We start from the raw sequence: 48,802 nt of genomic DNA, 5'->3' as shown, positions 1-48,802 counted from the left end.
CACCAACCGCGTGGGAGCTCCCGCATGGCGCTGACGGGATCCGACCCGACGCCTCGCGGCCTCACGTCACCGAAGCAGGTCGTCGCAGCCTCCCGAGGGGTCGCACATGCAGGGCTTGCCCCGGTGAAGGTCTGCACACGGGGCTGCTCGCGACGTCGTCGGGAGGGAGCCGCGTCCGGATCCGTGAACGACGGACGCCGGCCGACCACGTCGCAGACGGGAGAAGGCGCGGCGGCCCCTCCTCCCGCAGACGTCAAGCGAAGCAGTCAAGGGAGGAGGGGCCGCCGTGCCCGCCGTGACGAGCCCGGAGGCTCAGAGCCGAAGCGTCACTTGCCCTCTGCGGCCAGGCGCTGATCGCGCGCCGAGGCGACCTTAGAGGACATGCCGAACAGCTCGATGAAGCCGCGCGCCTGGGACTGATCGAAGGAGTCGCCCTCGTCGTAGGTCGCCAGGTTGAAGTCGTACAGCGCGGTCTCCGAGCGACGGCCGGTGACGGTGGCCTTGCCGGCGTGCAGGGTCATGCGGATGTCGCCGTTGACGTAGCGCTGGGTGTCGTCGATGAAGGAGTCCAGAGACTTCTTCAGCGGGGAGAACCACTGGCCGTCGTAGACCAGCTCGGTCCAGCGCTGGCCGACGGTCTTCTTGAACCGGGCCTGCTCGCGCTCGACGGTGACGTTCTCGAGCTCCCGGTGCGCGGCGATCAGGGCCATGGCGCCGGGGGCCTCGTAGATCTCGCGGGACTTGATGCCCACCAGGCGGTCCTCGACGATGTCGATGCGACCCACGCCCTGGGCGCCGGCGCGGCGGTTCATCTCCTGGATGGCCTCGAGCGGGGTCACCGGGCGGCCGTCGATCGAGACGGGGATGCCCTGCTCGAAGCCGATGACGACCTCATCGGGCGCCGGCGGGAAGGCGGGATCGTCCGTGTAGTCGTAGACGTCCTTGGTGGGGCCGTTCCAGATGTCCTCGAGGAAGCCGGTCTCGATGGCGCGGCCCCACACGTTCTGGTCGATCGAGAAGGGGTTCTTCTTGGTCGTCACGATCGGCAGGTCGTTGCGCTCGGCGTAGTCGATCGCCTTCTCGCGGGTCAGCGCGAGGTCCCGCACCGGGGCGATGCACTTGAGGTCCGGGCCCAGGGTCTGGATGCCGACCTCGAAGCGGACCTGGTCGTTGCCCTTGCCGGTGCAGCCGTGGGCGACGGTCGTGGCGCCGAACTGCTTGGCAGCATCCACCAGGTGCTTGACGATCACGGGGCGCGAGACGGCCGAGACCAGCGGGTAGGAGTCCATGTAGAGGCCGTTGGCCTTCAGGGCCGGCATGCAGTACTGCTCGGCGAACTCGTCGCGGGCATCGGCGACGACGGCCTCCACCGCGCCGCAGTCCAGGGCGCGCTGGCGGATGGCCTCGAGGTCCTCGCCGCCCTGTCCGACGTCCACGGCCACGGCCACGACCTCGGCCCCGGTGGCCTCCCCGATCCAGCCGATGGCGACGGAGGTGTCCAGGCCGCCCGAGTAGGCGAGTACGACGCGCTCGGTCATGAGTGTCTCCTTGAGAGGTTCGATGCTGCAGGTCTTCTGTGCATGACTATACACAGCATGTTGTATTTATGCATTGCCGGGGCGCGGCGTCAGGCGGGATACTGGGTGGCCGATCCCCCGAGCACGATTGCGCGCGGCCTCTGACCGCCATCATCTCGCAGTCGGCGCCCCGACCCCGCCAAGGAGCACCATGTCCGAGCACCGCACGAGCACCTCCTCCCCTGATCCCGAGGGCGCAGCCGCCGCGCAGGGATCTCCCGCTGCGCAGCCCCAGACCGCCCCGCAGCTCAGCGAGGAGGAGCTCGCCCTGCTGAACCAGATGTTCGATCTGGCACGAGAGGGAGGCACCGCGCAGCTGCGGCAGGCACTCGAGGCAGGTGTTCCGGTGAACCTCACCAACGGCAAAGGCGACACCCTGCTGAACCTGGCGGCCTACCACCAGCACGAGGAGACGGTCGCGATGCTGCTCGAGGCCGGCGCCGACACCGAGCGCGTCTCCGACATGGGGTTCACCGCCCTGATCTGCGCCGTCTTCCGCGGCGACGAGGCCATCACCCGACGCCTGCTCGAGGCCGGGGCCGGCCAGGACACCGGCTTCCAGCCCGCCAGGGCGGTGGCCGAGGAGTTCGGGCGCACCAACGTGATCCCGCTGCTCGACGAGCACGCCTGAGCGCAGCCGCACCAGGGCGTCGGGCCCGGACCGGGCGAGGCGGGCAAGCCCCGACGACGGCCCGCGGCTGATCAGCTGGGGTCGATCTCCCGCTTGAGGATCTTGCCGGTCGAGCCCTTGGGCAGCGCATCGAAGACCTTGTAGGCCTGCGGGCGCTTGTAGCTGGCCAGCGACTCGCGCATCGTGGCGCGCAGCTGCTCGATGACCTCCGCCTCCTGGGCGCCCTCGCGCAGCACCAGGCAGGCCACGACCTGCTGGTCCGTGGTGGCCCCGCCGCGACCGACCACAGCGGCCTCCTCGACCCCGGGGTGCTCGTAGATCAGCTCCTCGATCTCGCGCGGGTACACGTTGTATCCGTTGCGCAGGATCGTGTCCTTCTTGCGATCGACGATCCAGAGTCGGTCGTCCTCGTCCTGACGCGCCATGTCCCCGGTGCGGAAGTACTCGCCGGCGAAGGCCGCCGCGGTGAGCTCGGGCTGCTTCCAGTACCCGGCCATGACATAGCGACCGGCCACCGCCAGCTCCCCGATCTCGCCGCGCGGCAGCTCACGGCCGTCGTCGTCGAGGATCGCCACGCGGGCCTCCTCCACGGGGGTGCCGATCGAACCGGGGACGCGCTCGTGGACGGGCTGGTTGAACGCGACGACGGGCGAGGTCTCGGAGAGCCCGTAGCCCTCGTAGAGAGTGATCCCGAACAGCTGCTCGAACCGGCGCAGGACCTCGACCGGCAGGGCCGCTCCGCCGGAGAGCGCCGAATCCAGGCTCGGCAGCTCGAGCGGCTGGCGGGCCTGGACCTGGCACAGCGCCATGTGCATGGACGGCACGCCGATCACGCGGGTCACCCCGTGCTCGCCCAGCTGCTGCAGCACAGCGCGCGGCTGGAACGACGGGACCAGGCTGATGCAGGCTCCGACCGCTACCGGGGCGTTCAGGCACACCGTCTGGCCGAAGACGTGGAAGAACGGCAGCGCCCCCAGGATCACGTCCTCGGGCACGTAGCTGAACATGCGGGTGGTCATCCACGCGTTCGAGGTGACGTTGTCGTGCGTCAGGGCGGCGCCCTTGGGCTCGCCGGTAGTCCCGGAGGTGAACAGCAGCACCGCGAGGTCGTCGGCGGCGCGCTCGACCGGCTCCCGGACCTCGAGGTCTCTCGACGGCGCGGCGAGGGTCTGCTGATCCAGCAGGAACAGGGGGACCGACGGCTCGAGCTCGGCGCAGGCCTGCTCGGCAGGTGCGCTCACCGCGTCGTGGACGACGACCGCGCTGAGCTCGGCCGTGCGGAACAGAGCGGTCAGCTCGCGAGCGCTGAGCAGCGGGCTGAGCGGGACGACGACGGCGCCCAGGCGCAGGATGGCGTAGTACGCGACCGGCATCTGCGGCGCGTTGGGCGCCACGAGGGCGACACGATCCCCCACGCCCACACCTGCCTCGTGCAGCCGCTGGGCGAACGCCGCGGACAGCGCGTCGAGCTGCCCGTAGCTGAGGCTCAGCTCCCCCAGGCGCAGGGCCGGGGACTCGGGGGCTCGGCGGGCGGAGTCGGTGAGCAGTGTCGCGAGGTTCGTCACTTCTGGGGGCCTTCCGGCTCGGTGCGTCCGTCGCCGGACGCGGGAGCGGGCCCGACGGCCCGGCTCGGTGCGTGAGGAGGTGCAGGTCCGATCCGGATCCGGGCGCGTGCGCGCCTCAGTCGCCTCCCGCCAGCCGCAGGAAGTGCTCCGCCAGCTCGCCGCCCCCGGAGGGGTCGCGGCTGACGACCATGATCGAATCGTCCCCGGCGATGGTACCCAGCACGAGCGGCACCGCCGCCTGATCGATGATCGAGGCGAAGTACTGCGCGGCCCCCGGCGGGGTCTTGAGCATGACGAGGTTGCCGGAGGACTCGGCGGTGACCAGCAGCTCTCGGCACACACCGGCAAGGCGGGCGTCGGGTCCGGCGGAGCCGTCCGGTCCCGCGACCTCGCCGGAGGCCGGCGGCACGGCGTAGACCAGCGAGCCCGACGAGTCCCGCACGCGCACCGCCCCGACCTCGACGAGATCGCGCGAGAGCGTGGCCTGCGTGACCTGCAGGTCGTCGCGGGCCAGCAGCTCGGCGAGCTCGGCCTGCGAGTGCACGGAGCCCGAGCTGACCAGGGCGACGATGCGCGCCTGGCGGGCGATCTTGGTGGCCGGGATGCTCATCAGCCCAGCTCCGGCAGGGTGATCTCGCCCGTCTCGAGGCTGTACTGCCCCGAGGCTGCCAGCAGCCAGACCATCAGCGCCTTCTGGGCGTGCAGCCGATTCTCGGCCTCCTGGAAGACCAGCGAGCGCGGGCCGTCGATGACCTCGGCCGAGACCTCGCTGCCGCGGTAGGCCGGCAGGCAGTGCATGAACACGGCCTCGGGGGCGGCCTGGTCCATGGCCGCGGTGTCGATCGAGTACGGGCGGAAGACCTCGGCGCGCGCGTCCTTCTGGTCCTCCTGGCCCATGGAGACCCAGGTGTCGGTGCAGACCACATCGGCCTCGGCGAGCGCGTGCGCGGGGTCCTCGGTCACGAGCACCGAGCCGCCCGTGAGCTCGGCGAGCTCGCGCGCCTGCGCCACGATCGACTCCTCCGGCAGGTAGTCGGCAGGGCCCGCGACGCGCACGTGCATGCCCGCGGTGGCCATCCCCAGCAGGTACGAGTTGGCCATGTTGTTCGCGGCATCGCCCAGGTACGCGAAGCTGCGCCCGGCCAGCTCGCCGAAGTGCTCGCGGATCGTGAGCAGGTCGGCCAGGATCTGGCACGGGTGGTACTCGTCCGACAGCGCGTTGATCACCGGGACGTGGGAGTGCTGCGCCATCTCCTCGAGACCGGCCTGGTCGTACGTCCGCCACACGATCAGCCCCACCATCCGGGAGATGACCCGGGCGGTGTCCGAGACCGACTCCTTGACCCCCAGCTGCGCCTCCCCCGGATTCACGACCAGGGGCGATCCCCCGAGATCCGCGATGCCCGTGGCGAACGAGTAGCGCGTGCGGGTGGAGGTCTTGTCGAAGATGACGGTCGCGGTCTGCGGCCCCGCCAGCGCGCGATGGCGCCACCGGTCGGCCTTGAGCTCGAGGGCCAGGTCCAGGACCTCCGCCTGCTCGGCGGGGCTCAGATCCGTGTCGCGAAGGAAGTGGCGTGGCATGAGGCGTCCTCTCGGAAGGAAGGTGGGGCCGACGGGCGGAGGCGGAAGGCTCAGGCGCCCGGAGCGCTGAGCACGGCCTCGCGGGCCGCGTCGAGGATGGAGGGCAGCGCCTCGAGCAGCTCGTCGGCCTGCTCTGCGCTGAGGATCAGCGGCGGGGCCAGGCGCAGCGTGAGCGGCCCCGGGGCATTGACGATGAATCCCGCGCGGCGGGCCGCCGCCACGACGGCCGGGGCCAGAGCGGCGGTCTGCGATGCCGAACGATCGATCGGCTCGAGGTCGATGCCGATCAGCAGCCCGTGGGCGCGGACCTCGGCGACGCCGTCGATCGCGCGCAGTCCGTCGGCCAGATGCTGGCCCACCGAACGGACGTTCTGCAGGATCTGCTCGTCCTCGATCGTCGTGAGCGTGGCCAGGCCCGCAGCGGTAGCCAGCGGATTGCCGCCGAACGTGGTGCCGTGCTGACCGGGCTCGAGCAGCCCGGAGGCGTGCTCGCCGAAGGTGAGCATGGCCCCGATCGGAAATCCTCCGCCCAGGCCCTTGGCCAGGGTCATGGCATCGGGAGCCTCGGCGCCGGAGAGCTCCTCGGAAGCGGCGAACCACCGACCGGTGCGCCCGATGCCCGTCTGGACCTCGTCCACGATCAGCAGGGCCCCGTGCTCGCGGGTCAGCTCGCGGGCGCGGCGCAGCCAGCCCTGCGGCAGCGGGCGCACACCGGCCTCACCGCGCACGGGCTCCACGATCAGGGCGCTGACGGTGTCGTCGACGGCGGCCTCGAGCGCCTCGATCGTGGGGGCGATGTGCTCCACGCCGGAGGGCAGCGGCTCGAACGGCTCCCGGTAGGCCTTCTTGGCGGTCATGGCCAGCGAGCCGACCGTGCGTCCATGGAAGGAGTCCTCGAGCGCCAGGATCCGCGAGCGCGGGCCGTGCGGTCCGAGGACCTCGCGGCCCTGACGGCGGGCGAGCTTGAAGGCGGCCTCATTGGCCTCCGAGCCCGAATTCGCGAAGAAGACCCGCGAGCCCTCGGGCGCTTCGGCCAGCTCGAGCAGCTTGCGGGCCAGCTCGATCTGTTGCGGAGAGGTGAAGAAGTTGGAGATGTGCCCCAGGGTCGCGGCCTGCTCACCGACCGCGCGCACCCAGGCCGGGTGGGCGTGGCCCAGCGAGTTGACCGCAATCCCTCCGAGCAGATCCAGCAGCCGGTTGCCGTCGGCATCCCAGACCTCGGCACCCTGTCCGCGCACGAGCACCGCCTGAGGCGCGCCGAAGACGTTGAGCAGGTGCTGCCCGTACTGCTCGAGCAGCTCCTGCCCTGCGGTGTCCTGGTCCGTGTGCTGAGCGCTCATCGCGCCTCCTCCGTGGTGCTTTCCGTGCTGTCGTCGATCGCGCCGCCCTGGGCGTCCTCCTCGCCTGTGGGGTGCCTCCCCGTGCCGGCGCCGAGCACGACCCGGTCGATCTCCGCGGTGGCCACCCCGACCATCTCCGGAGACCGGCGCAGTGGCCGATCGGCCGCCGGGACGGTGCCGTCGGGGCGCACCTCGGTGCCGATGCCCTCGTCGGTGAAGATCTCGAGCAGCACCGAGTGGGCCTCGCGGCCGTCGACGATCGTGGCCCGCGGGACACCGCCCTCGACGGCGGTCAGCGCCGCCTCCATCTTGGGGATCATCCCGGACTGCAGCGAGGGCAGCAGCTCCCGCAGCTCGGAGTCGGTCAGCGAGGAGATCAGCGAGCTGCGATCCGGCCAGTCGGAGTAGAGGCCCTCGATATCGGTCAGCGCCACGAGCTTCTCCGCCCTCAGCGCCACGGCGACCGCGGCGGCGGCGGTATCGGCATTGATGTTGAGCACCTCGCCGGTGAAGCGGCCCTCGGCGTCGACCTCCGGGGAGATCGACGAGACCACTGGAATGCGCCCGGCCTGGATCAGCTCGCGCAGCGGCTCGGGGTTCACGGAGACGATCTCGCCCACATGGCCCAGATCGACCTCCTCGCCGTCGACGACCGTCCCGCGGCGCACCGCGTTGAGCAGGGAGGCATCCTCCCCCGAGATCCCCACCGCGTACGGGCCGGTCGCGTTGAGCAGGGAGACGAGCTCGCGCTGGACCTGTCCGGTGAGCACCATGCGGATGACGTCGATGGCCTCCTTGGAGGTCACGCGCAGCCCGCCGCGGAACTCGGAGTCGATCCCCACGCGCTCGAGCATGCGGTTGATCTGCGGGCCGCCGCCGTGCACGACGACGGGGCAGATCCCGACCTCCCGCAGGAAGACCATGTCCGCGGCGAAGGCCTGGCGCAGCGGCTCCGAGACCATGGCGTTGCCGCCGTACTTGAACACCATGACCGCCCCGGAGAAGCGGCTGATCCACGGCAGCGCCTCCATGAGCACGCCAGCCTTGGCGCGCGCGGCGGTGATGCGGTCGTTCGGTGCGGTCATCGGCTCTCTCCTGGAAGGGTTCAGCGGATCAGCGGGCTCAGGACGAGTACGCCGAGTTCTCCTCGACGTAGTCGTGGGTCAGGTCGTTGGTCCAGATCGTGGCCTCGTGGGGTCCGGCCTTCAGGTCGACGACGACCTCGACCTTCCGCGAGGAGGCCAGGTCCACGCCCTCGCGGGGATCGCCGATCATCCCGGCGCGGCAGACCATGACGCCGTTGATGGAGACGTCGAGCTCATCCGGGTCGAACTCGGCGTCGGTGGTGCCCACGGCCGAGAGAACCCGGCCCCAGTTGGGGTCGTTGCCGAAGATCGCGGTCTTGAACAGGTTGGAGCGGGCCACCGTGCGCGAAACGGCCTCGGCCTGGGCCACGGAGGCTGCGCCCGCCGTGGTGATGGTGATGTCGTGGGCCGCGCCCTCGGCATCGGTGATCAGCTGCTGGGCCAGGCTGTGGCACACCGCGGTGAGCGCGCGGGTCAGCTCGAGCTCCTCGGCGCTGACGCCGGAGGCGCCCGAGGCCATCAGGGTCACGGTGTCGTTGGTCGACATGCAGCCATCCGAATCGGCGCGGTCGAAGGTCGCCGCACAGGCCTCGCGCAGGCTGCGCTGCAGGACCTCAGAGGCGACCTCGGCGTCGGTGGTGAGCACCACGAGCATGGTGGCCAGGCCAGGGGCGAGCATCCCGGCGCCCTTGGCCATCCCGCCCACGGACCAGCCCTCGGGGCTCGTGTGCGCGGCCTGCTTGGGCACGGTGTCGGTGGTCATGATCGCCCGGGCCGCGCGCAGACCGGCGTCGCCGTCTGCCGAGGCATCGGCCAGGACGTCGGGGATGCCGGCGCGCATGACCTCCATGGGCAGCTGCACGCCGATCAGTCCGGTGGAGCACACGAGGACATCGCCGGCGCCGATGCCCAGGGCCTGGGCGACCAGGTCGGCGGTCTCGTGCGCGGCCTGGAAGCCCTGCGGGCCGGTGCAGGCGTTGGCGCCGCCGGAGTTGAGGATCACCGCGCGAGCGCCGCCGTCGGCGACGACCTGGCGCGACCAGTGGACGGGGGCCGCGGCCACGCGGTTCGACGTGAACACGGCGGCGGCGGCCGCGCTGGGGCCGTCGTTGATCACGACGGCCAGGTCGTCGCCGCCGGAGGCCTTGAACCCGGCGGTCACGCCGCCGGCGCGGAATCCAGCGGCTGCGGTGACGCCGCGGGAGGTGTCGACGCTCAGCCCGGCTGCCGGGTCCTGGGAGGGGTGGACGGTGCTCACGGTGCGACTCCCTGCTGGGTCAGCCCGGTCTGCTCGGGCAGGCCCAGGGCGATGTTCATGGACTGCACGGCTCCGCCTGCCGTGCCTTTGACGAGGTTGTCCAGCGCGCAGCTGACGATCACGCGCCCCACGCGGGGGTCGAGCGCCACCTGGATCTGGACGTGGTTGGAGCCCAGGACGGCCTGGGTGGTGGGCCACTGCCCCTCGGGCAGCAGGTGGATGAAGGGCTCGTCCTGGTAGGCCTCCTCGAGTGCCCTCCGCACGGACTGCGCGTCCGCGCCCTGGGCGGCCCGGGCCGTGGCGGTCGTGAGGATGCCGCGCGGCATGGGCGCCAGGGTGGGGGTGAACGAGACGGCGACGTCGTCGCGGCCCGAGGCCCAGCCCAGCCCCTGCTCGATCTCCGGGGTGTGCCGGTGCACGCCGCCCACGCCGTAGGGCGACATGCCGCCCATGACCTCCGCGCCCAGCAGGTGCGGCTTCAGCGACCTGCCGGCGCCCGAGGTCCCGGAGGCCGCCACGATCACGATGTCCTGCAACTCGATCTGCCCCGCTGCCGCCAGCGGCGCCAGGGCCAGCTGCGAGCCGGTGGGATAGCACCCGGGGATCGCGATGCGGCTCGCCTTCGCCAGCCGCGAGCGCTGACGGGTGCCGTCCGGGGCCACCATCATCTCGGGCAGCCCGTACGGCCAGGTCCCGGCGTGGTCGCTGCCGTAGAACTGCTCCCACGCCTCGGCGGATTCGAGCCGGTGATCGGCCGCGGCGTCGATCACGATGGTCGACTCGGGCAGCTGGGCGGCGATCTCCGCCGAGGCGCCGTGAGGCAGGGCGAGCACGACGATGTCGTGCCCGGCCAGCTGCTCGAGGCTCGAGTCCGTGATGATCCGATCGGCCAGCCCGTGCAGGTGCGGCTGCAGCAAGCCCAGCCGCTGACCGGCGCTGGAGTGCGCCGCGACGGCGCCGATCTCCACCTGGGGATGCTGCATCAGCAGACGAAGCACCTCTCCCCCGGCGTAGCCGCTGGCTCCTGAGACTGCTGCGGTGAAGGTCATGCGAACACTCTACGCAAGATTATGCAGGTCTGTCGATATTTATGCATTCGGGGTGGCGTGGAGAGCTAGACTCGGCAGTCAGGATGCACCGATCCGAGATGAAGGAGACCAGCATGCGCGCCATCACCATCACGCAGACCGGCGGCCCGGAGGTCCTCACCGTCAGCGAGGTCGAGGATCCGGTCCCGGGACCCGGAGAGGTCCTGGTGCGCACCCGCCGCACCGGGGTCAACTTCATCGAGACCTATCAGCGCGAGGGCGTCTACGACGTCGAGCTGCCCTTCACCCCGGGCACCGAGGGCTGCGGCGAGATCATCGCCTTGGGCGAGGGCGTGGAGTCCCTGCAGGTCGGGCAGCGGATCACCACCTCACAGGGCCGGGCCACCTATGCCGAGAAGTTCGTGGTCGACGCCGATCGCGTGGTCGTGGTGCCCGATTCCGTCTCCGACGACGCCGCCGGCGCCCTGCCCCTGCAGGGCTTCACGGCGCACTACCTGACGCGCTCGACCTTCCCGGTCGGCCCGGAGACCACCGCGGTGATCACCGCGGCCGCCGGCGGTGTGGGTGGGGTGGCCATCCAGCTCATGAAGCGCCAGGGCGCCACGGTGATCGGACTGACCTCCAGCCAGGAGAAGGCCGACACGGCGCGCTCCCTGGGCGCGGATCACGTGCTGCCCTACGACGGCTTCGCCGATGCCGTCGAGCGGATCACCGACGGCCGCGGCGCCGACGTGGTCTACGACTCGGTGGGCAAGGCGACCTTCGACGAGTCCCTGGCCGCAGTCCACCTGCGCGGCACGGTCGTGCTCTTCGGCGGCTCGTCCGGCCAGGTCCCGCCGTTCGACCTGCAGCGCCTCAACGCCATGGGCTCGCTGTACGTGACCCGTCCGTCGCTCAACGCCTACATGCACACCGAGCAGGAGCGGCAGTGGCGCGCACGCGAGATGTTCGAGGCCATCGACGACGGCCTGCGGATCCGCGTGGGCGGCACCTACTCCCTCGACGACGCCGCCCAGGCGCACCGCGATCTCGCCTCGCGCAAGACCCAGGGGAAGCTGCTGCTGAGCCTCTGAAGACTCCTCCGCACGACGACGGGGCCGGGGCGATCGCGCGCTCGTCCCGGCCCCGTTGCTCTGCTCCCGGCGGTCTCAGCGCAGGCTGCGCCGGCGCAGGATGACTCCCCCGGCGATGCCCAGGCCCAGCACCAGCACGGATGCCGCGGCCAGCAGCCCGCCTCGCAGCTTCTGGGCGGACACGGACTGATCCGTGATGCCGCCGCCGAGCGAGCCGGCGTCGTCCGTGGCCAGGACCTGAAGCTCCCCGTCCTGGACGCCGAGCAGGACATCGACCTCCTGGTCGAAGTCGTCCACGGAGGTGCCACGGCCCTGGCCGCGGACCTCGACGGACTCGCCGGGCTCCGGTGTGTAGAGGTCCTTCAGGCCGCTGTCGAAGCGCTGGGCCGAGATCTCCTCGTCCTCCGGCAGCGTGATCGCGTACTTGGGATTGAAGGACTCCGCGTGCAGGTCGTGCGTCATGTCGGTGTAGGTGCCCGTGACCGCCCACGTCTCATTGGCCCAGCCCTGCAGCTGCTCCGCGCGCTGGAAGGACGAGTACGAGCTGATCGCCAGCACCAGGGCCAGGACGATGCCCAGCACGACCGCGATCACCGGAGGCCAGGTGGCACCTGCTTCCTCCGTCTCCTCGCGATCGCCCGCGCCGAGGTCCTCGAGCGGGTCGCCGTCGGGATCGGCATCCGTTCCCCCGCGCAGGGAGAAGGCATCGCGGAACGCGCTGGAGGCGCCGTCGCCGCGGCGACCGTTCTCCCGCAGCCGACGGCTGCCCTGGGACTCCCCGGCGAAGGGATCGGGGGTGTGCTCAGTGCTCATGAATCTTCTCCTCCCCCGCCGACGGGGGCCGGCTGCGGGGTGGTTCTCATCTGCTGCGGGGCTCTCGAAAATGGGGTGAGCGGGGCCCCGGCGCCGGGCGGCACGCGGAGCCCCCGCGGGGATCTCAACCGCGCAGGGCGGCGCCGTGGCGGGATTCGGCCAGCTCCACGGCAGCCGTGCGGGCCTGGGAGGCCTCCTCGGCGGTCAGCGTGCGATCCGGCGCCCGGAAGCGCATGGCCAGAGCCACGGACTTCTTGCCGGCCTCGATGTGCTCGCCCTGGTAGACGTCGAAGACGCGGACATCCTCCACCAGATCGCCGGCACCCTCGCGGACGGTGGACAGCAGCTCGGAGGCCGGCAGCGAGGCATCGACAACGAGCGCGACGTCCTGCGTGGCCGGGGTCTGCACACTGAGGATCTGCGCGGTGACAACGCCGGTGCGCGCCGCCTGGATCGCCGAGAGGTCCAGCTCCAGAGCGCTGGTGCGCTCGGGCAGGCCCTGCTGGGCGACCAGCTGCGGGTGCAGCTCACCGGCCGTGCCGACCACATCTCCCGAGGGCACGCGCAGCACAGCGGTACGGCCCGGGTGGAAGGCCTGATGGCGGCCCTGCTCGAGCGTGAGCTGCACGCCCAGGACGTCGCCGACCAGCCGAGCGGTATCGAGGGCGTCCTGCCAGCCCAGCGACCGCGCGTCGAGCCCCGGAGCGGGCAGGGCGTCGTCGCCGGCGAAGACCGCGGCCAGATGGCGCGGCTGCTGCGGGATGCCGCCGCGCAGGTCCTCGAGGGTCTGTGCGGAGGGCAGCTGCCCGACCGGCGGGATGCCGGCGGTGCCGAGCTGATCGTTCGGACGGAAGACCAAGCCGGATTCGAAGAGCTGCAGATCGCGGAAGCCGCGGGAGCGGTTGCGGTGCAGGATCTCGAGCATCCCCGGGATCAGCGAGGCCCGCAGGACACCCCGTGCCTCTGAGATCGGATTGGCCAGGCGGACCGAGGCCACCGGGGTCCCCGCCTCGGGGACGGCCCACAGCTCATTGTCCGCGGGTGCGACGAACGGGTAGGACAGCACCTCGGTGAGACCGGCGGCGGCCAGCGCGTCCAGGACGCGGCGTCGGCCGACCTGCTCGGTGCTCAGCCCGCGCCCGGGAGGTGCGACAGGCAGCCGCGACGGGATGCGGTCGTAGCCGTCCAGCCGAGCGATCTCCTCCGCCAGGTCCTCGGCTGCGACCAGATCGGGACGCCAGCTCGGCGGGGTGACGAGCCAGCCGTCCTCCAGATCGGCGCTCGGCTCGGCAGCGACCTCGGCCGCCGGGCTCAGCGTCTCGAGCGTGCAGCCGATCTCCTCGAGCAGGGACTCCACGCGCTCGGAGGAGTAGTCCACGCCCACCCGGCGGGCAGGGTAGTCCGCGCGCAGGCGGATGGGCTCCTGGACGGGCTGGTCTTCGGTGCGGACATCGCCGACCTCGGGACCGGCGGTGCCGCCGGCCAGCTCGACGAGCAGCTCGACGGCGCGCTCGGCGGCCGCGGCCTGCAGCTGCGGATCCACCCCGCGCTCGAAGCGCCGCGAGGCCTCCGAGGACAGCCGGTGGCGCCGAGCGGTGCGCGCGATCGAGACCGGGTCGAAGCGCGCGGCCTCGACCAGGACGTCGACCGTCTGATCGCCGACCTCGGCGAACTCGCCGCCCATGGTCCCCGCCAGGCCGATGGGCCCGGTGGCATCCGCGATCAGCAGGTCCTCGGGATCCAGCCCCCGGTCCTTGCCGTCGAGAGTCGTGAGCCGCTCCCCCTGCCGCGCCCGGCGCACCGTGATCGACTCGGCGACCCGGGAGAGGTCGTAGAAGTGCAGCGGCTGGCCGAGCTCCAGCATCACGTAGTTCGAGATGTCCACGGGCAGGCTGATCGAGCGCACCCCCGCCAGGCGCAGGCGCGCCGCCATCCACACCGGTGTGGGCCGGCTCGGATCGATCCCGCGCACCACCCGGGTGACGAACCGGCTGCAGCCCTCCTCGCCGTGGATCGGCGACTCATCGGCCAGCACGACGGGCACGGCGGACTCGGTCGGCTCGGGAGCGGCCTCGGCCAGGGCGATGACCGGATCCGCGAAGGAGGCCCCCACCGCGTGGCAGTACTCGCGGGCCATTCCGCGCATGGACAGCGCATAACCGCGATCCGGGGTGACGTTGAGATCGGCGGCCGACTCATCCAGGTGCAGCAGCTCGCGCACGTCCGTGCCGGGCTGCGGGTCCAGGCCCAGATCGCCGAGCACCAGGATGCCGTCGTGGTCATCGCCGATGCCCAGCTCGCGCGCGGAGGCGATCATTCCCGCTGAGGTGTGGCCGTAGGTCTTGCGCGGGCTGATGCGGAAGTCACCGGGCAGCACCGCCCCGGGCAGGGTCACCACGACCTTGTCGCCGACCTCGAAGTTGTGCGCGCCGCACACGATGCCCTGCACGCCGGAGGGGTCGATCCCCTTGCCGGTCAGGGTCTGCTCCTGACCCTCGGGCACCACCCGCACCAAGCACCAGTTCACGGTCTTGCCGTTGGAGTGCTTCTCGGGCTCCCGTGACAGGACCTGACCCACCACGATGGGCCCGGAGAGCTCGTCCCCGGGACGGATGACCTCCTCCTCCTCGAAGCCGACGGAGACCATGGTCTCCAGCAGCTGCTCGGCGGTGGCTTCCTCGGGCAGCGGCGCGAACTCGCGCAGCCAGGACAGCGGAACCCGCATCTCAGACCTCCATTCCGAAGTGCTGGCTGAATCGGATATCGCCCTCGACCATGTCGTGCATGTCGGGGACCCCGTTGCGGAACATCAGCGTGCGCTCGATGCCCATGCCGAAGGCGAAGCCCGAGTAGAGCTCGGGATCCACGCCGGCGGCGCGCAGCACGTTGGGGTGGACCATGCCGCAGCCGCCCCACTCGATCCAGCGCGGGCCGCCCTGTGCCTGCGGGTGCCACACGTCCATCTCGGCGGACGGCTCCGTGAACGGGAAGAAGTTGGGGCGCAGGCGGATGCGGGCCTCCGGGCCGAACATCTGCCGCGCGAAGTGCTCGAGCGTGCCTTTCAGATCCGCCATGGTCAGGCCCCTGTCCACGGCCAGGCCCTCGACCTGGTGGAAGACGGGGGTGTGGGTGGCGTCGAGCTCATCGGTGCGGAACACCCGGCCCGGAGCCACCACGTAGACGGGCAGCTCGCGCGAGAGCAGGGCGCGCATCTGCACGGGAGAGGTGTGCGTGCGCAGGACCAGGTGCGCCTCCGGCGGGTCCACGAAGAACGTGTCCTGCAGCTCGCGGGCAGGGTGGTCCGGCTTGAAGTTCAGGGAGTCGAAGTTGAACCACTCGGACTCGACCTCGGGGCCGTCGGCCACCTCCCAGCCCATGCCCACGAAGATGTCCTGCGCGGTCTCCATCATGGCGCTGAGCGGATGACGACCGCCCAGACGCCGACGGCTCCCGGCGGCGGTGACGTCCACGGCCTCCTCGACCAGGATGCGCTCGGCGCGCTCGGCCTCCAGGACCTCGGTGCGCTGGGACAGGGCCTTGTTCACGCGGCCGCGCGCCTGGCCCATGAGCTTGCCCGCGGCGGCCTTCTGGGACTTCTCGAGGGAGCCGATGCTCCGGTTCGCCAGCGCCAGGGGCGAGCGGTCGCCGGCGTGGGCCAGGCGCACCGCCTTGAGCTCGTCGAGATCCGCAGCCGCCTCGACGGCGGTCAGGGCCTCGTCCACGGCGCGGCCGACGGCCTGCTCATCCGTGGGGTCGAATTCCGCGACGGTCGGGGTCTCGGCCTGACCGTTCGGGGTCTCGGCCTGGGCTGCGGCAGAGGGCGCCTGCTGAGGCCCGCCCCCCGGTGTGCTCTCAGACATGTGCGACAGGTGCCTTCGCTCTCGGGTGCGGTTCATGGGCCCAGCGCCAGCGCGCGGGCGGTGCAAGTCTAGTCCCCGACGGGCCATCGCCCGTCCCGGAGCGCGCGGCCTGTGGATGAGGCGCGGTCGGCGCCGATTCAGCCGTCAAGGTGGCGCCGGATGCCGTCAAGGATCGGCAGGTCCGCCGGGATCCACGGCAGCGACTCGGCCTCCGGGAAGCCCTCCACCGGCTGCGCGCCGATGCGGACCCAGCGCAGCTCGAGGTGATCCGCGCCCTCGGGCTGGCGGCCCGTGCCCAGAGCGCCGACGGCCGCCTCGGGCCCCGCCGCGTGCGTCGTGCCCGGCTCGGCCTCCGGGGCATCCGGGGCGTCGTCCTCCGCAGTCCCGACGACGACGGCCGTCCACACCCGCATAGCGGCGGTCTCGCTGAGCGGCCAGCCCTGCCGGTGCGGGCCGGGGATCTCGTGGAGCAGGCGGATCCGCACGCCCAGCTCCTCGCGGCACTCCCGGTGCAGCGCCTCCTGCGCCGTCTCCCCCGGCTCCTGCTTGCCTCCGGGCAGCTCCCACAGCCCGCGCAGGGACTCGGGATAGGCCCGCTGGGCTGCGAGCAGCCGCTGAGGCCGCTGCGGATCATCCAGCAGCGCGGCGGCGACGACCTGGGTGCGGAAAGACCGCTCGTCGTCGTGCGGGAGGCTCATGCCCCGTCCCTGTCGATGCGGCGCTGGGCGCGGGCGGAGGCGTAGAGGCACAGGGTGGCGGCGGTCCCCACGTTGAGGGACTCGGCGGCCCCGTGCAGAGGCACCGCCACGCGGTGGGAAGCCAGGGCCTTCTCCTGCTCGGAGAGCCCCTGCGCCTCATTGCCGAACAGCCATGCCGTGGGCCGCGACAGCTCGGCGGGCGCCTCGCGACCGGTGGCCGAGGCGTCCTGCAGCGCATCCAGGTCCAGGGCGCCGTAGCCGTCGGCGGCCAGGATCTGCAGATCTGCGCCCTCGGCATCGCTGCCCGCGAAGCCGATGAGCTCGTCCGGGTCCAGACCCGTGAGCACCGGCAGGTGGAACAGGGACCCGGCGGTCGAGCGGACCACCTTGGGATTGTGCAGATCGACCGATCCAGCAGTGAGCACCACGGCGTCCGCCCCTGCGGCATCCGCGGCGCGCAGCACGGTACCGGCGTTGCCGGGATCCTGCACGCGGCACATGATCGCGACCAGGCGCGGACGGCGCTCAGCGACCTGGGCCCAGCGCGGCTCTGAGATCCGGCACACGGCCAGCACGCCCTGCGGGTGCTCGGCATCCGACATGGCCGCCAGGACCTCATCGGAGACCAGGCGCACGAAGACCCGCGGGGACCCCTCGGACTGGAGCACGCGCTCCACGAGCTGGTCGATATCCGGATGGCGACCCAGCGCGTGCTCGGTGATGTAGAGGGCATCGATCACCCCGTCGCGGGCAGACGGCACGAGGGCGTCGAACTCCCCCAGGTGCGCGCGCAGGGCCTCGCGGACGCACTGCGGCCCTTCTGCGAGGAATCGCCCCGCCCTGGAACGCGCAGAGCGCCTCGCCAGTCCCGCGACCGATCGCACCCGGTCGGAACCGGGATTGATCAGCGCGGAGTCGGCGAGGCGCTGCGCGATGCTCACGCTCGAGACGCGATCAGGCCGCGTCGGAGCGCGGAGCGGAGGTGTCCGCGGGCAGGTTCTTCTTGGCGATCTCGACGAGCGCGTTGAACGCGGGGGCGTCGTTGACGGCCAGCTCGGCCAGCATGCGGCGATCGACCTCGACCTCAGCGGCCTTCAGGCCCTGGATGAAGCGGTTGTAGGTCAGGCCCTGAGCGCGCGCGGCAGCGTTGATGCGCTGGATCCACAGCCGGCGGAAGTCGCCCTTGCGGGTGCGGCGGTGATCGTAGTTGTAGGTGTACGAGTGGAGGACCTGCTCCTTGGCCTTGCGGTACAGGCGCGAGCGCTGGCCGCGGTAGCCGGAGGCCATCTCCAGGGTCGTACGACGCTTCTTCTGGGCGTTGAGCGCCCTCTTCACACGTGCCACGTGTGTGCTCCTTCGGTGCGGGAGCGACTCTTCCCGGTCGTGGCCAGGGGTCGCTCGGTGTTCAGGGGTGCTGCGGCAGAGCCGTCAGCGCAAGTGCTTGCGAAGTGCTGGAGCCGCTTCAGCGGCCGAGCATCTTCTTGACGACCTTGGCATCGCCCGGGGCCACGATCTTGTCGCCGGCGAGGCGACGGGTCAGGCGCGAGGACTTGTGCTCCAGGTAGTGGCGGCGGTTGGCCTGCTGGCGCTTGACCTTGCCCGAACCCGTGATCTTGAAGCGCTTCTTGGCACCCGAGTGGGTCTTCATCTTCGGCATGGTGGGCCGTCTCCTTGCTGTCGGTCTCACCGCTGTCGCGGTGCGCCGCCTCGAGGGCGGCCTGGTCTGGGTCGTCGACTGGGTGAGCCGACGACTCCGCGGTCACCGACCCGATCCCGTCCTGCGGGATCGGGTCGAAGCTTTCATGTCAGTCCAGCGGGGTCACTGCCCCGGCTTGGGCGCTCCGCCCGGCTTGGGTCCGCCGCCCGGCTTGGGCGCCGTTCCCGGCTTGGGGGCGGGCCTGGGAGCAGAGCCGGGGGTCGGGCCTCCCGACGGGCGCGGCGCCGGTCGGCCCGCACCGCCTGCCGGGCGAGGCGAGCCGCCCTGCCCGGAGCGCTGCGGAGCCGAGGCAGGACGCGGCGTGCCGGAGCTCGAACGCGGAGGCCGCGACGAATCCGAGCCGCTGCGCGGGCCCGACGACGACGGACGCCCGCCGCCGCTGGGGCGCGAGGACGATCCGGACTCCGGGCGAGCCGAGGAGGGCCGCCCCGACCCGCCGGAGGGACGACCGCCGCGATCGTTCGAGCGGGGTCCCCCGCCCTGGCGTCCGCGACCGCCGCCGCGCGGCTCGCGCTTGTCCTCCTTGGGCAGCACGACGGGCGGCTGGTCCTCGGAGACCTTCAGGGGCGGAGCACCCTCCGGCACCTCGAACTTGGCCGAGGCCAGCGCACGCAGCTCCTCGGGGATGGACTCCCCGATCGAGCTGCCGCCCACGGGCAGCGGGTTCTCGGCATCGCCGGTGGCCGGAGCGCCGGACTCGCGTGCATCGCGCTCGCGATCACGGCGGGAGGACTTCACCTTCGAGGGAAGGCGGCTGTCCTCATCGGACTCGGCCTCCTTGGCGCGGCGGGCAGCCGACTTGGCCTCCGACTTGGTCTTCAGCGGCCCGAGGACCATGACCATGTTGCGGCCGTCCTGGCGCGGGCTGGACTCGACCTGGCCGAACTCCTCCAGGTCCTCGGCCAGCTTGCCGAGCAGGCGGACGCCCATCTCCGGGCGCGACTGCTCGCGGCCGCGGAACTGGATCATGGCCTTGACCTTGTCGCCCTCTGACAGGAAGCGCTTGGCGTGCCCGACCTTGGTGTCGTAGTCGTGGTCATCGATCTTCAGGCGGAACCGAACCTCCTTGAGGCTCGTGTTCGACTGATTCTTGCGCGACTCGCGCGCCTTCATCGCCGCCTCGTACTTGTACTTGCCGAAGTCCATCAGCTTGGCGACGGGCGGCTTGGCGGTGGGGGCGACCTCAACCAGATCCAAATCGGATTCACGGGCCAGTCGCATGGCGTCCTCGACGCGGACGATGCCGACCTGCTCGCCCGCCGGCCCGACAAGGCGGACCTCGGGGACGCGAATCTTCTCATTGATGCGTGGATCGCTGATGCTCTGCTCCTGAGATAGTCGTGCCGGTCTGATCCGGCGATCTGCGGCGACGGATCCCGAGCCGTGCTCGAGCTCCGCACCCTGGTGCGGATGGCAACGAAAAAGCCTCCGCTGCCCAGGGCAAGCGGAGGCTGAGGCGTCACGACCGGAAGCACCGGTCCCCCGAGTGAACGGGGCCGCCGAGAACAGGTGACCTGCGCGGCGCGGACGCTGCTGCGTCATCTTGACCCGGAGACCCGGTCGATCCTCAGGATCGCGGTCCGCGCGGGTGGGAGTCGCCTCCACTTGCACACTGCGGAACAGCATACACCAAAACCCGCTGTCGAGACAGGGCAATGGGGCTGCGCGGCGCTCTCGGTCGATCCCGTCTCGACTCCCCGGGGAACCGAGCACGATCCCTTCAGCCATCGACCGGCCGGAACCTCACCGGTTCCGCATCGACCGGCCTCATCCTCCCCGGTTCAGCGCTGAGACGGTGAGGAATGGGCCAGTCGATGGGGCAGACGTGAGGAATCGGCCCGTCGATCGGGAGGATGGGGATGCGGAGCTCAGGCAGCGGGACCGGTCTCGCCGACGTGAGTGACCGCCGGGTGCACTTAGGCTGTGGGCATGACTTCTCAGAGCACCTTCCGCTTCGACGGCGCCCCGGACGACGACGCCCCCGCTTCGGCCGAGCAGAGCGCCCCGGAGCACGCACGGCCGCAGCACGACGGCCACGACCATGCCGAGTCCCAGCACGCGGGCAGCCCGCTGAGCCAGGAGACCCTGGATGCCGTCTCCCAGCAGGTGCGGGACATCGCCGAGGTCCCCGCCATCGAGGTCATCACGACTTCTGCCGTGCACCTCATGTCCGCCGCCGCCGTGAAGTGCGGCCTGGCCGAAGGCCCGGATGCCGAGGCGCTCAAGGACCTCGACGAGGCCCGCAGGCTCATCACGGCGCTGGCCGGCTTCGTCACCGCCGCAGCCCCGGAGATCGGTTCGCAGCACGCCGGACCGCTGCGCGACGGCCTGCGCACCCTGCAGCTGGCCTTCCGCGAGGCCTCTGTCTACCCGGACAAGCCCGGGCAGGGCCCCGGCGAGAAGTTCACCGGACCCGTCTACGCCTGACGGGTCGCTGCGGCCGCCTCAGACCTCGAGGGTCTCCAGCGAGACCTCGAGGCTGTCGACCCGCTCCGCGATTACGGTGTGCTGGGAGAGCCGGTCCTGGAAGGCCTGCACCAGGCCGTCGAGCTGTCGCTGATCCAGACCCGGCAGCAGCTCGAGCACGGCGGTGAGCTCCGGGCCCTCTCCGCCGCCGGGAACCGTCCCTCCGCCCTCGAGCGGGGTGTCCACACCCCGACCTCGGCGCACGTGGGCTCCCGCCACGCCGGGAAGTCCGAGCGCTGCGTCGAGCACCGCGCGCGAGACCTCCCGGGAGTCGTAGCTCGGGGTCCACGCGAGTCCCTGAGCGATGGCCCACAGAGCGGGGCGGCGCACCACGAACGGCGCTGCGGCACCGGGATTCAGCACGAGCATCTGGGCGCTGTCCTGGACCGCGGCCAGCGCTGCGCGACGGGCGTCGGCTGCCACCGGCCGCGCCTGGCGGTGCCACTGGGTGAGATCTGTCTCCGAGCCGAAGACCGGCTGCACGCTGCGGCCGCCGCGCGAGCTCAGCCGCACCAGGGCCATGTCCGCCTCCTTGTCGGCCACCAGTCCGTCGTCGGTGAGCGTGCTGGCGGAGACCTCGGCGACCACGGGGACGAAGATCCGGGCGGCGGCCAGTGCGGCGACGACCTGAGCCTCGTCCGCCTCCCCGCGTGAGCGCGCGGCCAGCGCCGAGCCCAGTGCGGTGTCGACCTCGCCGGTATCGCCCGGGAAGAGATGGCCGTGGCCGTGCTCCAGATCCCGGCCCTTCCAGGGCTGTCCCCCGGTGTCGGTCTCCCCACCGGCCGAGCGCAGCTGCGCCTGGATGTGCGCGGGCAGCTCGCGCGCCGGTCCGGAGGGCTTCTGGCGGTAGTCGTGCGGCTGGGAGTCGCTCACCGGATCAGGACCCCGGGCGTCCCGCGACGTCCAGGGCCTGCTCGAGCGTGAAGCGCCCGGCATAGAGGGCCTTGCCCATGATGGCGCCCTCCACGCCCGAGCCGACCAGGCGGCGCAGCGCAGCGATGTCCTCGAGCGAGGCGATGCCGCCGGAGGCCACGACAGGCTTGCCCGTGCGCTCGGCCACCTGCTGCAGCAGCTCGACGTTCGGGCCCTTCAGCGTGCCGTCCTTGGTGACGTCGGTGACCACGTAGCGGGAGCAGCCGTCGGCCTCCAATCGCTCGAGCACCTCCCAGAGATCCCCGCCCTCCTGGGTCCAGCCGCGAGCGGCCAGCGTGGTGCCGCGCACATCCAAGCCCACGGCGATGACGTCGCCATGCTCGGCGATGACCCGACGAGTCCACTCGGGGTCCTCGAGGGCTGCGGTGCCCAGGTTGATCCGGGCCGGCTCGAGCGACAGCGCGCGCTCGAGGGAGGTGTCGTCGCGGATGCCGCCGGACATCTCGACCTTCAGCGACAGAGACTGGGCCACGCGAGTGAGGACGTCGATGTTGTCCCCCGTGCCGAAGGCGGCGTCGAGATCGACCAGATGCAGCCACTCGGCACCTGCGTCCTGCCAGGCCTGAGCGGCCTCGAGCGGGTCGCCGTAGCCGGTCTCGGAGCCGGACTCGCCCTGCACGAGGCGAACGGCCTGGCCTGCGCGGACATCCACCGCGGGCAGCAGCTCCAGGCGCGGGCCGGTCTGCTCGGCGGGGTGCGTGTTCTCGGTCATTGCTCTCCTCAGGTCGATCTCGGGTGTCTGCGGGGCGCAGGCTCAGCTGCGGCTGCCGGTGTACCAGGCGAAGGCGCCGTAGATGATCAGGGCCGCTGCGCAGACGCCCATGATCACGACGGTGTAGCGCGGGAAGCCCTGCTTGTGGAACGAATAGGTGCCTCCGGCCAGGAAGGCTCCCAGCGCCATGACGATGACCGCCCAGCTCATGCTTCGGCCTGGGTCTCGTGCTCGGCCAGAGCGGCGTCCAGTCGCCCCGTGCGGGGAAGGGTCTCCAGCCAGTTGCGCAGCAGCTGGATCCCGGCCCGGCCCGACTTCTCCGGGTGGAACTGCGTGGCCGACAGCGGACCGTTCTCCACGGCGGCGATGAACGGCCCGCCATGGCGCGACCAGGTGACCTGCGGCGGGAGCATGTGCTCGCTGTTCTGCTCGAAGTCCCAGCGCTGCACGCCGTAGGAGTGCACGAAGTAGAACCGTTCCTCGACCACTCCGCGGAACAGCACCGTGGACTCCGGCGGCTCGACCGTGTTCCAGCCCATGTGGGGCACGACCGGGGCCTGTAGCCGCTCGACGACACCGGGCCACTGCGCGAGCCCCTCGGTCTCCACGCCGTGCTCGACACCGCGGTCGAACAGCACCTGCAGGCCGACACAGATGCCCAGCACGGGGCGTCCGCCCATCAGGCGGCGCTCGATCAGGCGCACCGCGCCGATCTCACGCAGGCCGTCGGCCACAGCCTGGAACGCGCCCACGCCGGGGACCAGGAGGCCGTCGGCGCCCAGGACCAGATCGGGGTCCCGGGTCAGCAGGACACGGGCCCCGGCCTCCTCGAGCGCACGCACGGCCGAGCGGACGTTGCCCGCTCCGTAGTCGAGCACGACGACCGACGGCGCAGCCGAGGCCGGCGCCTCCGGCACCGGCTCCCCCACGGTGTGCGGTGCGGGAATCGTGCGGCCCTTCTCATCGATCCCGTCCTCCGGGCGGCGGATCACAGCGCGCCCTTGGTCGAGGGGATGCCGGTGACGCGCGGGTCCGGCTCGACGGCGGCGCGCAGCGCGCGCGCCAGCGCCTTGAACTGGGCCTCGACGATGTGGTGCGGATCCCGTCCGCGCACCAGCTCCATGTGCAGGCAGATCCCGGCGTGGTGGGTCAGCGACTCGAAGACGTGCTGGGTCATGGAGCCGGTGAAGTGCCCGCCGATCAGGTGGTACTGCTGGCCTTCGGGCTCGCCGGCATGCACGCAGTACGGTCGCCCGGAGACGTCGACGACGGCGTGGGCCAGGGCCTCGTCCAGCGGCACGGAGGCCTCGCCGAAGCGTGCGATCCCGCGCTTGTCGCCGAGGGCGGTGCGCAGGCACTCGCCGATCACGATCGCGGTGTCCTCCACGACGTGGTGGACGTCGATGTGGGTGTCGCCGGTGGCCTGGACCGTCAGGTCGATCAGCGAGTGCTTGGACAGCGCCGTGAGCATGTGGTCGTAGAACGGCACGCTGGTCGAGATCGAGTGCTGGCCGGCGCCGTCCAGGTTCAGCTCGACGCGGATGCTGGACTCCGAGGTGACGCGCTCAAGCGAGGCGGTGCGGGGGCTGTCGGTCGCTGCGGTGGTGGGCTGATCGCTCACGGTGGGGCCTCCTGCGGCGGGATGGGGTTTCAGTGCCGGGCCGACGCTCTCTGACGTCGGCGGCGTGCTGTTCAGCGGGCTGCGGGGTCCTGATCGGCGGGAGCAGTGCCCTCGAGGTGCGCTCGGATGCCATCGAGGAACGCGGTGGTCTCCTCCTCGGTGCCGGCGGTGACGCGCAGGTGCCCGGGGATGCCGACGTCGCGGATCAGGACACCTCGATCCAGCAGGTCCTGCCACAGCGCGGGGGCCTCGATGCCGCCGCCGAAGAACACGAAGTTGGAGTCCGACTCCGCCGGATCCAGCTCCAGCCGCTTGAGCTCATCGACGATCCGGTCGCGCTGCATGCGGATCTCGGCAACGTCGGCGAGCAGCGTGGTGCGATGACGCAGCGCGGCCAGCGCAGTCGCCTGGGTCACGGCGGAGAGGTGATACGGCAGGCGCACCAGGCGCACGGCGTCGGCGATCTCCGGGGCGGCGGCGAAATAGCCGATCCGCGCACCGGCCAGGGCGAAGGCCTTGGACATGGTGCGGCTGACGATCAGGCGCGGGCGATCCGCGAGCAGGCGCAGCGCCGTGCGCTCCGGGAAGCGGGAGAACTCGGCATAGGCCTCATCGACCACCACCACGGTGTTCGACTCCTCACCGGCGCGATAGACGGCATCGACGACGTCGTCCTCCAGGGCGGTACCCGTGGGGTTGTTGGGCGAGCACAGCAGCACGATGCTCGGCCGGTGCTCGCGGACCTGGGCGGCGGCAGAGTCGGCACTGAGCGTGAAGTCCTCTGCGCGCGTTCCGGGGATGAACTCCGAGTTGGTGCCCGCCGCGAGCAGCGGATACATGGAATAGGAAGGCACGAAGGCCAGCACGCGCCGACCAGGGCCACCGAAGGCCTGCATCAGCTGCTGGAGGATCTCATTCGAACCATTGGCGGCCCAGAGGTTGTCCTCTCCCAGGCCGTGGCCCAGGTACTCGGCCAGCTCCCGGCGCAGCTGCGTGAACTCGCGGTCCGGATAGCGATTGAGGGTGCCCACGACCTGCGAGACCTCGGCGACGATGGCGTCCTGGACGTCCTGCGGCACCGGATGCGTGTTCTCGTTGGTGTTCAGGGCGATGGGAACGTCGATCTGCGGGGCTCCGTACGGCGACTTGCCGCGCAGATCGCTGCGCAGGGGCAGCGAGGCGAGCCGTTCGGCCCGCGAGGCGCCCTCGGTGCTGGGTGTCGGGCTCTGAGAAGTCACCGGGACAGTCTACGAGTCCTCGGCGCGGCATGGAGCATCGATCGGATGCCCCAGGCCCGCACCGGCTCCGTCATGCCGCAGGGACCAGCACCCGCTGCCCCGGCGAGACCTGGGCGGAGTCGAGATCGTTGAGCTCGACGATCTGCAGGACGACGTCACGGGTGTCGCGCTGCGGCTCAGCCTGCTGTGCGACCTCCCAGAGGCTCTGGCCGGGCTGAACGGTCACGGATTCGACCCCGGGCCCCTGGGCCGGCTCGGTACCGGCGCTCACCTGGGACGGTGCGATCAGCACGACCAGCAGCGCGGCAGCCGCCAGCACGCCCAGCATGGTCGGCAGGCCGATCAGCAGGAGCCGCCCACGGCGGGTCAGCTTCAGGGGCGCAGAAGGGGTCGGCTCGGAAGCAGCGGCCACAGAGGGCTCCACCGCGGGCAGAGGCCGGGTGCGCGGAAGATCGGCACGACCGCCCGCGATGACACGCAGGGAAGGGCGGCGCCCGTCCGCTTCCGCGATCCGAGTCCGCGGGCGCCGGCGCAGGGCCGGCACGGCCGCGGAGAGCTCCTGGGTGAAGGCCCGGCCCCCGCTGCGCAGGGCGCCGACCAGGGGGATGCTGCCGCTGGAGGGCGAATGCGACAGGACAGCTGAGCTGATCACGGACATGGGATGCACTCCTTGGAGCCGAGGGACGGATGATGACAACCGGGGCGGGTGGTGGCCGCCTCCGTGTTCGAACCCCGCACCCACTGGCGATCGACTTTGGCCGATCCTCGAATACGTGTTCGAACCTCTTTCGAACATTTCTAGCACCTGCGTACGACTCGTGTCGAGACACGATCGAACAGATGTTTGAAGGTGACGTCCGGCTCACGTAACCTCATCCGAAAGGTCCGTGCAGGTCGGACGACCGGTGAACATCCCCTGGCGGAAGTTCGCGGATGAGTCAACGCAACCGGTCAGACAGCACAAGGCGGACGGTGCAGCGCGAGCGCACCGGGCAGCCGTCGAGACCCGGTACGCAGCGCACCCGGCGCTGCGCATGCGCCCATCAAGGGAAGACGAGGACGGACATGGCAGCCAGCGGCACCGGTCGCACGCAGCGCAGCTCAGGCGGGACCGCCCGATCTGCGGGCTTTGAGTCCTCGCGGCGCAAGGGGCTGACCCCTCGCCAGCGCACCATCCTGGAGGTCATCCAGCGCGCCGTCGCCGCCCACGGCTACCCGCCGTCCATGCGCGAGATCGGCGACCTGGTGGGCCTGAAGTCGCTGTCGAGCGTGACCCATCAGCTCAATCAGCTCGAGCGGCAGGGCTACTTGCGCCGCGATCCCAAGCGCCCGCGCGCCCTCGAGGTCCTGGTCCCCCTGCACCTTCTCGGCGATCCGGAGCCAGAGACCGCCTCCGTCGCCGGCGAGGGCTCGGGTTCCGCCGAGGCCCCGACCCGCGAGAGGGACGACGACCTCCCGGCGGTCCCGTCGGTCGGCTCCGCGGACGTCTCCTTCGTGCCGCTCGTGGGTCGGATCGCCGCCGGCGCCCCGATCACCGCCGAGCAGCAGATCGAGGACCGCATGGCGCTGCCGCGCCAGCTCACCGGCCACGGGGAGCTGTTCATGCTGCGGGTCTCCGGAGACTCCATGATCGACGCCGCCATCTGCGACGGCGACTGGGTTGTGGTCCGGGCCCAGGCCACCGCCGAGAACGGCGAGATCGTCGCCGCCCTGCTCGACGACGAGGCCACGGTCAAGACCTTCCGCCAGCGCGACGGCCACACCTGGCTGCTGCCGCAGAACTCCCAGTACGAGCCGATCCTGGGCGATCACGCCACGGTGATGGGCAAGGTCGTCTCGGTGCTGCGCAGCCTCTGAGATCCGACCCCGCTGCGGCGGCGCACCGGAGAAGTCGGTGCTCGGATGACCCTGGGGGCACGGCTCAGCGCCGCCCGGACCGGCTCAGTCCCGGCCGTGCAGCCTCTCCAGGGCGGAGACGACCGTCTTCCGATCGGTCGTCGTCCACAGGGGAGGCAGGCTCGCGCGCAGAAACCCGCCGTAGCGCGCCGTGGCGATCCGCGAATCCAGCACCGCCACCACGCCGCGATCGCGCGTGGAGCGGATCAGCCGCCCGGCTCCCTGTGCCAGGCGCACAGCCGCGTGGGTGGCCGAGATCGCCATGAATCCGTTGCCCCCGCTCTCGGCCACGGCCCGCGTGCGAGCGGTGGACAGGGGATCATCCGGGCGCGGGAACGGGATGCGGTCGATCAGCACCAGGCGGCACGAGTCGCCGGGGACGTCGACGCCCTGCCACAGCCCCATGGTCCCGAACAGCGAGGTGTCCGGCTCCTCGGCGAACTGCGAGACGAGTGCGGAGAGCGTGGACTCGCCCTGGCACAGGATCGTCAGCCCGGTGCGCTCGCGCACCACCTCGGCGGCCTCCTCGGCGGCTCGCCGCGAGGAGAACAGGCCCAGGGCTCCGCCGCCGGAGGCCTCGAGCAGGTCCTGGATCTCCTGCAGCATCCCCTCGGAGAGCTGGCGCCCCGGCTTGTCCAGGTGCTTCGCCATGTAGAGGATCCCCTGGCGCGGGTAGTCGAAGGGGCTGCCGACGTCGATGCCGTCCCATTTCGGTGCACCCGAGCCCTTGAGGCCCAGGTCCCCGGCCACGGCGTCGAAGGACTCCCCCACCGTCAGAGTGGCGGAGGTCAGCACGACCGTGCGGCCCTCGAACAGGCCCTCGCGAAGGCGCCCGCCCACGTTCAGCGGGGCGATGCTCAGCGTCGCCGGATCGGAGTCATCGGCCGGAACGTAGCCGCGACCGGGCTCCCAGCCGCCCTGGCGCGAGAGCCACAGCACCTCGCGCGCCTCCTGCGCGCCGAGCAGCCGCTCCGCGAGCTCGAGGGTCTCGCTGAGCCGCGAGCGCGTCATCTGGCGCCCGCCGTCGGTGTCGCGGCCGCCGTCCTTCGACTCGGGCTTGGTCTCCGACAGGGCGGTGCGCGCCGCCTCTCGGATCCTGGAGACCGCCTGGGCCATGGGCGCGGACAGCCCGCGGGCCAGCAGCTCGGCCGGCACGCCCTCGAGCGCCTTCTCGAGGGCCTCGGCCCCCGACTGCAGCTCCTCGTGCTTGGCCGTGGTGTGCTTGCGCACCGAGGCGGCGACCGAGCGCACCGTGGCCGCGGACATGGCCCCGGAGACTGCTCCGGTCACCCGGTCGCGCAGCTCGTGGGCCTCGTCCACGACGACGACGTCGTGCTCGGGAAGGACCTGGATGGACTCGAACGCGTTGATCGCCAGCAGCGCGTGATTGGTGATGATGATGTCCGCCTCGGCCGCCCGGGCCTTGGCCAGCTCGGCGAAGCAGCTCTCCACGAGCGGGCAGCTGCGGCCCAGGCACTCCCGTGCCGAGACGGAGACCTGCCGCCAGGCGGCGTCGGTGACTCCCGGGGAGACGTCGTCCCGGTCGCCGGTGTCCGTGACCTCGGCCCATTCGCGCAGGCGCTTGACCTCCTGGCCGAGCCTTCCGGCCCGGGAGCTCACACCGGGCGAGGGATGCGGGCCGTCGTCGGGCATGGTGAACAGAGCCCCGCCCTCGTCCTCGGGGTAGCCGCCCTCGATCTTGTGCAGGCAGGCGTAGTTGCTGCGGCCCTTGAGCAGCGCGACCTCGAGATCCTCCGGCAGCTCCTCCGAGAGGACATCGAGCAGTCGGGGGACGTCGCGCGCGACCACCTGGGACTGCAGCGCGAGCGTGGCCGTGGCGACCACCACGGGGCGCTCGGCCGTGCGCGCGTGCTGGACCAGTGGAGTCAGGTAGGCCAGCGACTTGCCGGTGCCCGTTCCGGCCTGGACGAGCAGGTGGCGGTTCAGCTCGAGGGCCTCGGCCACCTTGCCCGCCATGAGCCGCTGGCCGTCGCGGCGCTGACCGCCCAGGGCCTCGACCGCGGTGTCCAGCAGATGCAGGGCATCGGCTCCGCCGGGCAGCGACTCCGGGCGGACATCGACGACGGGCCGGCCTGCGGCGTCTCGGAAGGACGTGCTGGATCCCGCCACGCTCAGCGCGCCTCCGCCCCGGAGACCGTCTGCTCGGCGGGATCCTCCGCGGTCTTGGTGTCCGTGCCGTCTCCGGCGATGCCCTGCCCGAACTGGGCGGCGTCCTGCCAGATATAGCGCTGCAGCTCGCCTGCCAGGTCCTCGCGCACCTTCACGAGCAGGTGGGTGCCCTCTTCCAGGTACTCGGTGCGCAGGATCTCGGCGTCCCAGCCGTGCAGACGGGAGACGATGTCGCCGTCCGTGTACGGCACCAGCAGATCCAGCACATGATCCGGACGCGGGATGGCCTCGGCGACGCGCTGCTTGAGCTCGTCGATCCCCTCGCCCGTGCGCGCCGAGACCACCACGACGTCTCGGTGGGTGTTGCGCATCCGCTGCACCACGTAGGGGTCAGCGGCATCGGCCTTGTTCAGGGCGATGATCTCCGGCAGATCCAGGGCCTCGATGTCCGCCAGGACCTCGTGGACCGCGCGGATCTGGCCTTCGGGATCCGGGTGGGAGGCATCGACCACGTGGACGATCACATCCGAATCGGCGACCTCCTCGAGCGTGGAGCGGAAGGCCTCGACCAGCTGCGTGGGCAGCGAGCGCACGAACCCGACCGTGTCCGAGAGCGTGTAGCCGATGCCGTCCGGCGTCTGCGCCTTGCGGACGGTGGGGTCCAGGGTGGCGAACAGCGCGTTCTCCACGAGCACGCCCGCATCCGTGAGCCGGTTGAGCAGCGAGGACTTGCCCGCGTTCGTGTACCCGGCGATCGCCACGGAGGGCACGGAATTGCGGCGGCGGTTCATCCGCTTGGCCTCGCGCGAGGGCTTCATGGCGGCGATCTCGCGTCGCAGCTTGGCCATGCGCGCGCGGATGCGGCGGCGGTCCATCTCGATCTTGGTCTCACCAGGTCCGCGCGAGCCGATGCCCTCGCCGCCCGCGGCGCGACCGCCCGCCTGGCGCGAGAGGCTCTCGCCCCAGCCGCGCAGGCGGGGGAGCATGTACTCGAGCTGGGCGAGCTCGACCTGGGCCTTGCCCTCCTTGGACTTGGCGTGCTGGGCGAAGATGTCCAGGATCAGGCCGGTCCGGTCGATCACCTTGACCTTGACGACGTCCTCCAGGGCGCGACGCTGGGACGGGGCCAGCTCCTCATCCACGACGACGGTGTCCGCCCCGGTGGCGGCCACGATGTCCTTGAGCTCCAGGGCCTTGCCCGAGCCGAGGTAGGTCGCCGGGTCCGGGTTGGTGCGGCGCTGGATGATGCCGTCGAGGACCTCGGAGCCGGCGGTCTCTGCCAGGGCTGCCAGCTCGCGCAGGGAGTTCTCGGCCTCGGAGGCCGGTCCCGTGGTCCACAGTCCGGCGAGCACGACCTTCTCCAGGCGCAGCTCGCGGTACTCGACCTCGGTGATGTCCTCGAGCTCGGTGGACAGGTTCGCCACACGGCGCAGCGACTGGCGCTCGGAGAGCTCCAGCTGCTCGCCGTCGGCGTCCGTGTGCACGGATCTCCCGGCGAGCTCGCGGGCGCGGCCGCTGAGGACGTCGCGGCGCCCGGTGCCTGCCGGATCCTCTGCGGCCGGCTCCGGGGTCTCCGCGGCGGAATCGGGCTGGCCGTCCTGGTCACGACGCTGCTGGGCGCGCGAGAGCACCCGAGCGACGACGTCCTCGAGCTGCTGATCGGTGGGCGTGGTGCCGGTGGGCTCGGCAGCGCGGTCGGAGCTGTGGGTCATGGATCCTTTTCGAATGGTCTGAAGTGCCGTGCGAGGTCCCGCGGAGCGAGGACGCAGAGGCTCGATCAAGGGTATAGCGCACCGCGGACGCGGATTGTTCCGCGACGGCTCCGGTGGAAGGCCTCCGCGTCGGCCCGGTGAGCGCCGCCGTCAGCAGCGAGCAGCCTGCCCCTACCATGGACCCCATGTCCGAGACCCCTGGCGCCCACTACTTCACGACCCCGCAGGACGAGGAGCGCCGCTCGCGGATCCGCGTGGAGTTGCGCGGGAGAGAGGTCACCGTCGAGACCGCCGGCGGGGTGTTCTCCCCCAAGGGCCTGGACAAGGGCACCGCGATCCTGCTCGAGGAGGTCCCCGATCCGACCGGGACGCAGCTGCTGGATCTGGGCTGCGGCTGGGGCCCCGTGGCGATCGCCATGGCGCAGTCGGCGCAGACCGGTGCGCGCGTGACCGCCGTGGACGTCAACGACCGCTCCCTGGGACTGACCCGCGACAACGCCGCGGCTGCCGGACTCAGCGGTGTGGAGGCGCTGCGCCCGGAGGAGGTCCCCGGCGACCGGCGCTACGACACGATCTGGACGAATCCCCCGATCCGCATCGGCAAGGACGCCCTGCACGAGCTGCTGCTGCTGTGGCTGCCTCGACTGGCCGACGGCGGCACCGCGTGGCTGGTGGTGCAGAAGAACCTGGGGGCCGACTCCCTGCAGTCCTGGGTCGCCGACGCCCTGCCGCAGGCCGCCGAGGGCCTCTGGACCGTGCGCCGGGAGGCCACCTCCAAGGGCTTCCGCATCCTCACGGTCTCCCGAGGCTGAGCGGGACGCCCCGTGTCCCGTCGGCAGAAGGGGCCCGATGCGCGAGTCGCCCCGCCGCTGCCCTCGGCCTCAGGCGAAGACCCCCCGCGCCACGATCTCGGCAGGCCCGGCCAGCACCACGTGCTCAGCTCCGCCCGGCCCGGCCACGAAGGTCGCCGAGACGATGCCGCCGGGGACCTGCACCAGGTACTCATCCGGTGCCGAGGCCCCGGCCCAGAACCGGGTCGCAGCAGCGGCCGCGCAGGCGCCGGTCCCGCAGGACTGTGTCTCCCCCGCACCGCGCTCGTGGACGCGCAGGCGCAGGCGGCCGATGCCGTCTCCCTCGTCGTCGCCCGGGACCACGAACTCGACGTTCGTGCCCTCCGGCGGGACGGGCCGGACCTCCGGCTCGGTCCACAGCTGCAGGTGATCGAGCTTCTCGCCCTCGGCCAGGGCCACCACGGTGTGCGGGTTGCCCATGGTGATCGAGACGCCCGGGCGCGGGACCTTCAGGCCCTGTGCCGTGACGACGGCATCGGAACCTCGCTCGCGCGCCCGATCGCCGTCGATGAAGCCCCACGGCCCCATGTCCACGGCGAAGCCGTCGGCAGTTGCCGCAACGGTCTTGAGACCGCCGCGCGTGCCGATGCGCAGCATGGCGCCCTCGCCCAGCTCCACCAGCCCCTGCTGCAGCAGCGCCCGGACGAACACTCGCACGCCGTTGCCGCACATCTCGGCGATCGAGCCGTCGCCGTTGCGGTAGTCCATGAACCACTCGGCCGATGGGTCCTGCTCGAGCAGCTCGCGGCCCTCGGGCAGAGCGGCCGAGCGGACGATGCGGATGAAGCCGTCGCCGCCGATCCCCCGATGGCGGTCGCAGGCCAGCCGGACGACGTCGTCGCCCAGCAGCAGCTGCCCCTCCGGATCGGCGACGAGCACGAAGTCGTTGCCCGTGCCGTGGCCCTTGAGGAACTCCATCCCGCTGAGCTCGCCGAAGACCGACGGCGCCTCCTGCGCTGCGGCGGTCCCGGAGGCCGTCTCTGTGGTGGTCTCGGCAGTCACGGGGTCGTCCTCCTGGGTCGGTGTGCGGGCGTCCACCCCAGAATGCTAGTCCCGCCCGGCGACAGTCCGCGCCTGCTCCACGAGCTGCTGGGCCTGCTCCGGCAGATCCTCGGCACCGGCCTCGAGCCAGTGCACCCGCGGGTCGGCGCGGAACCAGGTGAGCTGGCGCCGGGCGAACTGCCGGGTGGCCACCGTCGTGGCCTCGATGGCCTGGGCCGGGTCTGCGCGCCCCAGCACGACGTCGGCGAACTGCGGATAGCCCAGAGCACGTCCTGCCGTGGGGCTCTCGAGCAGTCCGAGCGGCAGCAGGCGGGCCACCTCGTCCTGCAGACCTGCTGCGGCCATGGCCTCCACGCGGTCGGCCAGCCGCTGATGCAGCACGGCCCGATCGGTGTCCAGGCCGATCTGCACCGCGGGCTGGTGGTAGGTGCGCGTGGGCATGAACGACGTGAACGGCCGCCCGGTGACCTCCAGGACCTCGAGGGCTCGGATCAGCCGGCGGTCATCGTGCACGAGCTGGGCGGAGCGCGGATCGGCCTCCTGCAGACGTCGGCGCAGCGGTCCCTCGCCGTGGTCTCGCAGCTCCTGCATCAGCCGAGCGCGGACCTGCGGGTCGGTGCCGGGGAAGTCGATCTCATCGAGCGCGGCACGCACGTAGAGCCCGGAGCCGCCCACCAGGATCGGCACGCGGCCGCGGGAGCGGATCTCATCGAAGCTCTCGCGAGCAGCCTGCTGGAAGCAGGCCACGGAGGCCTCCTGGTGCAGGTCCAGGACGTCCAGGAGATGATGCGGCACGCTCCGGCGCTGGGCGGGTGAGACCTTGGCGGTGCCGATGTCCATGCCCCGGTAGAACTGCATGGAATCGGCGTTGACGACCTCCCCGTCCAGGCGCCGGGCGAGCTCGATCGCCAGGTCCGACTTCCCCGTCCCCGTGGGTCCGACGATCCCGATGACCGGCAGCTGACCGGCCGGGACCCGCTGCGCTGCGCTCACGCCCCGCGCACGGGCAGCGACGGCATCCCGAGGCTCACCGCGCCCGCGGTGCCGCCGGAGGCCCCGCCCGTCGGGGTGCCGCAGGAGGCCGCCTGCTCGCGCTCCCACGCGTCCCCGCCGCGCGAGCGGCGCAGCGAGTACTGGCCGGGCCCGGGATCGGCGATCAGATGGTAGGCGGCCGCACGGGTCACCGGCACGGTCACGAAGTCTCCGGGTCGCGGGACCGGCTGGCCCTCCGGAACGGAGAAGTGCACGAGGCGCTGGTCCGGGGCACGACCGGAGAGCCGGTGAGTCTCCCCCGACTTGCGCCCGGTGTCCGCGGTGACGAGCAGCTCCAGGCTGCCTCCGACAATCTGCTCGTTCTCCTCCGCCGCGATCCGGTCCTGCAGGGCCACCAGGCGCTCATAGCGCTCCTGCACGACCTCCTTGGGCAGCTGGTCCTCGCGCTCACCGGCCGGAGTGCCCGGGCGGACCGAGTACTGGAAGGTGAAGGCCGAGGAGAAGCGGGAGCGCTCCACGACGTCCAGGGTGTCCTGGAAGTCCTCCTCGGTCTCGCCGGGGAAACCCACGATGATGTCCGTGGTGATCGCCGCATGCGGGATCTGCTCGCGGACCTTCTCCAGGATCCGCAGGAACTTCGACGAGCGGTAGGACCGGCGCATGTCCTTGAGCACGCGGTCCGAGCCGGACTGCAGCGGCATGTGCAGCTGCGGCATGACGTTGGGCGTCTCGGCCATGGCGTCGATGACGTCATCGGTGAACGCCGCCGGGTGCGGAGACGTGAAGCGCACGCGCTCCAGGCCCTCGATCTCTCCGCAGGCGCGCAGCAGCTTCGAGAACGCCTGGCGGTCGCCGAAGGATACGCCGTAGGAGTTCACGTTCTGGCCCAGCAGGGTGATCTCGACCGCGCCCTGATCCACGAGCGCCTGCACCTCGGCCAGGATGTCGCCGGGGCGGCGGTCCTCCTCCTTGCCCCGCAGCGACGGAACGATGCAGAACGTGCACGTGTTGTTGCACCCCACCGAGATCGAGACCCAGCCCGCGTAGGCCTGGTCGCGCTTGGTCGGCAGCGCCGAGGGGAAGGTCTCCAGGGACTCGAGGATCTCGATCTGGGCATCCTGGTTGTGCCGGGCGCGTTCGAGCAGGGTCGGCAGGGAGCCGATGTTGTGCGTGCCGAAGACGACGTCGACGACCGGCGAGGTCTCCAGGATCCGGTCCTGGTCCTTCTGCGCCAGGCATCCGCCCACGGCCACCTGCATGCGCTCATTGCGCTTCTTGGGGCCCACGAGCTGGGAGAGGTTGCCGTAGAGCTTGTTGTCCGCGTTCTCGCGCACCGCACAGGTGTTGAACACGATGAGGTCCGGCTCGTCCTCCGGCTGGGCGGGGACGTAGCCGGCGGTCTCGAGCATCCCGGAGATCCGCTCGGAGTCGTGCACGTTCATCTGGCAGCCGAAGGTGCGCACCTCGTAGGAGCGCGGCGCCTCGAGCACGGGGATCTCGGGGGCGAGCGTGGAGGGGCCTGTCTGGGCGGAATCGGGGCGCGGAGTCACGCGACAAGGATAGTGAGCCGGTCAAATCTCCCGCTGCACCAGCCGCGCCCATGGCGTCGGCCGCCCGGCTCACATGCTGCCCGGCTCCTCGAGCAGGCCGTCGTCGCCGGTGCCGTGATCCTCCAGCACGCCGCGCACGACCTCGAAGGCCAGCCCCGGTGCGTAGCCCTTGCGGGCCAGGGCCGAGACCATGCGGCGGATGAGCTTCTGCTTGGCATTCCGATCGGCCAGCTGCTCCTGCAGCGCCGGGCCCGACGGCAGTTTGCGCCGCGCGAGCTCCACGGCATCCGCCCGCTCGTCCTCATCGCTGCGCTGGGCCAGGGCCTGCTCGACGAGCCCGGGATCGACGCCCTTGCGCTGCAGCTCCATGCGCAAAGCCGGCCGGGCGAGCTTGCGGGATTCCGCGCGCTGCCGGACATAGGACTGCGCAAAGGCCTGGTCGTCCACGAGCTCGACCTGCTCGAAGCGATCCAGCACGGCCCGGGCCACCGGCTCCGGGATGTCCTTGTCGGCGAGCTTGTCCTCGAGCTGCTGACGCGACTTGGCCGAGGCGGTGAGCTGGCGCAGAACGATCTCCCGCGCCGCCTCGTGCACCTGCTCCTGCTGCTGAGCGGCCTCCACGGGGTCGGCGGCTTTGGAGCGGTCGCTGCGCACCGCACGGCCCATGCGCCGGGCGCGCTGCTGCGCCCTCAGACGACGGCGGTCGTAATCTGAATCGCCGAGCTCGTCCTCCAGGCTGTCCTGCGGCAGCTGATCGCTGTCCTGCACAGGGAGGTCATCTGGATCCACGAGGATCGGTGCTCCTGATCTCTGTCTCTTCTCGACAATCGCTTCTCGGCAGTCACAGCGCAGCAGTGCCTGCCGCTGATCGACAGTGCCCGCGCGAGCGCCCCCGTCGCCCGGGCCGGCGATGGGGGCGTGCTCAGCGCGACATGTCCGGCAGCTGCTCAGAACGCGGCGTCTGCCGAGGCCTTCTCCGAGTCGCCGCCCAGCGGGGCGTCGATGCCCGCGGTGGCGATGGCGTCCTGATCGACCTCCTGGTTCGGATCCTCGACGATGCCGAGCTTGACCAGCAGACGCTGTTCGATCTCCTCGGCCAGCTCCGGGTTGTCCTTGAGGAACCGGCGCGAGTTCTCCTTGCCCTGCCCGAGCTGGTCGCCTTCGTACGTGTACCAAGCACCGGACTTCTTGACGATGCCCTGCTCCACGCCGAGGTCGATCAGACCGCCCTCGGTGGAGATGCCCTGGCCGTAGAGGATGTCGAACTCGGCCTGCTTGAACGGCGGGGCCATCTTGTTCTTGACGATCTTGGCGCGGGTGCGGTTGCCCACGGGGTTCGCGCCGTCCTTGAGGGTCTCGATGCGGCGCACGTCCACGCGCACGGAGGCGTAGAACTTCAGCGCCTTGCCGCCCGTGGTGGTCTCCGGGGAGCCGAACATGACGCCGATCTTCTCGCGCAGCTGGTTGATGAAGATCGCGGTCGTGTTGGAGCTCGACAGACGGCCGGTGATCTTGCGCAGCGCCTGCGACATCAGGCGGGCCTGCAGGCCGACGTGCGAATCGCCCATCTCTCCCTCGATCTCCGCCTTGGGCACCAGGGCCGCCACGGAGTCGACCACGACGATGTCGATCGAGCCGGAGCCGACCAGCATGTCCATGATCTCGAGGGCCTGCTCACCGGTGTCCGGCTGCGAGACCAGGAGGTTGTCGATGTCCACGCCGAGCTTCTGGGCGTAGACCGGATCCAGGGCGTGCTCGGCATCGATGAAGGCCGCGATGCCGCCGGCGCGCTGGACGCTGGCCACCGCGTGCAGGGCGACCGTGGTCTTGCCGGAGGACTCAGGGCCGTAGATCTCCACCACGCGCCCGCGCGGGAAGCCGCCGGTGCCGAGGGCGACGTCCAGGGCGATCGAGCCGGTGGGGATGACCTCTACCTTCTGCGCCGGGCGCTCGCCCAGCTTCATGACCGAGCCCTTGCCGTAGCTCTTGTCGATCTGGGCCAGGACGGTCTCGAGCGCCTGCTCGCGGTCCGAGCCGCCGGAGGCAGCCGAAGCTGCGGACTTCTTGGGAGCCATCATTCACCTCGTGTGGATCGTGGGGCGGGTCCGCTCGACGAGGGGCCCGACGGTGCTGCTGCGCACCAACATATGGACGGGGTCCGACAGCACAAGACGGACCGTGGGGGCTGCAGGATCACTGCCCCGGCGGGGCATGCGATCAGCGGCTGTGGAGCCTGCAGGGCCTGCCGATCGCACCTCGGCACGCCGTGCGGCGGAGGAATCCGACGGCCCAGCGGGCGCACAGCCCACGATAACGGATTCGAACACCTCTTCGAATGCAGAGTCCCTGCGCGTGTCGCGACGGGTCAGCTCACCGACGCGGCTCGCGATCCGGCCCCCACTGCCGGGACTCCGGGACCTGCTGCTCGCGGCACAGCGCGAACCACACAGCCTTGGGGTCCTCCCCCTCGGCCAGGGCCTGCTCGGCCGTGCGGTGCCCGAGCGCGCCCAGCACGGTGTCGCGCACGAGGATCCGGCCCTGCGCGGCACCGAACTCGTGGGCGACCATCTCGTTGAACCTGCTCACGCGCATGCGGCGGGTCGCTCCTTCCGACGTGGCCCGTGCAGGATCCCTCGGACTCCTGTACGGCCCAGGGCCCGGTGCCGAGTTCGGCACCGGGCCCTGCAACTGGTCTTGGGGCGGCGATCGATCGGACCGCCGCGGGAGGCTCGGGGCCGTCAGGAGGCCGGGAGGCTCTTCGCGAAGCTCGAACCGAACTCCTCGTGCAGCTCGGCCGGGACGGTGTCCGGGGCGAAGTTGCCCTCGAGCTCGGCGATGCGATCGGCGACTTCGCGCAGCATTGCCGAGACGGGGATGTCGAGCGCGGCGCAGATCGAGGCGAGCAGCTCGGAGGATGCCTCCTTCTGCCCGCGCTCCACCTCCGACAGGTAGCCCAGCGAGACGCGCGCGGAGTGGGAGACCTCGCGCAGCGTACGGCCCTGCCGCTGGCGGACCGAACGCAGGACCTCACCGATCTCCTGACGCAGCACGACGGGGCGGGCCTCAGCGGCCTGCGCCTCCTGCGCCGAAGTCTGGTCCATGTCCTTCCAGCGAATGATTCCGTTGACGGACACAGGGGTCTTGGTGGTGATGATGATGTGGCTCCTCGGTCGTGCGGAAGCCGCAGCCTCCGCGTTGTCCGAACCGGTCGGCGACCGGGCCCGGATGGCCCTCTCTGGGCCGTCGGTGGGTGCAACCGCCGACAGGACTCCATTGTTCCGTGCTCGACGGCCGTTCGGCTTGGAGTTCACTGGGAGGCGCCCAGGACCTCCACGAGCAGCTCCAGGGCGCCCCGCACGCTCAGGCGGCGGATCTGCTCCCGATCGCCCTCGAGCCGCAGCAGCCGGGAGCTGGCCCCGCGAGGACCGCTGACACCGAGCCACACCGTGCCCACGGGCTGCCCGTCGTGCGGCTCGGGCCCGGCCACTCCGGTGGTGGACACGGCGATGTCGACGCCCAGGGCGGTCCGCGCCCCGGAAGCCATCGCCTCGGCCACCTCGGCGCTGACGGCCCCGGTCCGCTCGAGCAGCTCGGCCTCCACACCCAGCACCCTCTGCTTGACCGCATGCGAGTAGGAGACCACCGAGCCCTCGAAGGCCGTCGAGGCTCCGGGGACCGAGACGATCGCGGCGGCAAGGGCGCCGCCGGTCAGCGATTCGGCGGTGCCCAGGCTCAGCCCGGCCCCGGCAGCCGCGTGCACGGCTCGGGCGGCGAGGGAGTCGATGACCTCCGTCGCGGCGCCGGCGTCGCCCCCCGCACCCGCGATCCCCGTGACCGTCGTGGGGACCGGCGCCGTCGTGGGGACCGAGGAGCCGTCCATGGGCGCGCTCATCAGCTGTTGTCGACGGGCTTGCCGGCAGCCAGGGAATCGCGGCGCAGCTGGGCCGCCTTGAGCACGTAGTCCGCGCCGGTGACCACGGTGACGATCGTGGCCAGCGCCATGAAGAACCAGCCGAGCCACGGCCACCACTGCCCCACGACCGGCCCCAGCGGGAGCAGCAGCAGCAGCAGCGCGATGGTCTGCAGGACCGTCTTGAGCTTGCCGCCCTTGGAGGCGGCCATGACGCCGTAGCGGATCACGGCGAAGCGCATGACGGTGATGCCCCACTCGCGCACGAGGATCAGGATCGTGACCCACCACCACAGCTCCCCCATGGCCGAGAGCACGATGAACGCGGCTCCCGTGAGCAGCTTGTCCGCGATCGGATCGGCGATCTTGCCGAACGAGGTGATCAGCCCGCGGGCACGGGCGATGTCGCCGTCGAGCTTGTCGGTGAGCATGGCCAGGCCGAACACGCCGACGGCCGCCCATCGCCAGGCCAGGGAGTCCTGCCCGAACGAGCCGCCCAGGACTGCGAACCACACGAAGAACGGGACCATGACGATCCGCAGCGTGGTCAGCGCATTGGGCAGGTTCCAGTTGGAGGGCGCGGGGCGCGCGCCGTCGTGGGCCGCTGCGGTCATGGAGTGCTCCTGTCCTGCGACGCGATGCGCCGCTCGGGTCTGCGTGCGATGAGGCCCCCGGGAGCATCCCCGCAGAGCAGGGTGCCGAGGGCACGGCTCAGCGGCCGGTGAGCTGCCAGGCGTCCTGGCTGGACTCGTCGTCCGCGTCGTCGTAGTACTCGACGGCCGCCGAGACGTGCGTCTCACCCATGGCATCGACGCCGGAGGCCGCGACCTCACCGGAGCCGCCGGTGCCCTGATGCGCGGCGGCAGGCGCCGGCTCGGCCGCCGTGGGCGGCTCCTCGCCGCGGATCACGGCCAGCGTGGCGGCAAGGTCGTCCGGACCCACCAGGACGTCGCGGGCCTTGGAGCCCTCCGAGGGACCCACCACGCCGCGCGATTCCATGAGGTCCATGAGCCGCCCCGCCTTGGCGAAGCCCACGCGCAGCTTGCGCTGCAGCATGGAGGTCGAGCCGAACTGCGTGGTGACCACGAGCTCGACCGCCTGCAGCAGGACATCGAGGTCGTCGCCGATGTCCTCGTCGATCTGCTTCTTGGGCTGATCCTGGATGACGTCGTCGCGGTAGTGCGTCTGCATCTGCGACTTCACGTGCTCGACGACGTCATGGATCTCGGACTCGGCGACCCACGCGCCCTGCACGCGCATGGGCTTGGAGGCGCCCATGGGCAGGAACAGGGCATCGCCCTGACCGATCAGCTTCTCCGCCCCGGGCTGGTCCAGCACCACGCGGGAGTCCGTGACCGACGAGGTCGCGAACGCCATGCGCGAGGGCACGTTGGCCTTGATCAGACCCGTGACCACGTCGACCGACGGCCGCTGGGTGGCCAGCACCAGGTGGATGCCGGCAGCACGGGCCAGCTGGGTGATGCGCACGATCGAGTCCTCGACGTCGCGCGGGGAGACCATCATCAGGTCCGCGAGCTCGTCGACGATCACAAGCAGGTACGGGTACGGGCGGATCACGCGCTTGGAGCCCGGCTCCGGCTGGACCTTGCCGGCACGCACGCCCTTGTTGAAGTCGTCGATGTGCTTGTAGCCGTAGCGCGAGAGGTCGTCGTAGCGGGCGTCCATCTCGCGCACGACCCATTGCAGCGCCTCGGCAGCCTTCTTGGGGTTCGTGATGATCGGAGTGATCAGGTGCGGCACGCCCTCATAGGCGGTCAGCTCCACGCGCTTGGGATCGACCATGACCAGGCGGACCTCATCCGGCGTGGCGCGCATCAGCAGCGAGACGATCATGGAGTTCACGAACGACGACTTGCCCGCGCCGGTGGCACCGGCCACCAGCATGTGCGGCATCTTGGCCAGGTTGGCCACGACGAAACCGCCCTCGACGTCCTTGCCCACGCCCATGACCATGGGGTGGTCGTTCTTGCGGGCGGCCTGCGAGCGCAGGACATCGCCCAGGGCGACGGTCTCGCGGTCGGTGTTCGGGATCTCGATGCCGATCGCGGACTTGCCGGGGATCGGCGAGAGGATGCGCACGTCCGCCGAGGCGACCGCGTAGGAGATGTTCTTGGACAGGGCGGTGACGCGCTCGACCTTGGTGCCGGCACCCAGCTCGATCTCGTAGCGGGTGACCGTGGGGCCGCGGGAGAACCCGGTGACCTCGGCGTCGACCTTGAACTGCTCCAGCACGCTGGTCAGCGCGGCCACGACGGCGTCGTTGGCCTCCGAGCGCTCCTTGGACGGCGGTCCCAGCACGAGCGAGGACGGATCCGGCAGCGTGTAGGCCACATCTCCCTCGAGCTGCAGCTGCTCGGTGCGCGCGGGGATGGGCTCGGCGGGAGCCTCGGCGCGGCGCACCACGGGCTGGTGCTCGTCCACGCCGGCCTCGTCCACGAGCGCGGAGGACCCGGAACCGGCCGCGGTGTCCGAGGCAGCCGAGGCGGCTGCCGCACCGCCGGGCTCCAGGCCCTGCTCGGCCAGCAGCTTCCGCGCCGCCTGCTGATCGCGGGTGGAACGCTTCTGTCCCGGACGGGGAGGCTGCCCCTCCGACTCGGCCTCCGGGGCCTGCCCCTCCTGCGGGCTCGAGGAGTCCCCGGACTCGAGGTCGTACACGAAGCTCTCGCCCGTCTCCCGGGCCCCCCTGCGACGCGAGCCGCGCGAGCCCCGATCGGCGGGCTCCGTCTCGGTCTCATCCGGCAGCACGGCCGTCTCGAAGGCCTCGTCGCCGTGGTAGGAGTCCAGCTCGGCGCGTCGCTGGGCCTCCTGCTTCTCCTGCCGCTTGCGGGCTCGGCGAGCCGCTCGGGACTCGGGCTCGGCATGGCGGTCCTCGAGGTAGGAGCGGTCGTGCTCCTGGGCAGAGAGGTCGGTGCCCGCACGCGTCTGCGCCTGCGGCTGTCCCACCAGGGTGCGCCAGGCGGCGCCCAGGCGCGGTCCGATCTGGGACAGCGGGGTGCCGGTGACGATCAGGACGCAGATCAGCAGCAGCACCGCGCAGACGATCGCGGCCCCCACAGGCGTGATGACCCCGCCCAGCGGGCCGGCCATGAGGTAGCCGATCGCGCCGCCCGCGGTGAGGCGGGCCGCGAAGGAGTCCGCCACACCCGGCGAGCCGCCCAGCACGTGAGCGATGCCGCTGGCGGCCAGCAGTGCCAGGCTCAGGCCCAGCGCGATCCGGTTGTTCGGCGGCGTGGGCACGGGACGGCGGAAGACCCGCAGCGCGAACCCGCCCAGGGCCAGCGGCAGCACGAGAGCGGCCCAGCCGATCAGTCCTGCGACCACCAGGTGCACGCCGGAGGCCGCGGCCCCCAGCACGGGGATGCCGGATTCGTAGAGGCTCCACCACTCGACCACGGCGATCGCGGCGGCCAGGCACAGCAACACCAGGGCGCCGCCGTCGCGGCGGTCCTGGGGCTCCATATCGGTGCGCACGGTGCCGATGCGGCGCACAGCGCCGCCGACCAGGTGCGCGCACCACAGCCAGAGGCCCAGGAGGGCATCGAGGACGCGCTCACCGGCGCCGGGGCCTGCTGCGCGGGAGCTGGAGGACGTGGCGCGGGGGGACTTGGTGGATCCGCTCTTGGCCTTGGAGCCCGAGCCGCGCGACGTCGTGGCGCCCTTGCGGGCGGGGGAAGTGCGAGTCGCCATGGACCCCAGGGTAGTCGACGGCCCGCAGACGATGGCTCGTCTGCGGGCCGCGGTGTGGCCGGACCGCCCTGTGATCGGGCGGCAGTCGGTCTCAGCTCTTGTGCGACTCCAGAACGACCGGCACGATCATGGGCTTGCGGCGCAGCTTGCGCCCCACCCACGGCCCGATCGTGCGGCGCACCGTCTGCTGCAGCTGGTGCGTGGTGTGCTCGCGCTTGTCCTTGAGGGCGTCCTCGATCGCGGCGGTGATCTTGGGCTTGATCTCGTCGAACACGCGATCGTCCTCGGCCACGCCGCGGGCGTGGACGTCCGGGCCGGTGACGACGGACTTGGACTTGCGGTCGATCACGACCACGATCGAGATGAAGCCCTCCTCCCCCAGCACGATGCGGTCCTGGAGGTCGTCCTCGGTGATCATGCCGACCGAGGAGCCATCGACGTAGACGAACTTGATGTCGCGGCGACCGGCGATGCGCGCCCGGCCCTGCTTCATGTCCACGCTGGTGCCGTTCTCGATGAGCAGCACGTTCTCCGGCGGCACGCCGGTGGCCTCGGCGAGCTCGCCGTTGGCCATGAGGTGGCGGACCTCGCCGTGCACGGGCATGACCTGCTCGGGCTCGACGATGTTGTAGCAGTACAGCAGCTCGCCGGCCGAGGCGTGCCCGGAGACGTGGACCTTGGCGTTGGACTTGTGCACCACGTGGGCGCCCATGCGCATGAGGCTGTTGATGATGCGGAACACCGAGTTCTCGTTGCCGGGGATCAGCGACGAGGCCAGGATGACGGTGTCGCCCTCCTGCAGCTGCACCCGGTGATCTCCGCGGGCCATGCGCGACAGCGCCGCCATGGGCTCGCCCTGGGAGCCGGTGCACATCACGACGATCTCGTCGTCCCGGTAGTTGTCGATCTTCTTCTGATCGACCAGCACGCCCTTGGGCACGTCCAGGTAGCCGAGCTCCTCGGCGATGCCCATGTTGCGCACCATGGACCGGCCCATCAGCACAACCTTGCGGTTCGCGGCGACGGCGGCATCGAGCACCTGCTGCACGCGGTGGACGTGCGAGGAGAACGAGGCGACGACGACCTTCTGCTGCGACTTGGCGATGACGCCCGAGAGCACCGGTCCGATGTCCTTCTCGGTGGGCGTGAAGCCCGGGACCTCGGCGTTGGTGGAATCCGTCAAGAACAGGTCCACGCCCTCCTCGCCCAGACGGGCGAAGTGGCGCAGGTCAGTGATGCGGCCGTCGAGCGGCAGCTGGTCCATCTTGAAGTCGCCGGTGTGCAGCACCGTGCCGCCCTTGGTGCGCATGAACACGGCCAGGGCATCCGGGATGGAGTGGTTCACGGCCACGAACTCGCACTCGAACTCGCCCAGCTTCTCCACCTGGCCCTCGCGGACAGTGAGCATGAACGGCTTGATGCGGTGCTCCTGCAGCTTGGCCTCGACCAGGGCCAGGGTCAGCTGCGAGCCGAGCAGGGGGATGTCCGGGCGGCGCTTGAGCAGGTACGGGATCGCGCCGATGTGGTCCTCGTGGCCGTGCGTGAGCACGACCGCGACGACATCGTCCAGGCGGTCCTCGATCTGGGAGATGTCCGGCAGGATCAGATCCACGCCGGGCTGGTGCTCCTCGGGGAAGAGCACGCCGCAGTCGACGATCAGCAGCTGGCCGTTGATCTCGAACACGGTCATGTTGCGTCCGACCTCGCCCAGGCCGCCCAGCGGGGTGACTCGCAGGGTGTCCTTGGACAGGGACGGCGGTGCCTTCAGGTCTTCGATCCAGTGGACCATGTGACCCCTTTCATGTGCGGTTCTCAGCGCGATCTCGCGCTGCTGGTCATTGCGTTGTTCATGTCATGGGTCCGCGCTCCGCCGCCCGAGGACGGGGCGGTGCGGAGCGCGGTTCGCCGACAGGCTGCGCCGTCGACTCGCTGCAGCGCAGCGGCAGGCACGGCTCAGGCGCCGATCGTGTCCTGGACGACGCTGCCCTCCAGGTCAGCGCGCATGACGGCGAGCTCGTCCTGGGTGGCCTCGACGTACGGCAGGCGCACGGTGTGCCCGGGCAGCACGCCCTGCCAGTGCAGGATCTGCTTGGCGGCCACAGCGCCGGGCACGTGGGTCATGGTCGCGCGGACCACTCGCTCCAGCTCGTAGGCCAGGGTGCGCGCCGTGGCCAGGTCGTCGGCGCGCATGGCGTCGATCATCCGGCGGAAGCGCGGGGTGTCCACGTGCGAGGTCACCCCGACCAGGCCCACGGCGCCGATGGCCATCCACGGGACGGTCAGGCCGTCGTCGCCGGAGTAGAACAGCAGATCCGACTCGGCCATCACACGCGTGGCCTCCGTGAGATCCGCCTTGGCGTCCTTGACCGCGGCGATGTTGGGGTGCTCGCCCAGCCGGATCAGGGTCTCTGCCGACAGCGGGATGCCCGTGCGGCCGGGGATGTCGTAGAGCATGATCGGCAGCTCGACGGAATCGGCGACCTTCTCGAAGTGCGCGACGACGCCGGCCTGGGTGGGCTTGTTGTAGTACGGGGTGACGATCAGCAGCCCGTCCATGCCGACCTTCTGGGCCTGCTCGGACAGGTGCATGGTGTGCGCGGTGTCATTGGAGCCCGCACCGGCCACCAGGGCGGCCCGATCTCCGACGGCCTCGCGCACGGTGCGGAAGACCGCCTCGTGCTCGTCATCCGTCATGGTCGAGTACTCACCGGTGGTGCCCCCGACCACCAGGCCGTCGCAGCCCTGGTCCACCAGGCGCTGCGCGAGCGCGGCTGTGGAGTCCAGATCGACGGAACCATCGGCGCGGAACGGGGTCACCATGGCGGTGAGCAGGGTTCCGAACAGGGGCTTGTCGTGGTGCGCAGTCATGCGACCACCCTACCGCCTCCGTCAGTCACCGGTGCTGGCCGGGCCGCGCGGGTCGCGCCCGCGCGAGAGCGCCACCGCATCGCGCATGCACCGACGCGCGCGCGGGGTGTCCCCGGAGGCGCTGTAGGCCAGGCCCAGGCGGTACCAGCTGCGCCAGTCCTGCGGTGCGGCTTCCGCCTCCTGCGCCCAGTGCTGGAAGTCGCGGTCGGCGGCCTCGCGCACGATCCGCCCACTGGGCCGCCGGGGCAGGTCCGCGGGCAGTCCGCCCTCCGCCTCCAGCTCACGGCCCAGACCCTCGAGACGTGAGCCGAAGACGATCTCGCGGGCCAGCGCCCACACGCCGATCACCGGCAGGATGATCATGCCGATCGCCAGCAGCTTCGAGACCACCACGTCCGAGCTCAGCAGGATCCACGCCCGTTGCAGGCTCAGGCCCAGGTAGAGGGCCAGCAGCGCGGCCATGATCGCGGCCAGCGCCTTGCCCTGGGCGCGGGCCTCCAGCAGCGTGAACACCCCCGCGAAGGCCACGACCACCAGGATCCAGACCTTGGAGGAGCCCGGCAGCGGGAGCACCAGCAGGGTCAGCAGCGCGGCTGCGAGCACGACCCAGCCCAGCAGCCGCAGCGGGCGCCGGGCCTGCTGGGTCTGCTCGGCGCTCACGCGTCCAGGTCCAGGTAGCCGTCGAGTCCGTGGGTCAGCCCCGGCCGCTGACCGACGGTGCGCACGCCCAGCAGCACGCCGGACATGAAGGACACACGGTCGAAGGAGTCGTGGCGGATCGTGAGCTGCTCTCCCACGGAGCCCAGCAGGGTCTCCTGATGCGCCACGAGCCCGCGCAGGCGCACCGAGTGCACGTGGATCCCGTCCACGAGGCCCCCGCGCGCTCCCGTGGGGTCGGTCTGGGTGGCATCCGGCGAGGCGGCCAGCCCGGCGTCCTCCCGCTGCGCAGCCATCAGCGACGCCGTCCGGGCGGACGTGCCCGACGGGGCGTCGACCTTGTCCGGGTGGTGCAGCTCCACGATCTCGGCCGATTCGAAGAACCGCGCGGCTTGGGCGGAGAAGCGCATGGCCAGCACGGCGCCGATCGAGAAGTTGGGGGCGATCAGCACGCCGATGCCCGGGCGCTCGTCGAGCAGCTGCTCCAGCCGGGCCAGGCGCTCGTCGTCCCAGCCGGTAGCGCCCACGACGCAGTGGATGCCGTGCTCCACCGCGAAGCGCACGTTGTCCTCGGTAGCCGAGGGCACGCTCAGGTCGATCATGACCTGCGCGCCGGTCTCCACCAGGCTCTCGAGGCTGTCGCCTCGGCCCAGCCGGGCCACCAGCTCGAGGCCCTCGGCGGCCTCCACTGCGTGCACGGCCTCCGAGCCCATGCGTCCTCCGGCGCCCAGGACGGCCACCGACAGGCACTGCTGGCTGCTCTGTGTCATCTGTTCATTCTCCTTCGCTGCGGTGGGGCTCACTCGGCCCCGGAGGGCTGGACGATCTGGACGACGACCGGGCCCTGCGCCAGCTCGGCGGCCAGGGCCTGGACGTCCTGTGCCGTGACCGAGCGCACCCGGTTCATGGTCTCCTCGAGCTCCACGAACTCGCCGGTGCCCAGCTCGGCGGAGCCCAGGCGGCTCATGCGCGAGCCCGAGTCCTCCAGCGCCATCACGGTGCCGCCGGCCAGCTGCCCGACGACCTTGGCCAGCTCGCGCTCGCCGGGGCCGTGAGCGGCCAGTTCCTGGAGCTGGGCCTGCATCAGCTCCAGGACCTCGTCGGTGCGCGAGGGCGCGCAGCCCGCGTACATGCCGAAGTATCCCGCATCCGAGTAGGAGCCGGAGAAGGAGAACGTGCTGTAGGCCAGCCCGCGCTTCTCCCGGATCTCCTGGAATAGGCGCGAGGACATGCCTCCGCCCAGCGCGGCGTTGAGCACGGTCATGACGTAGCGCCGCTCGTCGCCGGTGACCAGACCGGGGCGCCCGATCACCACGTTGGACTGCTCGACCGGGCGGTGCAGAAGGTGACGACCCCATTCGGGGCTCAGCCGCTCGAGGCCCTCGGGCTGACCCGCACGACGGGCGCGCGGACGCCCGGGGGCGTCCGGGTCCCAGCCGGCCCGGGCCAGGCGCTCGCGCACCTGCTCGACCACGCGGTCATGATCCAGTCCACCTGCGGCGGTGACCACGAGGTTCTCCGGCAGGTAGTGCTCCTGCCAGTGCTCGAGCACGCGCTGACGGGCCACCCCTGTGATCTCCTCCGGCGTGCCGCCGATGGGGCGCGAGAGCGGGTTGCCGTGCAGGACGTGCTCCACGAAGTGCTCGAAGGCCACATCCGTGGGGTCGTCCTGGTCCATGGCCAGCTCCTCGAGGATGACCCCGCGCTCGCGCTCGAGCTCCTCGGTCTCCAGCAGCGGAGCGGTGACCATGTCCGCCAGGACGTCGACGGCCATGGGCAGGTCCTCGGAGAGCACTCGCGCGTAGTAGCACGTGGACTCCTTGGCGGTGGCGGCGTTGGACTCTCCGCCGACCTCGTCGAAGGCCTCGGCGATCTGCAGCGCGCTGCGCCGGGCGGTGCCCTTGAACAGCAGGTGCTCGAGGAAGTGTGTGGAACCCAGGTGCCCGGGCTGCTCATCGCGCGAGCCCACGCCCACCCAGAAGCCGATGGAGGCCGAGAGCAGACCCGGCATGGATTCGGTGAGGATCCGCACTCCGCTGGGCAGGACGGTGCGGCGCACGGCGGCACCGCCTTCGCCCGACCAGACCAGCTCCGGGGCGCCGGCGGCTCCCGGCGCGGTCAGCTCCAGCGAATAGGGCATGACGGGGCTTCAGCTCCTGTGGTGAGGGTGCTCCGACCCGCTGCGGGCCAGGCGGCTCCCGGACTGCGCGGGACCCATCGAGTCTAGGGGCACCCCCACAGCCCGCCAACCCGCCCCGACTCAGGCCTCCGCCTGCTGCTCGGACAGCGGCACGGGCCCCCCACACCT

General features: G+C 71.3%; 45 protein-coding genes. 5 read left to right on the top strand and 40 right to left on the bottom strand.

The annotated features are described in order from the left end of the window. Positions 1 to 326 precede the first annotated feature (326 nt). Entirely contained in the window at positions 327 to 1,538 is a 1,212-nt protein-coding gene (locus tag M3E84_RS05985) for an argininosuccinate synthase (RefSeq protein WP_259895293.1), read from the bottom strand. Between the two features lie 190 nt (positions 1,539 to 1,728). On the opposite strand from M3E84_RS05985, the gene M3E84_RS05980 reads away from it, so the two are divergent. Then, on the top strand, positions 1,729 to 2,208 hold the full coding sequence (locus M3E84_RS05980; RefSeq protein ID WP_259895292.1) for an ankyrin repeat domain-containing protein: 480 nt from the start codon (positions 1,729 to 1,731) through the stop codon (positions 2,206 to 2,208). 71 nt (positions 2,209 to 2,279) lie between these two features. Here the strand turns inward: M3E84_RS05980 and M3E84_RS05975 are convergent, their stop codons facing one another. The 7 genes from M3E84_RS05975 to argC form a co-directional block, all read right to left on the bottom strand. Then, positions 2,280 to 3,773, bottom strand: a complete 1,494-nt coding sequence (locus tag M3E84_RS05975) for a long-chain fatty acid--CoA ligase (protein ID WP_259895290.1) — start codon at positions 3,771 to 3,773, stop codon at positions 2,280 to 2,282. Positions 3,774 to 3,888: 115 nt separating this feature from the next. Continuing rightward, positions 3,889 to 4,383, bottom strand: coding sequence for an arginine repressor (locus M3E84_RS05970; RefSeq protein ID WP_259895289.1), 495 nt, complete (start codon positions 4,381 to 4,383; stop codon positions 3,889 to 3,891). After that, positions 4,383 to 5,354 (bottom strand): ornithine carbamoyltransferase, encoded by a 972-nt coding sequence (argF, locus tag M3E84_RS05965; protein ID WP_259895288.1) that lies wholly within the window; start codon positions 5,352 to 5,354, stop codon positions 4,383 to 4,385. The genes M3E84_RS05970 and argF overlap by 1 nt, the downstream gene beginning before the upstream one ends. Before the next feature lie 50 nt (positions 5,355 to 5,404). Next, positions 5,405 to 6,694: an acetylornithine transaminase gene (locus M3E84_RS05960; protein ID WP_259895286.1), complete on the bottom strand. Its 1,290-nt coding sequence runs from the start codon at positions 6,692 to 6,694 to the stop codon at positions 5,405 to 5,407. Further along, positions 6,691 to 7,779, bottom strand: a complete 1,089-nt coding sequence (gene argB, locus M3E84_RS05955; protein WP_259895284.1) for an acetylglutamate kinase — start codon at positions 7,777 to 7,779, stop codon at positions 6,691 to 6,693. Before argB ends, M3E84_RS05960 begins: the two co-directional genes overlap by 4 nt. A gap of 37 nt (positions 7,780 to 7,816) precedes the next feature. Continuing rightward, positions 7,817 to 9,037 (bottom strand): bifunctional glutamate N-acetyltransferase/amino-acid acetyltransferase ArgJ, encoded by a 1,221-nt coding sequence (argJ, locus tag M3E84_RS05950; protein ID WP_259895282.1) that lies wholly within the window; start codon positions 9,035 to 9,037, stop codon positions 7,817 to 7,819. Further along, complete coding sequence (gene argC / locus M3E84_RS05945; RefSeq protein WP_259895281.1) at positions 9,034 to 10,086, bottom strand: N-acetyl-gamma-glutamyl-phosphate reductase; 1,053 nt, start codon at positions 10,084 to 10,086, stop codon at positions 9,034 to 9,036. Before argC ends, argJ begins: the two co-directional genes overlap by 4 nt. A gap of 113 nt (positions 10,087 to 10,199) precedes the next feature. Here argC and M3E84_RS05940 point away from each other — a divergent pair, with 113 nt between their 5' ends. Beyond that, on the top strand, positions 10,200 to 11,159 hold the full coding sequence (locus M3E84_RS05940) for a quinone oxidoreductase (RefSeq protein WP_259895279.1): 960 nt from the start codon (positions 10,200 to 10,202) through the stop codon (positions 11,157 to 11,159). Between the two features lie 75 nt (positions 11,160 to 11,234). Here M3E84_RS05940 and M3E84_RS05935 read toward each other — a convergent pair whose 3' ends face one another. The 8 genes from M3E84_RS05935 to infC all read right to left on the bottom strand — a co-directional run bounded on the left by M3E84_RS05935 (position 11,235) and on the right by infC (position 19,552). Beyond that, positions 11,235 to 11,972, bottom strand: coding sequence for a hypothetical protein (locus M3E84_RS05935; protein WP_259895277.1), 738 nt, complete (start codon positions 11,970 to 11,972; stop codon positions 11,235 to 11,237). 124 nt (positions 11,973 to 12,096) lie between these two features. Beyond that, complete coding sequence (gene pheT, locus M3E84_RS05930; protein WP_259895275.1) at positions 12,097 to 14,697, bottom strand: phenylalanine--tRNA ligase subunit beta; 2,601 nt, start codon at positions 14,695 to 14,697, stop codon at positions 12,097 to 12,099. A 1-nt stretch (position 14,698) separates the two neighbouring features. Continuing rightward, the gene (gene pheS / locus M3E84_RS05925; RefSeq protein WP_259895274.1) at positions 14,699 to 15,832 is read right to left on the bottom strand and encodes a phenylalanine--tRNA ligase subunit alpha; all 1,134 of its coding nucleotides are present in this window, start codon (positions 15,830 to 15,832) and stop codon (positions 14,699 to 14,701) included. Positions 15,833 to 15,969: 137 nt separating this feature from the next. After that, positions 15,970 to 16,530 carry an NUDIX domain-containing protein gene (locus M3E84_RS05920; protein ID WP_259895272.1) on the bottom strand — a complete coding sequence of 187 codons (561 nt, stop codon included), beginning with the start codon at positions 16,528 to 16,530 and terminating at the stop codon, positions 15,970 to 15,972. After that, on the bottom strand, positions 16,527 to 17,471 hold the full coding sequence (locus tag M3E84_RS05915) for an RNA methyltransferase (protein ID WP_259895270.1): 945 nt from the start codon (positions 17,469 to 17,471) through the stop codon (positions 16,527 to 16,529). The genes M3E84_RS05920 and M3E84_RS05915 overlap by 4 nt, the downstream gene beginning before the upstream one ends. Before the next feature lie 13 nt (positions 17,472 to 17,484). After that, the gene (rplT, locus tag M3E84_RS05910; RefSeq protein WP_259895268.1) at positions 17,485 to 17,874 is read right to left on the bottom strand and encodes a 50S ribosomal protein L20; all 390 of its coding nucleotides are present in this window, start codon (positions 17,872 to 17,874) and stop codon (positions 17,485 to 17,487) included. A gap of 118 nt (positions 17,875 to 17,992) precedes the next feature. Beyond that, positions 17,993 to 18,187 (bottom strand): 50S ribosomal protein L35, encoded by a 195-nt coding sequence (rpmI, locus tag M3E84_RS05905; RefSeq protein WP_006214522.1) that lies wholly within the window; start codon positions 18,185 to 18,187, stop codon positions 17,993 to 17,995. A 162-nt stretch (positions 18,188 to 18,349) separates the two neighbouring features. After that, entirely contained in the window at positions 18,350 to 19,552 is a 1,203-nt protein-coding gene (gene infC, locus M3E84_RS05900) for a translation initiation factor IF-3 (protein ID WP_259895303.1), read from the bottom strand. A gap of 624 nt (positions 19,553 to 20,176) precedes the next feature. On the opposite strand from infC, the gene M3E84_RS05895 reads away from it, so the two are divergent. Beyond that, entirely contained in the window at positions 20,177 to 20,674 is a 498-nt protein-coding gene (locus M3E84_RS05895; protein WP_311200441.1) for a DUF1844 domain-containing protein, read from the top strand. An 18-nt stretch (positions 20,675 to 20,692) separates the two neighbouring features. Here the strand turns inward: M3E84_RS05895 and M3E84_RS05890 are convergent, their stop codons facing one another. From M3E84_RS05890 to M3E84_RS05860, 7 genes are all read right to left on the bottom strand, one after another. Continuing rightward, complete coding sequence (locus M3E84_RS05890; protein ID WP_259895267.1) at positions 20,693 to 21,586, bottom strand: SseB family protein; 894 nt, start codon at positions 21,584 to 21,586, stop codon at positions 20,693 to 20,695. A 4-nt stretch (positions 21,587 to 21,590) separates the two neighbouring features. Further along, the gene (priA, locus tag M3E84_RS05885) at positions 21,591 to 22,358 is read right to left on the bottom strand and encodes a bifunctional 1-(5-phosphoribosyl)-5-((5-phosphoribosylamino)methylideneamino)imidazole-4-carboxamide isomerase/phosphoribosylanthranilate isomerase PriA (protein WP_259895265.1); all 768 of its coding nucleotides are present in this window, start codon (positions 22,356 to 22,358) and stop codon (positions 21,591 to 21,593) included. A gap of 42 nt (positions 22,359 to 22,400) precedes the next feature. Further along, complete coding sequence (locus M3E84_RS05880; RefSeq protein WP_259895263.1) at positions 22,401 to 22,568, bottom strand: hypothetical protein; 168 nt, start codon at positions 22,566 to 22,568, stop codon at positions 22,401 to 22,403. Then, positions 22,565 to 23,305, bottom strand: a complete 741-nt coding sequence (gene hisH / locus M3E84_RS05875; protein ID WP_396415571.1) for an imidazole glycerol phosphate synthase subunit HisH — start codon at positions 23,303 to 23,305, stop codon at positions 22,565 to 22,567. The genes M3E84_RS05880 and hisH overlap by 4 nt, the downstream gene beginning before the upstream one ends. Positions 23,306 to 23,346: 41 nt before the next feature. Continuing rightward, positions 23,347 to 23,979 (bottom strand): imidazoleglycerol-phosphate dehydratase HisB, encoded by a 633-nt coding sequence (gene hisB, locus M3E84_RS05870; protein ID WP_259895261.1) that lies wholly within the window; start codon positions 23,977 to 23,979, stop codon positions 23,347 to 23,349. 71 nt (positions 23,980 to 24,050) lie between these two features. Continuing rightward, a complete protein-coding gene (locus M3E84_RS05865) occupies positions 24,051 to 25,217 on the bottom strand; it encodes a histidinol-phosphate transaminase (RefSeq protein WP_259895259.1) in 1,167 nt (388 codons plus the stop codon). Between the two features lie 70 nt (positions 25,218 to 25,287). Further along, a complete protein-coding gene (locus tag M3E84_RS05860) occupies positions 25,288 to 25,875 on the bottom strand; it encodes a LysM peptidoglycan-binding domain-containing protein (RefSeq protein ID WP_259895257.1) in 588 nt (195 codons plus the stop codon). A gap of 407 nt (positions 25,876 to 26,282) precedes the next feature. Here M3E84_RS05860 and lexA point away from each other — a divergent pair, with 407 nt between their 5' ends. Further along, on the top strand, positions 26,283 to 27,074 hold the full coding sequence (gene lexA, locus M3E84_RS05855) for a transcriptional repressor LexA (protein ID WP_259895256.1): 792 nt from the start codon (positions 26,283 to 26,285) through the stop codon (positions 27,072 to 27,074). Positions 27,075 to 27,158: 84 nt separating this feature from the next. Here lexA and M3E84_RS05850 read toward each other — a convergent pair whose 3' ends face one another. Then, the gene (locus tag M3E84_RS05850) at positions 27,159 to 29,243 is read right to left on the bottom strand and encodes an ATP-dependent DNA helicase (protein WP_311200440.1); all 2,085 of its coding nucleotides are present in this window, start codon (positions 29,241 to 29,243) and stop codon (positions 27,159 to 27,161) included. Between the two features lie 2 nt (positions 29,244 to 29,245). Next, the gene (gene hflX / locus M3E84_RS05845; RefSeq protein WP_259895254.1) at positions 29,246 to 30,955 is read right to left on the bottom strand and encodes a GTPase HflX; all 1,710 of its coding nucleotides are present in this window, start codon (positions 30,953 to 30,955) and stop codon (positions 29,246 to 29,248) included. 176 nt (positions 30,956 to 31,131) lie between these two features. Here hflX and M3E84_RS05840 point away from each other — a divergent pair, with 176 nt between their 5' ends. Continuing rightward, positions 31,132 to 31,767: a class I SAM-dependent methyltransferase gene (locus tag M3E84_RS05840; RefSeq protein WP_259895252.1), complete on the top strand. Its 636-nt coding sequence runs from the start codon at positions 31,132 to 31,134 to the stop codon at positions 31,765 to 31,767. Positions 31,768 to 31,836: 69 nt separating this feature from the next. Here M3E84_RS05840 and dapF read toward each other — a convergent pair whose 3' ends face one another. The 15 genes from dapF to M3E84_RS05765 form a co-directional block, all read right to left on the bottom strand. Next, positions 31,837 to 32,844 (bottom strand): diaminopimelate epimerase, encoded by a 1,008-nt coding sequence (gene dapF, locus M3E84_RS05835; RefSeq protein WP_396415570.1) that lies wholly within the window; start codon positions 32,842 to 32,844, stop codon positions 31,837 to 31,839. Between the two features lie 9 nt (positions 32,845 to 32,853). Then, complete coding sequence (miaA, locus tag M3E84_RS05830) at positions 32,854 to 33,801, bottom strand: tRNA (adenosine(37)-N6)-dimethylallyltransferase MiaA (protein ID WP_259895250.1); 948 nt, start codon at positions 33,799 to 33,801, stop codon at positions 32,854 to 32,856. Next, complete coding sequence (gene miaB / locus M3E84_RS05825; protein WP_259895294.1) at positions 33,798 to 35,291, bottom strand: tRNA (N6-isopentenyl adenosine(37)-C2)-methylthiotransferase MiaB; 1,494 nt, start codon at positions 35,289 to 35,291, stop codon at positions 33,798 to 33,800. The genes miaA and miaB overlap by 4 nt, the downstream gene beginning before the upstream one ends. A gap of 129 nt (positions 35,292 to 35,420) precedes the next feature. Further along, positions 35,421 to 36,140, bottom strand: coding sequence for a regulatory protein RecX (locus M3E84_RS05820; protein ID WP_259895248.1), 720 nt, complete (start codon positions 36,138 to 36,140; stop codon positions 35,421 to 35,423). 158 nt (positions 36,141 to 36,298) lie between these two features. Next, positions 36,299 to 37,426: a recombinase RecA gene (recA, locus tag M3E84_RS05815; protein ID WP_259895246.1), complete on the bottom strand. Its 1,128-nt coding sequence runs from the start codon at positions 37,424 to 37,426 to the stop codon at positions 36,299 to 36,301. Positions 37,427 to 37,721: 295 nt separating this feature from the next. Further along, positions 37,722 to 37,943 carry a DUF3046 domain-containing protein gene (locus M3E84_RS05810; protein WP_259895244.1) on the bottom strand — a complete coding sequence of 74 codons (222 nt, stop codon included), beginning with the start codon at positions 37,941 to 37,943 and terminating at the stop codon, positions 37,722 to 37,724. Between the two features lie 146 nt (positions 37,944 to 38,089). Further along, positions 38,090 to 38,452, bottom strand: a complete 363-nt coding sequence (locus M3E84_RS05805) for a helix-turn-helix domain-containing protein (RefSeq protein ID WP_259895242.1) — start codon at positions 38,450 to 38,452, stop codon at positions 38,090 to 38,092. Positions 38,453 to 38,658: 206 nt separating this feature from the next. Next, entirely contained in the window at positions 38,659 to 39,243 is a 585-nt protein-coding gene (locus M3E84_RS05800; RefSeq protein ID WP_259895240.1) for a CinA family protein, read from the bottom strand. After that, on the bottom strand, positions 39,243 to 39,875 hold the full coding sequence (pgsA, locus tag M3E84_RS05795; protein WP_259895238.1) for a CDP-diacylglycerol--glycerol-3-phosphate 3-phosphatidyltransferase: 633 nt from the start codon (positions 39,873 to 39,875) through the stop codon (positions 39,243 to 39,245). Before pgsA ends, M3E84_RS05800 begins: the two co-directional genes overlap by 1 nt. A gap of 97 nt (positions 39,876 to 39,972) precedes the next feature. Continuing rightward, positions 39,973 to 42,969, bottom strand: a complete 2,997-nt coding sequence (locus M3E84_RS05790) for a DNA translocase FtsK (protein ID WP_259895236.1) — start codon at positions 42,967 to 42,969, stop codon at positions 39,973 to 39,975. Positions 42,970 to 43,060: 91 nt separating this feature from the next. After that, positions 43,061 to 44,758: a ribonuclease J gene (locus M3E84_RS05785; RefSeq protein WP_259895234.1), complete on the bottom strand. Its 1,698-nt coding sequence runs from the start codon at positions 44,756 to 44,758 to the stop codon at positions 43,061 to 43,063. Between the two features lie 164 nt (positions 44,759 to 44,922). After that, the gene (gene dapA, locus M3E84_RS05780) at positions 44,923 to 45,837 is read right to left on the bottom strand and encodes a 4-hydroxy-tetrahydrodipicolinate synthase (protein ID WP_259895232.1); all 915 of its coding nucleotides are present in this window, start codon (positions 45,835 to 45,837) and stop codon (positions 44,923 to 44,925) included. Between the two features lie 21 nt (positions 45,838 to 45,858). After that, entirely contained in the window at positions 45,859 to 46,497 is a 639-nt protein-coding gene (locus tag M3E84_RS05775; protein WP_259895230.1) for a hypothetical protein, read from the bottom strand. Next, positions 46,494 to 47,264 carry a 4-hydroxy-tetrahydrodipicolinate reductase gene (gene dapB, locus M3E84_RS05770; protein WP_259895228.1) on the bottom strand — a complete coding sequence of 257 codons (771 nt, stop codon included), beginning with the start codon at positions 47,262 to 47,264 and terminating at the stop codon, positions 46,494 to 46,496. Before dapB ends, M3E84_RS05775 begins: the two co-directional genes overlap by 4 nt. Positions 47,265 to 47,293: 29 nt before the next feature. Then, a complete protein-coding gene (locus M3E84_RS05765) occupies positions 47,294 to 48,634 on the bottom strand; it encodes a pitrilysin family protein (protein WP_259895226.1) in 1,341 nt (446 codons plus the stop codon). Positions 48,635 to 48,802 lie beyond the last annotated feature (168 nt).

This window comes from Kocuria sp. p3-SID1428 (assembly GCF_025149945.1).
Lineage (GTDB): Bacteria > Actinomycetota > Actinomycetes > Actinomycetales > Micrococcaceae > Kocuria.
This window is presented reverse-complemented; position numbering and strand designations above follow the sequence as displayed.

Bases quoted from the DNA above. Each gene is read 5' to 3' on its own strand.
- M3E84_RS05985 (WP_259895293.1), bottom strand. From the start codon at position 1,538: ATGACCGAGCGCGTCGTACTCGCCTACTCGGGCGGCCTGGACACCTCC.
- M3E84_RS05800 (WP_259895240.1), bottom strand. From the start codon at position 39,243: ATGAGCGCGCCCATGGACGGCTCCTCGGTCCCCACGACGGCGCCGGTC.
- lexA (WP_259895256.1), top strand. From the start codon at position 26,283: ATGGCAGCCAGCGGCACCGGTCGCACGCAGCGCAGCTCAGGCGGGACC.
- rpmI (WP_006214522.1), bottom strand. From the start codon at position 18,187: ATGCCGAAGATGAAGACCCACTCGGGTGCCAAGAAGCGCTTCAAGATC.
- M3E84_RS05970 (WP_259895289.1), bottom strand. From the start codon at position 4,383: ATGAGCATCCCGGCCACCAAGATCGCCCGCCAGGCGCGCATCGTCGCC.
- M3E84_RS05810 (WP_259895244.1), bottom strand. From the start codon at position 37,943: ATGCGCGTGAGCAGGTTCAACGAGATGGTCGCCCACGAGTTCGGTGCC.
- M3E84_RS05785 (WP_259895234.1), bottom strand. From the start codon at position 44,758: ATGGTCCACTGGATCGAAGACCTGAAGGCACCGCCGTCCCTGTCCAAG.
- M3E84_RS05765 (WP_259895226.1), bottom strand. From the start codon at position 48,634: ATGCCCTATTCGCTGGAGCTGACCGCGCCGGGAGCCGCCGGCGCCCCG.
- M3E84_RS05980 (WP_259895292.1), top strand. From the start codon at position 1,729: ATGTCCGAGCACCGCACGAGCACCTCCTCCCCTGATCCCGAGGGCGCA.
- M3E84_RS05935 (WP_259895277.1), bottom strand. From the start codon at position 11,972: ATGAGCACTGAGCACACCCCCGATCCCTTCGCCGGGGAGTCCCAGGGC.
- M3E84_RS05880 (WP_259895263.1), bottom strand. From the start codon at position 22,568: ATGAGCTGGGCGGTCATCGTCATGGCGCTGGGAGCCTTCCTGGCCGGA.
- M3E84_RS05790 (WP_259895236.1), bottom strand. From the start codon at position 42,969: ATGGCGACTCGCACTTCCCCCGCCCGCAAGGGCGCCACGACGTCGCGC.
- argC (WP_259895281.1), bottom strand. From the start codon at position 10,086: ATGACCTTCACCGCAGCAGTCTCAGGAGCCAGCGGCTACGCCGGGGGA.
- priA (WP_259895265.1), bottom strand. From the start codon at position 22,358: ATGACCGAGAACACGCACCCCGCCGAGCAGACCGGCCCGCGCCTGGAG.
- pheT (WP_259895275.1), bottom strand. From the start codon at position 14,697: ATGCGGGTTCCGCTGTCCTGGCTGCGCGAGTTCGCGCCGCTGCCCGAG.
- argF (WP_259895288.1), bottom strand. From the start codon at position 5,354: ATGCCACGCCACTTCCTTCGCGACACGGATCTGAGCCCCGCCGAGCAG.
- M3E84_RS05920 (WP_259895272.1), bottom strand. From the start codon at position 16,530: ATGAGCCTCCCGCACGACGACGAGCGGTCTTTCCGCACCCAGGTCGTC.
- recA (WP_259895246.1), bottom strand. From the start codon at position 37,426: ATGGCTCCCAAGAAGTCCGCAGCTTCGGCTGCCTCCGGCGGCTCGGAC.
- pheS (WP_259895274.1), bottom strand. From the start codon at position 15,832: ATGTCTGAGAGCACACCGGGGGGCGGGCCTCAGCAGGCGCCCTCTGCC.
- argB (WP_259895284.1), bottom strand. From the start codon at position 7,779: ATGACCGCACCGAACGACCGCATCACCGCCGCGCGCGCCAAGGCTGGC.
- M3E84_RS05960 (WP_259895286.1), bottom strand. From the start codon at position 6,694: ATGAGCGCTCAGCACACGGACCAGGACACCGCAGGGCAGGAGCTGCTC.
- M3E84_RS05895 (WP_311200441.1), top strand. From the start codon at position 20,177: ATGACTTCTCAGAGCACCTTCCGCTTCGACGGCGCCCCGGACGACGAC.
- dapA (WP_259895232.1), bottom strand. From the start codon at position 45,837: ATGACTGCGCACCACGACAAGCCCCTGTTCGGAACCCTGCTCACCGCC.
- M3E84_RS05860 (WP_259895257.1), bottom strand. From the start codon at position 25,875: ATGTCCGTGATCAGCTCAGCTGTCCTGTCGCATTCGCCCTCCAGCGGC.
- hflX (WP_259895254.1), bottom strand. From the start codon at position 30,955: ATGACCCACAGCTCCGACCGCGCTGCCGAGCCCACCGGCACCACGCCC.
- M3E84_RS05940 (WP_259895279.1), top strand. From the start codon at position 10,200: ATGCGCGCCATCACCATCACGCAGACCGGCGGCCCGGAGGTCCTCACC.
- M3E84_RS05805 (WP_259895242.1), bottom strand. From the start codon at position 38,452: ATGGACCAGACTTCGGCGCAGGAGGCGCAGGCCGCTGAGGCCCGCCCC.
- dapB (WP_259895228.1), bottom strand. From the start codon at position 47,264: ATGACACAGAGCAGCCAGCAGTGCCTGTCGGTGGCCGTCCTGGGCGCC.
- pgsA (WP_259895238.1), bottom strand. From the start codon at position 39,875: ATGACCGCAGCGGCCCACGACGGCGCGCGCCCCGCGCCCTCCAACTGG.
- M3E84_RS05840 (WP_259895252.1), top strand. From the start codon at position 31,132: ATGGACCCCATGTCCGAGACCCCTGGCGCCCACTACTTCACGACCCCG.